53 protein-coding genes and 1 tRNA gene (1 of these 54 cut by a window edge) are annotated in these 56,305 nt (G+C 57.9%); 29 read left to right on the forward strand and 25 right to left on the reverse strand.

Translation table 11 applies throughout. From position 1 onward, the window contains the following. From AC5FXY_RS18655 to pyrG, 3 genes are all read right to left on the reverse strand, one after another. A partial coding sequence (locus AC5FXY_RS18655; RefSeq protein WP_493558229.1) for a DUF6438 domain-containing protein occupies positions 1-1,211 on the reverse strand: 1,211 nt, incomplete at its 3' end. A gap of 137 nt (positions 1,212-1,348) precedes the next feature. Then, positions 1,349-3,190 (reverse strand): membrane protein insertase YidC, encoded by a 1,842-nt coding sequence (yidC, locus tag AC5FXY_RS18660; protein WP_493558230.1) that lies wholly within the window; start codon positions 3,188-3,190, stop codon positions 1,349-1,351. Between the two features lie 300 nt (positions 3,191-3,490). Then, positions 3,491-5,149 (reverse strand): CTP synthase, encoded by a 1,659-nt coding sequence (gene pyrG, locus AC5FXY_RS18665; RefSeq protein WP_493558231.1) that lies wholly within the window; start codon positions 5,147-5,149, stop codon positions 3,491-3,493. Positions 5,150-5,307: 158 nt separating this feature from the next. Here pyrG and AC5FXY_RS18670 point away from each other — a divergent pair, with 158 nt between their 5' ends. The 9 genes from AC5FXY_RS18670 to lepB all read left to right on the forward strand — a co-directional run bounded on the left by AC5FXY_RS18670 (position 5,308) and on the right by lepB (position 13,512). Further along, positions 5,308-5,949, forward strand: a complete 642-nt coding sequence (locus AC5FXY_RS18670; protein ID WP_493558232.1) for a SanA/YdcF family protein — start codon at positions 5,308-5,310, stop codon at positions 5,947-5,949. Positions 5,950-6,014: 65 nt separating this feature from the next. Continuing rightward, positions 6,015-6,434, forward strand: a complete 420-nt coding sequence (locus AC5FXY_RS18675; RefSeq protein ID WP_493558233.1) for a DUF4259 domain-containing protein — start codon at positions 6,015-6,017, stop codon at positions 6,432-6,434. A 190-nt stretch (positions 6,435-6,624) separates the two neighbouring features. Further along, positions 6,625-7,440, forward strand: coding sequence for a PhzF family phenazine biosynthesis protein (locus tag AC5FXY_RS18680; protein WP_493558234.1), 816 nt, complete (start codon positions 6,625-6,627; stop codon positions 7,438-7,440). Next, positions 7,430-7,876 (forward strand): DinB family protein, encoded by a 447-nt coding sequence (locus tag AC5FXY_RS18685; protein WP_493558235.1) that lies wholly within the window; start codon positions 7,430-7,432, stop codon positions 7,874-7,876. Before AC5FXY_RS18680 ends, AC5FXY_RS18685 begins: the two co-directional genes overlap by 11 nt. A gap of 86 nt (positions 7,877-7,962) precedes the next feature. Next, complete coding sequence (locus AC5FXY_RS18690; RefSeq protein WP_493558236.1) at positions 7,963-9,312, forward strand: D-alanyl-D-alanine carboxypeptidase/D-alanyl-D-alanine-endopeptidase; 1,350 nt, start codon at positions 7,963-7,965, stop codon at positions 9,310-9,312. 447 nt (positions 9,313-9,759) lie between these two features. Continuing rightward, positions 9,760-10,707: a ParB/RepB/Spo0J family partition protein gene (locus tag AC5FXY_RS18695; RefSeq protein ID WP_493558237.1), complete on the forward strand. Its 948-nt coding sequence runs from the start codon at positions 9,760-9,762 to the stop codon at positions 10,705-10,707. Between the two features lie 20 nt (positions 10,708-10,727). Then, on the forward strand, positions 10,728-11,438 hold the full coding sequence (locus AC5FXY_RS18700; protein WP_493558238.1) for a DUF5683 domain-containing protein: 711 nt from the start codon (positions 10,728-10,730) through the stop codon (positions 11,436-11,438). 4 nt (positions 11,439-11,442) lie between these two features. After that, positions 11,443-12,162 carry a 4-hydroxy-tetrahydrodipicolinate reductase gene (gene dapB, locus AC5FXY_RS18705; RefSeq protein ID WP_493558239.1) on the forward strand — a complete coding sequence of 240 codons (720 nt, stop codon included), beginning with the start codon at positions 11,443-11,445 and terminating at the stop codon, positions 12,160-12,162. A gap of 192 nt (positions 12,163-12,354) precedes the next feature. Next, on the forward strand, positions 12,355-13,512 hold the full coding sequence (lepB, locus tag AC5FXY_RS18710; RefSeq protein ID WP_493558240.1) for a signal peptidase I: 1,158 nt from the start codon (positions 12,355-12,357) through the stop codon (positions 13,510-13,512). 142 nt (positions 13,513-13,654) lie between these two features. Here lepB and AC5FXY_RS18715 read toward each other — a convergent pair whose 3' ends face one another. After that, a complete protein-coding gene (locus AC5FXY_RS18715; protein WP_493558241.1) occupies positions 13,655-14,317 on the reverse strand; it encodes a uracil-DNA glycosylase in 663 nt (220 codons plus the stop codon). Between the two features lie 131 nt (positions 14,318-14,448). Here AC5FXY_RS18715 and apaG point away from each other — a divergent pair, with 131 nt between their 5' ends. Both apaG and AC5FXY_RS18725 read left to right on the forward strand, forming a co-directional pair. Next, the gene (gene apaG / locus AC5FXY_RS18720; protein WP_493558242.1) at positions 14,449-14,835 is read left to right on the forward strand and encodes a Co2+/Mg2+ efflux facilitator ApaG/CorD; all 387 of its coding nucleotides are present in this window, start codon (positions 14,449-14,451) and stop codon (positions 14,833-14,835) included. Positions 14,836-14,928: 93 nt separating this feature from the next. Next, positions 14,929-15,732: an O-methyltransferase gene (locus tag AC5FXY_RS18725; protein ID WP_493558243.1), complete on the forward strand. Its 804-nt coding sequence runs from the start codon at positions 14,929-14,931 to the stop codon at positions 15,730-15,732. 119 nt (positions 15,733-15,851) lie between these two features. Here AC5FXY_RS18725 and kdsA read toward each other — a convergent pair whose 3' ends face one another. Then, positions 15,852-16,676 carry a 3-deoxy-8-phosphooctulonate synthase gene (gene kdsA, locus AC5FXY_RS18730; protein ID WP_493558244.1) on the reverse strand — a complete coding sequence of 275 codons (825 nt, stop codon included), beginning with the start codon at positions 16,674-16,676 and terminating at the stop codon, positions 15,852-15,854. 68 nt (positions 16,677-16,744) lie between these two features. Continuing rightward, on the reverse strand, positions 16,745-17,350 hold the full coding sequence (locus AC5FXY_RS18735; protein ID WP_493558245.1) for a methyltransferase domain-containing protein: 606 nt from the start codon (positions 17,348-17,350) through the stop codon (positions 16,745-16,747). Between the two features lie 125 nt (positions 17,351-17,475). Between AC5FXY_RS18735 and AC5FXY_RS18740 the strand changes: the two genes are divergently transcribed. Further along, complete coding sequence (locus tag AC5FXY_RS18740; RefSeq protein ID WP_493558246.1) at positions 17,476-18,423, forward strand: DUF8428 domain-containing protein; 948 nt, start codon at positions 17,476-17,478, stop codon at positions 18,421-18,423. Positions 18,424-18,539: 116 nt separating this feature from the next. On the opposite strand, the gene cphA is transcribed toward AC5FXY_RS18740, so the two are convergent. Further along, a complete protein-coding gene (cphA, locus tag AC5FXY_RS18745) occupies positions 18,540-21,182 on the reverse strand; it encodes a cyanophycin synthetase (RefSeq protein WP_493558247.1) in 2,643 nt (880 codons plus the stop codon). Positions 21,183-22,183: 1,001 nt separating this feature from the next. Here cphA and AC5FXY_RS18750 point away from each other — a divergent pair. Continuing rightward, complete coding sequence (locus AC5FXY_RS18750) at positions 22,184-22,552, forward strand: hypothetical protein (protein ID WP_493558248.1); 369 nt, start codon at positions 22,184-22,186, stop codon at positions 22,550-22,552. Positions 22,553-22,647: 95 nt separating this feature from the next. On the opposite strand, the gene AC5FXY_RS18755 is transcribed toward AC5FXY_RS18750, so the two are convergent. The 7 genes from AC5FXY_RS18755 to AC5FXY_RS18785 all read right to left on the reverse strand — a co-directional run bounded on the left by AC5FXY_RS18755 (position 22,648) and on the right by AC5FXY_RS18785 (position 28,846). Next, complete coding sequence (locus tag AC5FXY_RS18755; RefSeq protein ID WP_493558249.1) at positions 22,648-23,064, reverse strand: hypothetical protein; 417 nt, start codon at positions 23,062-23,064, stop codon at positions 22,648-22,650. Positions 23,065-23,290: 226 nt separating this feature from the next. Next, a tRNA-Cys gene (locus tag AC5FXY_RS18760) sits at positions 23,291-23,364 on the reverse strand. A gap of 178 nt (positions 23,365-23,542) precedes the next feature. Next, the gene (gene rpsA / locus AC5FXY_RS18765) at positions 23,543-25,375 is read right to left on the reverse strand and encodes a 30S ribosomal protein S1 (protein ID WP_493558250.1); all 1,833 of its coding nucleotides are present in this window, start codon (positions 25,373-25,375) and stop codon (positions 23,543-23,545) included. A gap of 145 nt (positions 25,376-25,520) precedes the next feature. Further along, positions 25,521-25,871 (reverse strand): hypothetical protein, encoded by a 351-nt coding sequence (locus AC5FXY_RS18770; protein ID WP_493558251.1) that lies wholly within the window; start codon positions 25,869-25,871, stop codon positions 25,521-25,523. Continuing rightward, on the reverse strand, positions 25,868-26,323 hold the full coding sequence (locus AC5FXY_RS18775; protein WP_493558252.1) for a DUF7878 domain-containing protein: 456 nt from the start codon (positions 26,321-26,323) through the stop codon (positions 25,868-25,870). The genes AC5FXY_RS18770 and AC5FXY_RS18775 overlap by 4 nt, the downstream gene beginning before the upstream one ends. 62 nt (positions 26,324-26,385) lie before the next feature. Further along, complete coding sequence (locus AC5FXY_RS18780) at positions 26,386-27,450, reverse strand: fatty acid desaturase family protein (protein ID WP_493558253.1); 1,065 nt, start codon at positions 27,448-27,450, stop codon at positions 26,386-26,388. A gap of 322 nt (positions 27,451-27,772) precedes the next feature. Then, on the reverse strand, positions 27,773-28,846 hold the full coding sequence (locus AC5FXY_RS18785; protein ID WP_493558254.1) for a fatty acid desaturase family protein: 1,074 nt from the start codon (positions 28,844-28,846) through the stop codon (positions 27,773-27,775). A gap of 232 nt (positions 28,847-29,078) precedes the next feature. Between AC5FXY_RS18785 and AC5FXY_RS18790 the strand changes: the two genes are divergently transcribed. Both AC5FXY_RS18790 and AC5FXY_RS18795 read left to right on the forward strand, forming a co-directional pair. Continuing rightward, positions 29,079-29,540: a hypothetical protein gene (locus tag AC5FXY_RS18790; RefSeq protein WP_493558255.1), complete on the forward strand. Its 462-nt coding sequence runs from the start codon at positions 29,079-29,081 to the stop codon at positions 29,538-29,540. Continuing rightward, on the forward strand, positions 29,530-29,730 hold the full coding sequence (locus AC5FXY_RS18795; protein WP_493558256.1) for a helix-turn-helix transcriptional regulator: 201 nt from the start codon (positions 29,530-29,532) through the stop codon (positions 29,728-29,730). Before AC5FXY_RS18790 ends, AC5FXY_RS18795 begins: the two co-directional genes overlap by 11 nt. A 6-nt stretch (positions 29,731-29,736) precedes the next feature. On the opposite strand, the gene AC5FXY_RS18800 is transcribed toward AC5FXY_RS18795, so the two are convergent. Continuing rightward, positions 29,737-30,972 carry a DUF3298 and DUF4163 domain-containing protein gene (locus tag AC5FXY_RS18800; protein ID WP_493558257.1) on the reverse strand — a complete coding sequence of 412 codons (1,236 nt, stop codon included), beginning with the start codon at positions 30,970-30,972 and terminating at the stop codon, positions 29,737-29,739. Between the two features lie 349 nt (positions 30,973-31,321). Here AC5FXY_RS18800 and AC5FXY_RS18805 point away from each other — a divergent pair, with 349 nt between their 5' ends. After that, positions 31,322-32,197, forward strand: coding sequence for an alpha/beta fold hydrolase (locus tag AC5FXY_RS18805; RefSeq protein WP_493558258.1), 876 nt, complete (start codon positions 31,322-31,324; stop codon positions 32,195-32,197). A 170-nt stretch (positions 32,198-32,367) separates the two neighbouring features. Here the strand turns inward: AC5FXY_RS18805 and AC5FXY_RS18810 are convergent, their stop codons facing one another. From AC5FXY_RS18810 to tsaD, 6 genes are all read right to left on the reverse strand, one after another. Further along, a complete protein-coding gene (locus AC5FXY_RS18810; RefSeq protein WP_493558259.1) occupies positions 32,368-32,862 on the reverse strand; it encodes an HNH endonuclease in 495 nt (164 codons plus the stop codon). Between the two features lie 266 nt (positions 32,863-33,128). After that, positions 33,129-33,932 carry a C40 family peptidase gene (locus tag AC5FXY_RS18815; protein ID WP_493558260.1) on the reverse strand — a complete coding sequence of 268 codons (804 nt, stop codon included), beginning with the start codon at positions 33,930-33,932 and terminating at the stop codon, positions 33,129-33,131. Between the two features lie 176 nt (positions 33,933-34,108). Next, the gene (smpB, locus tag AC5FXY_RS18820; RefSeq protein ID WP_493558261.1) at positions 34,109-34,579 is read right to left on the reverse strand and encodes an SsrA-binding protein SmpB; all 471 of its coding nucleotides are present in this window, start codon (positions 34,577-34,579) and stop codon (positions 34,109-34,111) included. Positions 34,580-34,659: 80 nt separating this feature from the next. After that, the gene (locus tag AC5FXY_RS18825; RefSeq protein ID WP_493558262.1) at positions 34,660-35,067 is read right to left on the reverse strand and encodes a thioesterase family protein; all 408 of its coding nucleotides are present in this window, start codon (positions 35,065-35,067) and stop codon (positions 34,660-34,662) included. Positions 35,068-35,086: 19 nt separating this feature from the next. After that, complete coding sequence (locus AC5FXY_RS18830) at positions 35,087-35,515, reverse strand: hypothetical protein (RefSeq protein WP_493558263.1); 429 nt, start codon at positions 35,513-35,515, stop codon at positions 35,087-35,089. Between the two features lie 219 nt (positions 35,516-35,734). Further along, on the reverse strand, positions 35,735-36,751 hold the full coding sequence (tsaD, locus tag AC5FXY_RS18835; RefSeq protein ID WP_493558264.1) for a tRNA (adenosine(37)-N6)-threonylcarbamoyltransferase complex transferase subunit TsaD: 1,017 nt from the start codon (positions 36,749-36,751) through the stop codon (positions 35,735-35,737). A gap of 233 nt (positions 36,752-36,984) precedes the next feature. Between tsaD and AC5FXY_RS18840 the strand changes: the two genes are divergently transcribed. The 9 genes from AC5FXY_RS18840 (at position 36,985) to AC5FXY_RS18880 (ending at position 48,611) form a co-directional block, all read left to right on the forward strand. Next, positions 36,985-41,544 (forward strand): translocation/assembly module TamB domain-containing protein, encoded by a 4,560-nt coding sequence (locus AC5FXY_RS18840; RefSeq protein WP_493558265.1) that lies wholly within the window; start codon positions 36,985-36,987, stop codon positions 41,542-41,544. Between the two features lie 96 nt (positions 41,545-41,640). Continuing rightward, positions 41,641-42,537 (forward strand): cell division protein FtsX, encoded by an 897-nt coding sequence (locus AC5FXY_RS18845; RefSeq protein WP_493558266.1) that lies wholly within the window; start codon positions 41,641-41,643, stop codon positions 42,535-42,537. Between the two features lie 122 nt (positions 42,538-42,659). Beyond that, entirely contained in the window at positions 42,660-42,968 is a 309-nt protein-coding gene (locus AC5FXY_RS18850) for a DUF3098 domain-containing protein (RefSeq protein WP_493558267.1), read from the forward strand. A 9-nt stretch (positions 42,969-42,977) separates the two neighbouring features. Continuing rightward, complete coding sequence (locus tag AC5FXY_RS18855) at positions 42,978-43,766, forward strand: undecaprenyl-diphosphate phosphatase (RefSeq protein WP_493558268.1); 789 nt, start codon at positions 42,978-42,980, stop codon at positions 43,764-43,766. Next, on the forward strand, positions 43,763-44,611 hold the full coding sequence (gene truB / locus AC5FXY_RS18860) for a tRNA pseudouridine(55) synthase TruB (RefSeq protein WP_493558269.1): 849 nt from the start codon (positions 43,763-43,765) through the stop codon (positions 44,609-44,611). The genes AC5FXY_RS18855 and truB overlap by 4 nt, the downstream gene beginning before the upstream one ends. A 135-nt stretch (positions 44,612-44,746) precedes the next feature. Continuing rightward, positions 44,747-45,700 carry a bifunctional riboflavin kinase/FAD synthetase gene (locus tag AC5FXY_RS18865; RefSeq protein ID WP_493558270.1) on the forward strand — a complete coding sequence of 318 codons (954 nt, stop codon included), beginning with the start codon at positions 44,747-44,749 and terminating at the stop codon, positions 45,698-45,700. Between the two features lie 67 nt (positions 45,701-45,767). After that, entirely contained in the window at positions 45,768-46,994 is a 1,227-nt protein-coding gene (locus AC5FXY_RS18870) for a carboxypeptidase-like regulatory domain-containing protein (RefSeq protein WP_493558293.1), read from the forward strand. Between the two features lie 103 nt (positions 46,995-47,097). Then, positions 47,098-47,796: a CoA transferase subunit A gene (locus AC5FXY_RS18875; RefSeq protein WP_493558271.1), complete on the forward strand. Its 699-nt coding sequence runs from the start codon at positions 47,098-47,100 to the stop codon at positions 47,794-47,796. A 155-nt stretch (positions 47,797-47,951) separates the two neighbouring features. Next, positions 47,952-48,611 carry a 3-oxoacid CoA-transferase subunit B gene (locus AC5FXY_RS18880; RefSeq protein ID WP_493558272.1) on the forward strand — a complete coding sequence of 220 codons (660 nt, stop codon included), beginning with the start codon at positions 47,952-47,954 and terminating at the stop codon, positions 48,609-48,611. A 78-nt stretch (positions 48,612-48,689) separates the two neighbouring features. Here the strand turns inward: AC5FXY_RS18880 and AC5FXY_RS18885 are convergent, their stop codons facing one another. Next, entirely contained in the window at positions 48,690-49,748 is a 1,059-nt protein-coding gene (locus AC5FXY_RS18885; protein ID WP_493558273.1) for a hypothetical protein, read from the reverse strand. A 121-nt stretch (positions 49,749-49,869) separates the two neighbouring features. Here AC5FXY_RS18885 and AC5FXY_RS18890 point away from each other — a divergent pair, with 121 nt between their 5' ends. Then, the gene (locus AC5FXY_RS18890; RefSeq protein WP_493558274.1) at positions 49,870-50,973 is read left to right on the forward strand and encodes a hypothetical protein; all 1,104 of its coding nucleotides are present in this window, start codon (positions 49,870-49,872) and stop codon (positions 50,971-50,973) included. Here the strand turns inward: AC5FXY_RS18890 and AC5FXY_RS18895 are convergent. After that, positions 50,967-51,416: a GNAT family N-acetyltransferase gene (locus AC5FXY_RS18895; protein WP_493558275.1), complete on the reverse strand. Its 450-nt coding sequence runs from the start codon at positions 51,414-51,416 to the stop codon at positions 50,967-50,969. The genes AC5FXY_RS18890 and AC5FXY_RS18895 overlap by 7 nt on opposite strands. A gap of 322 nt (positions 51,417-51,738) precedes the next feature. On the opposite strand from AC5FXY_RS18895, the gene AC5FXY_RS18900 reads away from it, so the two are divergent. Further along, positions 51,739-53,466 (forward strand): GNAT family N-acetyltransferase, encoded by a 1,728-nt coding sequence (locus AC5FXY_RS18900; RefSeq protein ID WP_493558276.1) that lies wholly within the window; start codon positions 51,739-51,741, stop codon positions 53,464-53,466. 149 nt (positions 53,467-53,615) lie between these two features. Here the strand turns inward: AC5FXY_RS18900 and AC5FXY_RS18905 are convergent, their stop codons facing one another. Next, positions 53,616-54,002, reverse strand: a complete 387-nt coding sequence (locus tag AC5FXY_RS18905; protein ID WP_493558277.1) for a hypothetical protein — start codon at positions 54,000-54,002, stop codon at positions 53,616-53,618. A 97-nt stretch (positions 54,003-54,099) separates the two neighbouring features. Further along, complete coding sequence (locus AC5FXY_RS18910) at positions 54,100-54,846, reverse strand: RDD family protein (protein WP_493558278.1); 747 nt, start codon at positions 54,844-54,846, stop codon at positions 54,100-54,102. A 91-nt stretch (positions 54,847-54,937) separates the two neighbouring features. Here AC5FXY_RS18910 and AC5FXY_RS18915 point away from each other — a divergent pair, with 91 nt between their 5' ends. Both AC5FXY_RS18915 and AC5FXY_RS18920 read left to right on the forward strand, forming a co-directional pair. Continuing rightward, complete coding sequence (locus AC5FXY_RS18915; protein WP_493558279.1) at positions 54,938-55,927, forward strand: stage II sporulation protein M; 990 nt, start codon at positions 54,938-54,940, stop codon at positions 55,925-55,927. 36 nt (positions 55,928-55,963) lie between these two features. Next, positions 55,964-56,305, forward strand: partial view of a hypothetical protein gene (locus AC5FXY_RS18920; RefSeq protein WP_493558280.1) — the start only. Its footprint extends 546 nt past the window's final position; only the first 342 of its 888 coding nucleotides appear in the window; its start codon is at positions 55,964-55,966; its stop codon lies beyond the right edge, outside the window.

A 56,305-nucleotide genomic window follows, 5' to 3' on the forward strand; every position in this document is an offset into this window, starting at 1 on the left:
TAGCGTTCAGCGCCGCCGGCGCCGCCGCTTATCGTATCTACCTCTTTACCGATGTAAGTCAGCAGGCTCATCAGCTCCACGGGGGCACCCTCTTCCACCTGCACCGTCTTGGCCGGGCGACCGGGCACGTTCACCGTCAAAAAGGTGGAAGGCATATCGGTGGCACCGCTCATATACTGATTATTCAGGTTGAAAAAGCCGCTTTCATAGACTTGGCTTAGCATGGATTTCACTACCGCCGCTGGCAAGTGCAGTTCGTGCGTGCCCATTTTCTGTACATGGTTGTAACCGATGTACTGCACCCGGCCATTGGCGTAGATGTTGGCATCGAAGTGCGGGCACGGACCCAGGCACGGCGTCTTGCGGAAAATGAGCACCGGCGCTGCTGATGATTGCCCTACGCTACCGGTTTCTACACCTGGACCCGGAGCTTGTACGTCTTCTACCCGTGGCCGCTTAGGCGGTGCCGTGGGCAGCAGCGGGCTCGATTGCGTCGGCTCAGCCGTCGGCGCTGGCGCTTCGTCAACGATGCGCCCGGGGCCGGAGGGGCTCGGCGCCGGCTTAGGCGGAGCCGTCGGCAGAATCACCGGCGAATCGGCCGGCTCGTCCGCTTTCACCGGCTGCGGCTGCTTAGGAGGGGCTGTAGGCAGCACTGAGGGCTTTACAGGGCGCTTGGGTGGGGCAGTAGGCAGAATCACCGGTGCATCGCCCGGTTGGTCAGTAGGCGTATGCTGACTCGGCTGAGCTGGCACTGGCCGCTTGGGCGGTGCTGTGGGCAATATCACAGGCGCATCGGGCTGCTCCCCAACGGTTGTGGGCTGGGCCGGCGTGCCCGGTGCTGGCTTCGGCGGCGCCGTTGGCAACAGCGGTGGCTGCGCGGGTTGAGACGGTGTACTTGGAGCCGGCTTAGGCGGAGCCGTAGGTAGTAATGGCGGCTGAGAGGGGCTGCTCGGGGCGGGTGTTGTCGGCCCGCTGCCCGGAGCTGGGGTCGTGCGCGGAGGGGGCGTACGTGGTGGCACCCGCGTAGGGCCGGTGGGAGCAGCCGGTCCAGCTACCACAGGGCCGGGGGACGGCGTAGGATAATCATAGTCGTAGCCCCCTTGCGTTGCAACGGGTGGTAGCGGACGCCGCCCACCCACGTAGTAATTGACGGTACAAGCCGGCAGCGTGCCGAGCAGCAAGAAGGCTAAAGGAAGTAAGGATGAGCGCATAGCAGTTGTTGAGAGAGGATGTGCTGGCTCGAATTCCAAAAAGCGGACCAACACTGCAAGTAGCTAATATTCGAACAGAAAAAAGCCTCCCGACCGTTGGTTGAGAGGCTTTTAAAATATTGACTATCAGGATAAAATTATTTTTTCTTGGTCTTCTGCTGTTTGCGGTCTTCTACTTCGCGCTCCTGCGCCTGTTTCATGGCATCCTGCAAGCGGGCCGCAAAGCCGGAAGGCTTCTTGTCCTTGTTTTTTTCCTTGTTGGCTTGCAACTGCGCATGAAGCTTGTCTTCGTCGACGAAGGTGCGGGTAATGGCCTGCTGCCCGAAGGTGACGATGTTCGAGACGAAGTAGTACCAAGTCAGACCAGCCGGGAAATCATTCAGCACAAAGAAGAAGATCAGCGGCATCAGGTAGCTGTAGAACTTCATCGGGCCTTGCATGGCGGCAGGGTTCATCTGGTTGCTCTGCCAGGTCATCAGCAGCGTCGAGATGGTCATCAGCAGGGTGAAAAGGCTGATGTGATTGCCGAGGAAGGGCACCTCAAACGGAAGGCGTATCGGGTCGTCGTAGGTGCTCAGGTCCTGCGCCCACAAGAATGCCTGCCCGCGTAGCTCAATGGCGTTAGGGAAGAACTGAAACAGTGCAAACAGCACGGGCAGCGTGGCCAGCATGGGCAAGCAGCCGCTCAGCGGGCTGGCACCAGTGCTCTGGTAGAGCTTCATGGTTTCCTGCTGAATAGCCATCTGGTCGTCGCCAAGCTTTTCCTTGATGGCGTCGATTTCGGGCTTCAGCACGCGCATCTTGGCCTGCGAGAGGTACGATTTGTACACCAGCGGCCAGAATGCCAGCTTAATAAGTACCACCAGAATTACGATAATGATACCGTAGTTGCTGATGTATTGCTCCAGAAAATTGAAGACCGGAATTACCAGGAAGCGGTTCACGTAGCGGAACACGCCCCAGCCCAGGTACACGTTGCGCTCAAAGTTGGGCGTTACTTTCTTCAGGATCGGGAAGGAGTTCGGCCCGAAGTAGTACTGGAAGCCCGCGCCCCTGGCCGTTTGCACATCGGCGGCCGGAATCTGCACGGTGCTCAGCAGCGTCTTCAGGAAGGTAGAATCCTCCAAGTTCACGTTGGAGTTGAACTTGCCGCTGGCAAACTGCTTGTCGGCAATCAGACCCGCCGTGAAGAAGTCGTGCTTGTGGCCGAGCCACTTCACGGGGCCGGGGGCCGTCTGTTCCTCGGGGCTTTCGCTAGCTTCCGTAATGGAACCCAGGTCGTCCTCGGCTAGGTAGTAGTTAATAGTCGAGTGGTTGCGGTTCTGCTTGGCGCTCTGCTCGGTCTGGCGCACGCGGTCCAGCCAGGTATACGTCAGCGGATCAGCCGTCACGAGACCAGCCAGGCCCTGAAACTTCAGGTTGTAGCCCATCTGGTAGCTGTTGTTGTACAGTGTGTACGTCTGTACAATCTGCTGCCCCGGTGCTACTTCGGCCACGAACTGCACCTGCTGGCCCTGCTTCTCCCCTTCCGTCACCGGCTGCACCGGCGAAGGGCGGAAGTTCAGGCTAGACAGCTTAATGCGGCGCCCGTCGGTCATGGGCACTTCCAGATCGATGTTGCCGCTCTGCTTATCCATCAGGTACAGCGGCTGACCGAAGAAGGTCTTTTCCTCGTTCAGGCGCACCACCTGCGGACGGCCGCCACGCGAAGTCAGCGACACGGTGATTTTTTCGTTGCGCAGCTCTACAGTCTGCGTTTCGCCCTGGGCCGCGGCAGCGAAAGCGCCGAGCGTCCGTACCATGGTGGCAGAGTCGAGTTGGGCGGCAACCGTCGTAGCGGTATCCGGACGGGCCGCCGCTGCAGCGGCCGGCTTGGCTTGCTCCTGAGCTTGCTCCTCCTTCTTCGGCTGGAAGAAGAACAGATACACCAGCAGCAGGGCCGAAATGAGCATTAGGCCCGTGGCCTGATTCTTATCCATGAATGGATTAGGTATTGGGTAAAAGGCAGTTAGCGCCAGGCCTTAGCCCAGCACCACCAAAAGGAGCCGCAAAAGTACGTGGCAATCAGCGAACTGATTACAACCACGGGTGTTGCTGCTTGGGTTCCGCCCGCTCACAACAACCGGGCGCAGCGGGCAGGGTGTGCCAAAATGGCCGAAGAACAACGTAGCGCGGACTTCAGTCCGCGTCCTGCAGATATAATTCTTAGCCGCTGAACACGACAAAATTATTCTCTGTGGACGCGGACTGAAGTCCGCGCTATTGCTGTCTGGACCGGCTTAGGCTACCGCTACTTGCTGCTTGTGGTGCTGAATGGCGGCCCGCACAAACCGCACAAACAGCGGATGTGGATTCTGGACCGTGCTCTTCAGCTCGGGGTGAAACTGCCCAGCCACAAACCACGGATGGTCTCGCAGCTCAATCATTTCTACCAGCCCGGTATCGGGGTTGATGCCCGAGGCAATCATGCCCGCGGCCTCAAATTGCTTCAAGAATTCGTTATTGAACTCGTAGCGGTGGCGGTGGCGCTCCTCAATATGGTTGCGCCCATAGGCTTTGGCCGCTTTGGAGCCTTTGCGCAGCTCGCAGGCGTAAGCGCCAAGGCGCATGGTACCGCCCTTCTGGGTGATGTTCTTCTGCTCGGCCATCAGCCCGATAACCGGGTGCGGCGTTTGGGGGTCCATTTCCGTAGAGTTGGCGCCCTGCAGTCCCAGTACGTTGCGCGCAAACTCCACCACGGCGCACTGCATGCCCAGGCAAATGCCGAAGAACGGAATGCCTTCTTCCCGCACGTACCGGATAGCCGCTAGCTTGCCTTCAAAGCCCCGTTCGCCGAAGCCCGGCGCTACCAGCACACCATCCACACCCTGCAGCATCTGGCCCACGTTTTCAGCCGAAATGTGCTCCGATTGAATCATGCGCACCGTCACCTTGCACTCGTTGTGCGCTCCGGCGTGCACGAAGGCTTCCAGGATGGACTTGTAGGCATCGGGCAGCTCCACGTATTTGCCCACCAGCGCCACGGTGACTTCCTCGGTCGGGTTCTTGAGGTGGCCCAAAAACTCCTTCCACGCCTCCAGATCGGGCTCGGGCAGGCTGCCGGTCAGCTTCATCTTCTTAATGACGCGCTCATCCAGCTTCTCCTTGCGCATGAGCAGCGGCACGGAGTAAATGGAGTCGGCGTCGAGCGCCTCGATAACCGAGTTGATCTGCACGTTGCAGAACAAGGCAATCTTCTTGCGCATCTCCGTCGGGATGGGGTGCTCCGAGCGGCACACCAGAATATCGGGCTGCAAGCCGGCCTCGCGCAGGTCGCGCACCGAGTGCTGGGTGGGCTTGGTCTTGAGCTCCTTGGCAGCAGCCAAGTACGGCAGCAGCGTGAGGTGAATCACCAGGGAATCGTGGGGCGGCAGCTCCCAGCGCAGCTGGCGCACGGCCTCCACGAAGGGCAAGGACTCAATGTCGCCGATGCAGCCGCCGATTTCGGTGATGACCACGTCGAACTCGTCGCTTTGGCCCAGCAGCAGCATGCGCCGCTTGATTTCGTCGGTGATGTGGGGCACCACCTGCACCGTCTTGCCGAGGTAAGCGCCTTCGCGCTCCTTCCGTATGACGGCATCGTAGATGCGGCCGGTGGTCACGTTGTTGGCCTGCGAGGTGGGCACGTTCAGGAACCGCTCGTAGTGGCCGAGGTCGAGGTCGGTTTCGGCGCCGTCGTCGGTCACGTAGCACTCCCCGTGTTCGTAGGGGTTGAGCGTGCCCGGATCGATGTTGATGTAGGGGTCGAACTTCTGGATGGTGACCCGGAAGCCGCGGGCTTGCAACAGCTTGGCCAGGGAGGCCGAGATGATGCCTTTGCCCAGCGAGGAGGTAACTCCACCTGTTACAAAAATGTACTTGGCCGTCGCAGCCGGGGGGGTGAGGTGTCGGTCTGGCATAACGGGAAACAAAGGTACGGGAAAGACTTGGGGTTCCTTTGTCTTTACCGCTGTCGTCAAGATTTTCAATTTTCCACCCACCGCCTCAGCTGCCGTTTACTACTCGCCGCTATCTTTCGCTGATCTAGACATGAGCATCCATCTATCCTCCAATCAGCATGCGCCGAAAGATTACTATCCTACTTGTTGGGTCGGCATTACCCGCTCTGGCGGCCGTGGCCATCTATTTCTGCAATAAGGTCATCGACCAGCAAGCCCAAGGCCGGCTGTACTCGCAGGTTGCAACCACTCCTTATCACCGCGTTGGCCTGTTGCTTGGTACCGGCAAGTACCTGCCAAGCGGCAAACCTAACCCTTACTACCACTACCGCATCGAGGCAGCGCTTGATCTGCTGCGCGCCGATAAAATCAAGTACCTAGTCGTCAGCGGCGACAACGGCCGTCACGGCTACAACGAGCCGGTGCAGATGAAGCACGATTTGGTTGACGCCGGCATCGATTCGACGCGCATTTTCCTGGATTATGCCGGCTTCCGCACCTTGGACTCGGTGGTGCGCTTGAAAAAAGTGTTTGGGCAGGATTCGGCCACCATCATTTCGCAGCCCTTCCACAACGAGCGGGCCCTGTACCTAGCCGCACACGAAGGCATTACGGCCGTGGGCTTCAACGCCCGCGACGTGGACCGCGTGGCCGGGCTGCGGGTGCAGGCCCGGGAAAAGCTGGCGCGGGTGAAGCTGTTCGTCGATTACCTGATCAGCCGGGAGCCGAAGTATCTGGGGCCGCGAGTGATGATACCATAAGTCAACACCCGTCAGCCGGTTCGCTAACGGTCTTCTTTACTTTTCCTTTCTAAACCATTGATATTATGGGAGCCTGGGGCCACGGATATTTTGAGGATGATACTGCGCTTGACTTCATGGCCGAAGTCGAAGAATCCGATAATCCTGAAGAGGTGCTTACCGACGCGTTTGACCGCGCAATTGACGCCGACTACCTCGAAACAGATGAGGGCAACGCCGTTATTGTGGCGGCAGCGTACGTCGATCGGCAGGTCAACGGAACCACGTTTTCGGCGCCCGATGACGAAGAACCGCTGGACGTGGATACGTTTCCGGTCCGGTACCCCGAGGTCCGATTGGCCGGCTTACGCCCTAAAGCAGTACGGGCGCTCAAGAAAGTCTTGGGCGAAGATTCTGAGCTCAATGAGCTTTGGGCCGAGAACGAAGACCACTACCCAGCTTGGCAGCAAGGCGTGAAACAGCTGGTTAAGCGGCTGCAGTCTTAAGTAGTCGCGCATAAATAAGCGCACTCAAAAGAACGTTATGCTGAGCTTGTCGAAGCATCTCTACCGCTTCATTGAGGTTAGTACACGGTAGAGATGCTTCGACAAGCTCAGCATGACGCCAAGAAGCTACGGGTTACTTTTAACTGACCACTTACTACGCCCTTAGCCCTACCAACGTCCTCTTCGAAGCATGAAATCCTACTTCGTCGACTCCTTTACCACCACGCGGTTTGCAGGTAACCCCGCAGCCGTGTGCTTGCCCGAGCACGAGTTGAGCCCGGCGACCATGCAGCACGTCGCAGCCGAAATCGGGTTTTCCGAAACGGCTTTCGTCCGGCCCACGGCAACGGGTGCCGGCTACCACATTCGGTTTTTCACGCCCAAACAGGAAATTCCGCTGTGCGGGCACGCCACCCTGGCAGCCGCCAAAGTCACGTTCGACACCACTGGCCAGCAGCGCGTGGTGTTCATCAACCAAGCCGGCGTGGAGCTGCTGTGCGAGCAGGTGGAGGGCAGCATCCGCATGCGCTTTCCGGTGTACGAAACCGAGGAAATCAGCGTGCCCCCAGCCGTGCTACAGGCCCTGGGACTGGCGGAGTGCCTGAATACCCGCTACAGTCCGCGCAACAAAATCATCCTTATCGAAATCGGCAGCGCGCAGGTGCTGGCCGCTTTACAACCGGATTTTGCGGCCCTGCTGCACTCCTACAGCGGCATCAACGGCGTGCTGGTAACGGCCCGCGCCGACACGCCCGCCTACGATTTCCACTACCGGTACTTCTGGCCCTGGGCTGGGACCAACGAAGACCCCGTCACGGGTGGGGTGCAAACCTTTCTGACCAAATACTGGGCCGACCGACTGCAGCAGCGGCAGCTACGGGCGTTTCAGTCTTCGGCCCGCACCGGGCACATGCGCACCGAGCTACTGCCCGACGGCGTGTGCATTTACGGGGAGGCCGTAACGGTATTGGCGGGCACTTTCTACCTGGATTCGCATGAGCACTGAGACTTTAGTGGCCCTGTTTCGCCGGGACTTGGCGCGACTGCGCCAGGAAATCGAATTGTACAGCCGCGAGGAAAACCTGTGGCTCACGGAAGGCGCCATTGCCAATTCGGCCGGCAACCTGTGCCTGCATCTGCTGGGCAACCTGAACACTTACATCGGCAAGGAGCTTGGCCACAGCGGCTACGTGCGCAACCGGGAGCTGGAGTTTTCCCAGCGCCACGTGCCCCGCCAGGACCTACTGCGCCGCATCGACGAGACCACCGAGGTCGTAAGTTCTGCGCTGACGGCCCTGCCGGCAGCTGTTTTGCATAAGGAGTACCCCGTACTGGTCTTCGAGCACAAAACGTCGACCGAGTACCTGCTGACGCACTTGGCAACGCACCTCACCTACCATCTCGGCCAAATCAACTATCACCGCCGCCTGCTCGACCGGTAAAGGCGGGCCCATCGGCGAGCTGGCCAGCAGCTTAAGCTGCTTACCGCTAGCTAAAGTCACCGCGTCTGCCGTAGCTTAGGCGTCTCATGCGCCGATTGCTGCTTCCTGCCGCCCTATTTGCTTGCTTTGCGTTTGTTGCTACGGCCCAACACCGACCGCCACTCGCCAAGCCTCCCCTCCCTGCTACCCCGTCCGATTGGCTTGTGCGCGAGCTGGACCATTCGCCTATTCTGCGCCAGCACCACGCCGGTTTTCAGCTGACCGATGTGAATACCGGCCAAACCCTGGCCAGCTGGCACGCCGAGAAGTACTTCGTACCGGCCAGCACCCACAAGTTGCTCACGCTCTACACGGCCCTGCGTATCCTGCCCGATTCGGTGCCGGCCCTGCGCTACGTGGTGCGCGGCGATTCGCTCATATTCCGCGGCACCGGCGACCCTACGTTCCTGCACGGCGACGTGCCCAGCACCCGCGCCTACGAGCTGCTGCAGCGCTGGCCGGGTCGCCTGTTTTACGCCGAAACGCCCCTGGCCGACGCCAAATACGGCCCCGGCTGGAGCTGGGACGATTTTCCTTACTACTTCCAGCCCGAGCGTGGCGCTTTTCCCATTTATGGCCACACGGTGCGCGTGTACCAGCGCCAACCGGGTCAGGCGAGCGTAGCCGTAAGGCCCAGCATCTTTCAGCCCGATGTGCAGGCCGCTCCGCCCGGCGCCACCAGCTCCGACCACCTGCTGCGCGAGCCAGAGGCCAACCGCTTCACCTGGTTTCCGAGTCCGCGGGCCTGGGTGGATGAAGTGCCGTTTCGGACCAGCCAGCCCTTGCTACTAACGCTGCTGCGCGATACTCTAAAGCGCGACGTGCAGCCCGTGCGCTGGCAGCTGCGCTCCGGCGAAACAGTTCGCACGTACTACAGCAACAATGTTGACTCCTTGCTGCGGCGCACTATACGGGTAAGCGACAACCTGCTGGCCGAGCAAACCCTGCTGCTGTGCTCCGCTTATCTTGGCCACGATACCCTGAGCATCGACCGCGTCATCCGGCACGCGCGGCGGCAGTGGTTGCGTGACTTGCCCGATTCTGTAGCTTGGGTAGATGGCTCAGGCCTGTCGCGCCAAAACCTGACTACCCCCCGCAACCAAGTAGCGCTGTTACTTAAGCTGCACGGCTTGGTACCTCAGCCCCGCCTGTTTGACTTGCTGGCTGCCGGCGGCCGCCAAGGCACGCTGCGGCGCGTGTACCGTGACCCCAAGGGCTTGTGGCTCTGGGGCAAAACCGGCACGCTTACCAACAACCATAATCTGTGCGGCTACCTGCGCACCCGCTCGGGACACTTGCTGGCGTTTAGTTTCATGAATAACAACCACTTGGCTGAAACCAGCACTGTGCGCCGCGAAATGGAACGCGTACTGACGTTGGTGCGCGAGCGGCTATAGTCCGTATCAGAGCAAATCAACAATTAGCCAATTGAACAATCCTGCCGAAGCAGGACAGTTACCTTATACCTATACCCACCCGAATTCGAGCAGCAGGAATGCCCCAAACTAGAGTAGAGCGGCCTTCACCTAAACAGCATTGGAGTTGCTTCGCTAGAGCTCATGTTTGATTGGCGCTGCAACTTCTGTCTGCATAGCGCTGCTACGTGGGTGTAAGTAGTGCTTTGCCAGGCTAATGCTGACTGCAGAAGCCAGAGCCGCAGCGACCTGACTTTAGCTCCTATCAGACGAAACAAAAAATTGTTCCACGCATAACCATCAGTTTATCAACACTCTTCTTCGCTCTTAACAAAATGTTCCACAACTTATGTGACTTCTTTACGCCGCCTTTCTGCTATTTTTGAATTCCTGGCGGCTGCTATCTGGTCGCCGATCCTCAGAGTGAGTATGTCAGAGAAGCACGAAGAGAAAACCACCCCAACGCCGCTGGCTAAGCGCCGCGTAGGTGGCCTGGGTCGCGGGTTGAATGCCCTCATCGAGGGTAGCTACGAAAAGAAGAGCGAACGGCTGGTGCCGCACCCGGTCAATTCGGTGGGGTTCATTCCCACGGATCAGATCGAGGCTAACCCTTTCCAGCCCCGTACGCACTTCGATCAGGACGCCCTGCAGGAGCTGGCCGAAAGCATCCGGGTACAAGGCATCATTCAGCCCATCACGGTACGCCAGATGGGCCCGGCCGCTTACCAGCTGATTTCGGGGGAGCGACGCCTGCAGGCGTCGCGCATCGCAGGGTTGGAAACGATTCCGGCTTACATCCGGAAAGCCGATGACCAGCAGATGCTGGAAATGGCGCTGATCGAGAACATCCAGCGCGAAAACCTCAATGCCATCGAAATTGCTCTCTCCTACCAGCGCCTGGTGAGTGAGTGCAATCTGAAGCAGGAAGAGCTTGGCGACCGGGTGGGCAAAAACCGCTCGACCGTGACCAACTACCTGCGCCTGCTGAAGCTGCCGCCGGCTATTCAGATCGGCCTGCGCGACAACGTTATCAGCATGGGCCACGCCCGCGCCTTATTGAGCGTCGAGGATGCGCAGTATCAGCTGAATTTGTTTGAGCGCATCGTGACCGAGGAAATGTCGGTGCGCCGCGTGGAGCAACTGGTGCGCCAGGGTGTGCCTGCCACCCCGGCGGCCAAGACGCCGGCTGGCCAACCCACGGAGGAAGCGCAACTATTGCCGGTAGCGGAGATAAAGCGCGCAGAACGTTATTTGTCCGACCGCTTCGGTTCGCGCGTTCAAGTGAAACCCACTGCACAGGGCCGGGGCGAAATCCGCATCAACTTCGACTCGGCTGAAGACATGCACCGCATCATCAGCATACTACAGCCGTCCTAACCGCGTTCGGGGTAGCAGCTATGAGCAACCCACTATCCTTCCGATTTCCCGTGGCCCCATTGCTGTTGGCAGTGGGGCTGCTTTTTCTGAGCGTCACCGCGCAGGCCCAGGCCGTGACGACTAGCCCTGATTCGGTACGGGTGCAGCCCGGTCCTTCCGTGCCCGACTCGGTGCGGCGCAACGTGAAGCTGCTGGGCCTGCGCATGTCGCGGCCGACGAAGGCCGTCTTGCTGGGGGCTGTGTTGCCCGGCGCCGGACAGGTGTACAACCGCAAGTACTGGAAGCTTCCGCTCGTGTACGGGGCGCTGGGCGGCACCATCTACGGCGAACTATTTTATCTGAAACGCTACCGCGAATTCCGCGACGGCTACTTCGCCCGCCAAGCACGCCGGGGGGGGCAAACTGGTCCTTCCACCATCGATACCGGCCCGCTATCCGGCAATCCGCAACTCTATCCGCAGGATGCCAATGGCGATGCAAACCAAGAGCAGGCGCTGGATTTCTACCGTAAGAACCGCGACCAGTTCATTGCTTACATTGGCTTGGCCTACGGCCTGCAGCTGTTGGATGCACTGGTAGATGCTCACTTACACGACTTTGACGTGAGCGACAATCTTAGTCTGCGCTGGGACCCTATAATGGTGCCTACCTTGGGTGGCCCAGCAGCCGGCGCGGCCCTTACCTTTACGCTGCGGTCGAAGCCAGCTCAGGCCTTACCGCATCGCTTTTGACTCTATGAAAATTCTGTTGATCGGCTACGGCAAAATGGGCCGGGCCATAGAAGCGCAGGCCATAAGCCGCGGCCACCAGGTTGTCGGCATCGTGGACCCCTCGCGCCCGGAAGTGCAGATTAGTCAGTTCAGCCCGCAGGAAGCCGACGTGGCCATTGAGTTTACTCATCCCGACGCGGCGTTTAATAACGTCATGGCCTGCCTGCGGCAGGGCTTGCCGGTGGTGTGCGGCTCCACGGGCTGGCTGCACCGCTTTCCGGAGGCCAAGGCGTTGGTGCAGGAAAAGAACGGCTCCATGTTTTACGCTTCCAACTACAGCGTAGGCGTAAACCTGTTTTTCCACTTCAATGAGTACGTGGCGGCCAAAATGCACCAATTCGGCGGCTACGACGTGCAGGTGCGCGAGATTCACCACGTGCACAAGGTGGACCAACCCAGCGGCACGGCCCTGACCGTGGCGGAAGGGATTATGCGTCACTACCCCGAAAAGAAAAGATGGCGCAACGACCCAGCCCAGTCGCCGGAGGAGTTGGCCATTATTTCCGAGCGCTTGTCTGAGACGGTGGGCACGCACGTGGTTACCTATTCGTCGCCGGTCGATGCCCTTGAGCTAAAGCACGAAGCGTATTCCCGCGAAGGTTTCGCGCACGGTGCCGTCTTGGCGGCCGAGTGGCTTCCCAGCCGTCAGGGTGTGTTTGGCATGAAAGACTTGCTGGGCCTGTAATTTTTACTTGACTGCTCGATAGATAAGGAACGCGTTTCGGCGCGTTCTTTTTGTATAGGACGTACGGCCCCTGCCTTGCTCGATTAGCTTTTGCCAAACAGTAGCGCGAATCGACGCGGAAAATCGGATATTCAGCCGCACAAATTTTCTTAACTGACACCCTTAGGCGGTTTAGCCGCTTTGTTGTTTTCAATGGCAGTTACTTTCTGGAAGAAAAAGCCGGCCGAGCAGCCGACGAAGCCCAAAGGATTCTGGCGCGAGTGGGGCGACGCCATTCTGTTTGCGGTAGTGGCCGCCACGCTTATTCGCTGGGCTACTTTCGAGGCGTACACCATTCCCACGCCGTCGATGGAAAACTCGTTGCTCGTGGGCGACTACCTGTTCGTGAGCAAGCTGCACTACGGGCCGCGCACGCCCCAAACGCCGCTGCAGGTGCCCCTGACGCACCAAACCTGGTGGGGCACCACCGCCAAAAGCTATTCCGACCTGATTCAGTTGCCTTCCTACCGCTTGCCGGGCTTCTCAGAAATAAAAGCCGGTGACGTGGTGGTATTCAATGTGCCGTTTGAGGATCAACACCCGGCCGACCTGCGCACCAATTACATCAAGCGTTGTGTAGCCGTAGCCGGCGATATGCTCGAAATCCGCAATCAGGAGGTATTTCTGAACGGAAAGGCAGTGCCGACGCCGCCACAGTCGCAGACGCGTTACTACCTGCAGGTGGAAGAGCCCATCCGCCCGAAAGTGTTCCAGGACAACGCCGTGGTGGACTACAACTCGCCCGACGGCACACCGCAGATGGGCTACCTGCCTACTGGCCCAGCCTACATGGCCGATATGACGGCCACCACCGCTGCATTCTTTAAGGAGCAGCCCTTCATCAAAAACCTGGTGCAGGAAAAGTCAGAAGCCGGTCAGGCCGAGTTGGAAGTATTCCCCAACAATCCCGACTACCCCCATACCACCCCGACGCAGGTGGTCAACTGGAACCGCGACAACTACGGTCCGCTGCCAGTGCCGAAGAAGGGTCAGACCGTGCAACTCACCGCGCAAAACATTCCGATCTACCAGAAGATCATTCAGCGCTACGAGCACAACGAAGGCATCACAGTAGCCAACGGCCAGATTCTGCAGAACGGTCAGCCGCTGACGAGCTACACCTTCAAGCAGAACTACTACTTTATGATGGGCGACAACCGCCACGACTCCCTCGACTCGCGCTACTGGGGTTTTGTACCCGAAGACCACATCGTGGGCAAGGCCGTGCTGATCTGGATGTCGGTGGACCCGTTTGCCAGCAGCATAGGCGGCAAAATTCGCTGGAGCCGCCTCTTCAACACCATCAAGTAAATACCGTTTCACCGGCCATTTTAGGCCCTGCAGTGGTGCCACAACCTCAAAGTTGTGGCACCACTTTTTTTTAAGTTGTCTAACGCCACAGTAGAAACCTACTAGCGGCTGCCATCTGCGCCAAGCTCCCTTCAAGTGGCGGCTACCACTGAATTGGTTTCAGGCCTTGCTCTTGCAGGTAAGCGTTGGTTTTGCTGAAAGGCTTGGAGCCGAAAAAGCCCTTGTCAGCCGCGTAGGGCGAAGGATGCGCAGCTTTCAACACCAAATGCTTCCGGCCATCGATGAGCTCGGCTTTTTTCTGGGCGTAGGCACCCCAAAGAATAAATACCACGTGCTCTTTTTGCTCCGATACCTTCTGAATGACGGCATCGGTAAATTCTTCCCAACCTTTTTTCTGGTGCGAGCCGGGCGTGGCGGCGCGTACGGTGAGCGTGGCATTCAGCAGCAGTACACCTTGCTCAGCCCAGCGGTCCAGGTTCCCGTTGTCCGGGCGAGGCACGCCCAAGTCGCTTTCCAGCTCTTTGAAGATATTGATAAGCGAAGGCGGTGACCGAACGCCGAATTGGACCGAAAACGCCAAGCCGTGTGCCTGCCCACGCCCGTGATAAGGGTCCTGACCCAGAATAACGACTTTGACTTGATCGAATGGGCAGGCGTCGAAAGCGTGAAAAATCTGGTTGCCAGCGGGGTAGATCGTCTGGGTATTGTACTCAGACTTAACAAATTGAATAAGCTCCTGAAAGTAGGGCTTTTCGAACTCGGGCTGCAGCACCTTGCGCCAGCTTTCTTCTATCTTTACCGTCATGCCTTCAGCGGGGTAAACGTATATTTAGTGGGAGCCAAACGTAGCCCCGATGCGTACGTAAACCAAATCCGAAAGGCTACTGTTAGCACCTTTCAGACCCCCTCACCTATTGCCTCTGCGAGGCTCGCGCCATGAACTCAACAACCACCCAGGGCGTCACGGTCAGCGTATCGACCAGCTACCTGTCCGAATACTCCAGCCCTAACCAGGAACATTTCGTTTTTGCCTATAAAATCGACATTCGCAACCACAGCGAATACACCGTAAAGCTGCTGCGCCGCCACTGGCACATTTACGACGCCAATGGCGTGGTACGTGAGGTGGAAGGCGAAGGCGTGGTGGGCCAGCAGCCCACCCTGGAGCCCGGCGACGCACACCAGTACGTATCGGGTTGCAACCTGAAAACCGGCATCGGCAAGATGCGCGGCACTTACCTAATGGAACGAGTGGCTGACGGCCGTACCTTTGAGGTCGAGATTCCCGAGTTTACCCTTGTGGTGCCGTTCCGATTGAATTAAATAGCTAAATGGCTGCCAAGGTCAAATGGCTGGTTGTTCGGAATCGAACGATCAGCCATTTCTCTTTTCCGGCCCTTCGACAATTCCTGCCCCTTGTTCTGCCAAGCACTCCGCTACTTCCGCTACTGGCTTCGTTCGGGGAATGCGCACGGGCTGCATTCCCCGTTTGTTTTTTCGCTTTACCTTGATGTCATCTGCCACACCGGTGACTACGCACCCTTTGAGGCCATAGAAGACCGCCGGGCCGCATTGCGGGAGGACGACCGGCGCCTGCGAATAACAGACTATGGCGCCGGCTCCCAGACGGGCGCGGGCAGCGAGCGGCTGGTACGGGCGGTGGCTCGTTCGGCGGCCAAGCCACGGCGGCTGGCGCAGCTGTTGTTTCGTCTCGTCAATTACTTGCAGCCGGCCACGGTGCTGGAGCTGGGCACTTCGTTAGGTCTTACCACGGCTTATCTGGCCGCAGCGCGCTCCACCACCTACGTGCTTACGTTCGAAGGTTGCCCCGAAACGGCGACTATTGCGCAGGAAACCTTTGCCGAACTTCAGCTGCAGAATATCGAGCTGATTCAGGGCAATTTTGACCACACCTTGCCGGCTACCCTCGCGAAGCTCGACCGCCCGCTGGACTTTGCCTTTTTCGATGGCAACCACCGCTATGAGCCTACCCTGCGCTACTTCGAGCAGTGCCTCCCCCACCGCACCGAAAATTCGGTCTTCGTCTTTGACGACATCCATTGGTCGGGGGAAATGGAACAGGCCTGGAAAGCCATCAAAGCGCACCCTGAAGTGAGGCTAACGGTGGACCTGTTCTTTATCGGGCTGGTGTTTTTTCGTCGCAACGCCCCAAAGCAGCATTTCACGTTGCGTATTGAAGGGCGTGGGCTGGGTGTATAATTACTCTACTAGTATATAGCCCCTGTCATCCTGACGTAGGAAGGACCTTACCACGGTAGTAAGGTCCTTCCTGCGTCAGGATGACTTATTAGATGCTAACTTCTCTGTTGCATCAAGCTTTACCGCACGGCCTCGCGCACGCGCGTCAAGCGTTCCAGCAAAGCCTCTAGTCGGTCGAGCTGCAGCATATTGGCGCCGTCGGATTTGGCGGTGGCTGGTGTCGGGTGCGTTTCGATGAACAGGCCATCGGCGCCGACGGCAATGGCGGCGCTGGCAATAGTCTGGATCATTTCGGGCTTGCCGCCAGTCACACCGCTGCTTTGGTTGGGCTGCTGCAAAGAGTGCGTCACGTCCATCACTACCGGCACACCGAAGCGCTTCATAGCCGGGATGTTCAAGAAATCTACCACCAGATCGGTGTAACCGAAGGAGTTGCCGCGGTCGGTGAGGATGACGTGCGGGTTGCCGGACTGTTTTACCTTATCGACGGCAAAGCCCATGGCATCGCCCGACAGGAACTGGCCTTTCTTGATGTTCACGACTTTGCCCGTTTCGGCCGCGGCTACCAGCAGCTCGGTCTGGCGGCACAGGAAGGCCGGAATTTGCAGCACATCCACGAACTCGGCCGCCATGGCCGCCTCCTGCGACTCGTGAATGTCCGTCACGGTGGGCACCCCGATTTCGCGGCCTACCTTCTGCAGAATGCGCAGGGCCGTTTCGTCGCCGATGCCGGTAAAGGAATCGATGCGGGAGCGGTTGGCTTTGCGGTACGAGCCCTTGAAGATATACGGAATCTGCAGCCGGTCGCAGAGGGTACGTACCTGCTCGGCAATGCGCAGGGCCATGTCTTCGCCTTCGATGACGCAGGGGCCAGCCATCAGGAAGAATTGACCCGAATTGGCATGCGCAAGATTGGGAAGGGCGGCAGTGAGGGATTGAATCATATGAGGGGCGCGGACACGTGTCCGCCAATCAGTAGAACAGAAGTCAGCTTCGCTGCTTTCAGCCGGCGCTAGGCGTTGACCTTGCGCTGCAAACAGATAAACAGCTCGCGGCCCTGCCGGGGCTTTATAGAATTATGAGCGGTTTCGAAGTGCACGAAGTCGAAGTAAGGCTCGAAGTAGCCGCGGTATTCGTCGCGGGTGCCGCCAAAGGGCGGCTCGTAGCCGGGACCCACCGGGCCCTCAAACAGCAAGCCCACCAGCTTACCACCCGGCCGCAGCAGCTGAGCGCATTGCCGGGCATAGTCGGAGCGGAGCTGCGGATCGAGGGCGCAAAAAAACGTTTGCTCCACGATAAGGTCGAACGGCCCTTCTAATGCGAAGAAATCAGCAAGCAACAAATGCGCCGCAGGGAAGTCCGGTACCCGCGCCTGCAAGGCTTCCAAAGCCTCCGGGGCAATGTCGGCCACGTATACCGCGGGCCAGCCCTGCTGGTGCAGGTACTCAGCCTCATACGCGCGGCCGGCGCCCGGAATCAGGATGCGCCGGGCATCGGGCGGGCCTAGTTGCTGGAAGTACGCGCGTAAGGGCTCGGTGATGGAGCCGGTGTCCCATTGGTCGCGCCCGTTGGCGTAGCGGGCGCTCCAATAAGCGGCATCAAAAGCAGGCTGAACCATACAATGAGCGGCTTCGTAGCTGGGCAGTAAAGTTGCCCGGCTGCAATATCCGTGTATTTTTGGCGTAAAGGTAACGCTGCGACCGTGCACGGGCCGGTCCGCTATCAATCACTTTTTCCCCTTTTATGGAACAAGAGCAAGCTCCCGAACGCCGTAATAATAATCGCGTCCTTCTCATTGTCGCGCTATTTCTCGTGCTGCTGGGCATCAATGGGATTCTCTTCTACATGAACCAGCAGAAGAGCAAGCAAAACGAGCAACTCGCCGCGGATATCAAAGTCAAGGATACCAAGCTGGAGGAGCAAATTAAGCAGTACGAAACCCTGCGGGCGGATTTTGAGCGCCAGAGCCAGGAACTGCAGTCCATGGGACAGGCCAACGATTCGCTCGAAGCCCGCATTGCTTCCATCAACGCCGACTTGCTGAAGCTGCGCTCGTTCCGTGCCGGCTCGTTTTCCCTGGCCGATCAGAAGCGCTACCAGCAACGCGCCCAGAACTTTGAGCGCCAGCTGCGGCAGAAAGACGAAGAAATTGCGCAGTTGAAGCAAGACAACGAGATGCTCTTTACTGAGACGCAAACGCTGAAGCAACGCCAGAACCGCCTTACCGACACCATCGGCACCATTGCCCGCACCAATCAGGAGCTGAGTGAAAAGGTGGCCCTAGCGTCCATCCTGCAGGCCGAAAACATCCGCATCGGCGTCATCAACCGGCGCAACAAGGAAAAAGACGACGACGACAACGAGTTCAAAGCCAAGCGCGTGGAGAAAATCAAGGTAACCTTCAACCTGGCCCGCAACGACGTAGCGCCGAAGGAAACCAAACAAATCATGATGCGCTTGCTGGAGCCCGATGGCTCGGCGCTGTATAACCTAAGCACGGGCGGCGGCACTTTTCTCATCGATGGCAACGAGGCCTTTTACACGGCCAAGCAGGAAATCGTGTACGACAACACCCGCCAACCGGTGCAGTTCGTGTACGCCAAAGGCACCGAATACAAGATCGGCCCGCACACGGTGGAACTCTACGCCGATGGCAACTTGATTGGCAAAACCACCTTCACGCTTAAATAAGCGTTTCTTGACAGCAGCGCCCCGCCGCTGAGCCAGCCTCACACGGCCAAACACAACAAAGAGCCCCGCAGGATTACTCCTGCGGGGCTCTTTGTTGGTTGGTTAGAGCTGATAACCTAAGCCGGTTGCTGTTGCTGGCTGAAGCGCGCCTCGTGTTCCTCGAGGCGGCGGAGGGTATCGTGAATTTTCTCAGTAAACACAGTGATTACCGAGCCTTCCGTCGCCGTCTGAATGGCGTAATCAATGGCTTCCAACTCGTCTTCGATGTAGGTGATGGGAAGATCCGGCTTGTCCATGGTCAAACCTTTGCGCATTAGCGCCTCCAACTCTTCAGCGGTTTTGCCACGCAGGTCGCGGTCTTGCCGCAAGATTACCTCGTCGAAAATGCGGCCGGCAGCGCGGGCGTACTCGATGGTATCCTCCTCACGCCGGTCGCCGAGCCCCGAAACGATGCCCACTTTGCGCGTGGCAGGCGTGGCCTCCAGAAACTCGCCGTATTTCTCAATGCCATGGGTATTGTGGGCGTAGTCCACAATGAATTCAAAACCCGGAAAGCGGAAGACGTTCATACGGCCCGGTGACTTGCTGGCCGAAGGTACGAACGTGCGCAAAGCCGTCTTGATATCGTCTTTCTCAAACCCGTAGCAATAGGCGGCCAAGGCTGCTGCTAAGGCGTTTTCGATGTTGAACTTGGCGCGCCCCCCCAGCGTCACGGGAAACTCCTCGGCGCGGTCGATGCGTAGCTTGTAGGTGTTCTTGTAGATGGTGATGTAACCCTCTTCGTACACCGCCGCCACGCCGCCATTTTCCACGTGGTCCCGGATCCGGGGGCAGTCGTCGTGCATGCTGAACAAGGCTACCCGGCAGTCTACCCACTCGCGCATGGCGTAGGTATAGTCGTTATCGGCGTTGAGTACGGCCCAGCCGCTCTTTTTCACGGTACGCACCGGTACCGCTTTCACCGCCGCCATTTCTTCCACCGTGTGGATGTCTTTCTGCCCAAGGTGGTCGGCAGCCACGTTGGTGACCACGGCCACGTCGCAGCTTTCAAAGCCCAGCCCCGAGCGCAACATACCGCCGCGGGCCACTTCCAGCACCGCAAAGTTTACCGTTGGGTCCTTGAGCACAAACTCGGTGCTTTGGCTCCCAGTGCAGTCACCCGACTCCAGTTCACGGCCCTGGATGTAAATGCCGGTGGTGGTGGTGTGCCCTACCTTGTAGCCTTTGGAGGCCACCAGGTGCGAAAGCAGCTGCGTGGTAGTGGTCTTGCCATTGGTCCCGGTGACGGCAATAATCGGAATGCGCGCCTCACAACCATTCGGAAACAGCATATCGACTACTGGCGCAGCCACGTTGCGCGGTAAGCCCTCGGCCGGTGAAATGTGCATGCGAAAGCCCGGAGCAGCATTTACTTCGATGACGGCGCCCCGCGTCTCGTTCAGCGGAATAGCAATGTCCGTCGTCAGCACATCGATACCGCAGATATCCAAGCCGATGATGCCCGCCACGCGTTCTGCCAGAAGCACATTATAAGGGTCCACTAGATCCGTAACGTCGCTGGCTGTACCGCCCGTGCTGATGTTGGCCGTGCTCTTCAGGTACAGTACTTCGCCCGGCGGCAGCACCGATTTGGCCGTCAGCTCGCGGGCTTTCAGAATCTGGTTGGTATGCTTATCGATTTTGATTTTCGTTAGCACCTTTTCGTGCCCAATGCCGCGCCGCGGGTCCTTGTTGATTTCGTCAATAAGTTCCTGAATCGTGTGCACACCGTCGCCGGTTACGGCAGCAGGAGTGCGTTTGGCGGCTGCCACCAGCTTGCCATTGATGACGAGCAAACGGAAGTCAAACCCTTCGATGAACTGCTCCACAATCACCGCCTCGGAGTATACCTGCGCCGCCTTGAAGCCCATCAGGGCCTCTTTCCAGTTCTTGAGGTTAATGGAGGCACCTTTGCCGTGGTTGCCGTCCAGCGGCTTGGTCACGATGGGGTACCCGAGTTCTTCCACGGCTTTTTTCAGCTCGTCGGCGTCGTATACGGTACGGCCGCGTGGCACCGGCACCCCCGCATCGGCCAGCATGGCCTTGGTGCGGTTCTTATTGCCGGCTATTTCTACCGCCGCGTGCGAAGTCAGAGTGCTGGTAGTGGCCCAGATGCGCTTCTGATTGACGCCGTAACCGAGCTGAATGATGTTACTGTTGCGCAGCTGAATGTAAGGGATATTGCGCGAGGCAGCCTCCGCCACGATGCTGTACGTGCTGGGGCCAAAGTACTCGTCCTCCCGGATTTCGTGCAACTCATCTACGATGGCGCGCACGTCATACTTTTCTTTTCGCACCAAGGCGTTGAGCAGCTCCACGGCTGCTTCGGCTGCTACGCGACCGGCCCGCTCCTCTTGGTACTCAAACAGTACCATCTCCATGTTTTCATCGTGGGCCGGGTGCGACTTGCCCCAGCTCATGGGCATGCCTGCCAAGCGCTGCAGCTCCAGGGCGATATGCTGTACCACGTGACCCCAAGGTTCGCCATCGGCTACCTGTTCCTGCGTCAGCGGCGGACGCTTAACAGCTTCGCGGCTACTTTTACTGCGCGGCTTGTCCAGATCGGGCAGCAAGCGGAAAAGCCGGGCATCCAAACCCGGCACAGCATTGGTCCAGGTGTCAGCCAAGTCTTCGAGGTCCAGCTTCAGCACAATAATTTTGGAGTGCTTTACGGACCAGTAGCTGGGCCCACGCATGGTGCGGAGGTCAACGATTTTCATAGCTAGGTGAGGGTTGGGAGAAGGAGAACGGGCGCTTCTACGCGTTTCTGAACTGTTAGGATATAGCGTTGGCGTCCCTTGAGAGTTATTTTCTTGTTGGCACTGCGCAGGACTTTACACGCCTTTGTCCGGGGTCGATTGAGTATCAGGTAGGTTAATTTGGCTTGCGCGATGGTTGGGTTAGGTAGGATGAGCATAAAGGCGGTTACAATGGCAAGCCGTCTACATTCTATTTTACGTTTCCCAATGCCTAATTGCCTACGCAGGAATACGCATTTTGACTGTTGAAACTACGTACCGCTTTGCCCAATAAATCCAGTTAAGCTTGTATGGGCTTCGGGACACCGCTCATTACTCGCATCTGCATCGCTCACATTATTTCTTGCAAATGCTCAGGCACTTATCCCTTCTTATTGTGGTTTGCTACTCGGATGCCCTAGAGCATCTTTGTTTGGAATATGGAAAAAGCCCCTGCTCTTTGAACAGTGGCTTTTTTCCGTTTTGGCAGGCTGCTTGGTACCATTTTTCACTGCCCGCAATCCAACCTAGCTCCGCTTGTCGTAGGTCATATTGGTCGTGTGCATATGCATCATCGACCTGCTAGGTTAGCCCAAAGCCTCGGTTTCATAAGCCGGGGCTTTATTCTTTTACAGTATTGGCAAGCAGATATTGCCACCAGCCAAACGACTTGCCCGCCACCCTTACCATAGGCCACGCGGGCATGTGCTAATAAACGGTGACCACGCCCCACCCCATTCAGTGCGTGGGCTTGCCCATCATAATCCGCGAGCAATGACACCGCTAGGTTTGCCCGTGCTATTTCTATAATGCTTCGCCGTAAAATGACGAAGCATTGTACTTTTATACTGTACTACATGCACAGCCGCAGCGTTGTAGCATGAATTCAGCGTTCCTGTATTGCGCCAAAGCCTATCCTTGGCGTTCTTCCGGCTCGAGTACCCTGCGTTTTCGCTGAGTATTAGGTCACCTCTACCGCCGCCATGAGTGTAGACTTGAATGTATTTGCGCATCAGGTACGTGAGTACCTCCACGCCAGCGAACTACCGCCCAGCGTGGCAGAAGAGCTGTTGGTCAACCGCCTGTTGCCAGCCGCTCAAGTCGTGCTTGCCCATTCACCCAGCCGGATTCGCCCGGTGCCTGCCCCGTGGGGTGGCGGTGCCGCGTTTGAAGCCCAATGGCCCAACGGTTGCACCATCCTAGTGGCCACTCGCCTTATCGCGCAAGAGCTGGACTCAAAAGTGATGTATTCCCGCTTTGGACGAGTTGAGGCAGCTGTATCCACTGCTCATGACCGTCTGTCGGCTGCCATCAATGTGTGCCTGCGCCCCAACGCGTCAGTGCTGCACTAGGGATGTAGCTGGCATAAGCTTATGCTGGATAGCGGGGCGACATAGCCAAGCCCCAGCTTACCCAACTGTATGGGCTTAGCGTATCCCTGCTGGCTTTAACCTACGGAGCCTAACCAAGCTAAGGCATCGGTCTCGCTGTTAAACATACGATACGTCAGGGCTGCTGCCCGCGCCTCGTGCATTACGTTGTTGACCGATAGCCGTGCAAACACATCCTGCGGCACTAGTATCGCGCCGTACAAGCTGGTCTGTTGCTGATTGAAGCGCTCCAGCCAGTACTCCACAATCCACTTGCTTTCGACTTCGTCGAAGGGTGCCATCAGGCGCTGGTCGCCTAAGAGCTTGCGCCAACCGCGTAACTGCAGCAGTTGGCCGGTATGGTGCAAGAATGCTTGCAGGTCGGAAAGATTGCGTGCGCCAGGCTTGTACTCCACGCGCACGTATCCCTCCGGGTGTTCCATCACCCGCCCTACTGCGTTTTCGAAGTATAGACGTAGCCGTTTCTGATTCATAAGCATTTCAAACAATTCCGGTTCACCTCCTCCACAAGCCTGACTGCCAGCCGATGTGAAGCTCATACCTACCGCTGAAAAGGCTAGCGGCAGTCCTGTACCACACTCGACTCTCTCGTACCATCAGCGAAGTGTGCGCGCAAGCGCCTGCCAACTGAGGCTGGAGCCGCTGTCCAGGGAAGCCAAAAGCCCCGTAACTATTCAGGTTACGGGGCTTTCGGGGCTGTGGAGGTGACGAGCGGATTCGAACCGCTGTAGGAGGTTTTGCAGACCTCTACCTAGCCACTCGGTCACGTCACCTTAATAGGGCTTGGGGCCGCAAACATAAGGCTTACTTTGGCTTTTGCCAAACCTTCCCTGCTTATATCTACGCTCTGATTACCTAAATCATTGGCTCACTGCCTAAAAAAACATCATTAAAAAAGCCCCCGACCTTGCGGCCGGGGGCTTTTTCATTGGCTGAGGTTCGCAGCGCAGCTTAGCCGTTGTTCTCGGCGTCGCGCTCGTTGCCCATCATCCGGTCGCGCAGGGCGCTCAGAGCGTCGAGGTCGCCCAGGGTCGACTTCTCGGCCTTCTTCAGATCGGCAACTTTACCATCGCCGGCAGCAGCACCAGCGCTAGCGCCAGCGGTCGGCTTCTTCTTCTGGAACTTGGCAGCGCGGCTGTTTTCTTCTTCCTGGCCGGCACCGTAGGTAGCAGTGTGCGACAGCACGATGCGACGGTCGTCCTTCGAGAATTCAACTACGCGGAAGTCCAGTGCCTCGCCTACTTCCGGCTGAGCACCATCTTCCTTCGCCAGCGACTTCGGATAAGCGAAGCCTTCGATGCCGTAGGGCAGCTCCAGCACGGCACCACGGTCCGACTTCTCGGTGATGGTAGCCTTGTGGGTCGAGCCGGGGGTGAACACCGTCTGGAACGTATCCCAGGGGTTTTCTTCCAGCTGCTTGTGGCCCAGGGCCAAGCGACGGTTCTGTACGTCCAGCTCGAGCACTACCACGTCCAGACGGTCGGTCACCTTCACCATTTCGGAGGGGTGCTTCACCTTCTTGGTCCACGACAGGTCCGATACATGCACAAGGCCGTCCACACCCTCTTCCAGTTCTACGAACAGGCCGAAGTTGGTCAGGTTGCGCACGAGGCCGTTGTGCTTGGTGCCCACAGCGTACTTCGCAGCGAAGTCGGCGCGGGTCCAGGGGTCTTCGGTCAGCTGCTTGATGCCAAGGCTCATCTTGCGCTCCTCGCGGTCGAGGGTCAGGATCTGAGCTTCTACTACATCACCTTGCTTGATGAAGTCCTGCGGGTTGCGCAGGTGCTGGCTCCACGACATTTCCGAAACGTGGATCAGGCCTTCTACACCAGGCACGATTTCCATAAACGCGCCGTAGTCGGCTACGTTCACGATACGGCCTTGTACTTTCGAGCCGGGCTGCAGGTCTTGCGGCAGCGAATCCCACGGATGCGGGGTCAGCTGCTTCAGGCCGAGCGAAATACGCTTCTTGGCTTCGTCGAAGTCCAGAACTACTACGTTGAGCTTCTGGTCCAGCTGCAGAACTTCCGAGGGGTGCGCGATGCGGCCCCACGAGATGTCGGTGATGTGCAGCAGGCCGTCTACGCCGCCGAGGTCGATGAACACACCAAAGTTGGTCATGTTCTTGATAACGCCCTCGAGGATCTGGCCTTTCTCCAGGTTGTTGAGGATGGCTTCACGCTGCTTCTCGAGGTCTTTCTCGATCAGGACTTTGTGCGAAACTACCACGTTGTCGAAAGCGGCGTTGATCTTCACCACTTTCACTTCCATGCGGCGACCAACATAGATGTCGAAGTCGCGGATGGGCTTCACGTCGATCTGCGAACCGGGCAGGAAGGCCTCTACGCCGTCCAGCTCCATGATCAGACCGCCTTTGGTGCGACGCTTAACCACACCTTCCAGGATGGTGTCGTTTTCGAGAGCGTCGTAGATGGCTTTCCAAGCCTGCTTGATCTTCGCCTTCTTGCGCGAGAGGATCAGCTGGCCGTTGGCGTCTTCTTGGTCTTCAATGAAGACCTCTACTTCGTCGCCAGCTTTCAGGTCCGTCAGGTCACGGAATTCCGAACGCGGAACCAGACCGTCCGACTTGAAGCCGATGTTCACGATTACGTCCCGCTCACCGACCGAAACAACCGTGCCTTTTACTACTTGCTCCTCCTCTACGGTGGTGAGCGTACCGGCGTACATTTCTTCGAGACGGGCGCGCTCCTCTTTCGAGTAGATGCCACCGAAGCTGTTGGCTCCGACGTTGTCCCAATCGAAGTTGTCTACTACTTCTGCCATGATATTGCAGTTGGCCCTCGTGTACACGTCCGGCGCAGGGCCCGCCTCCGGAACGCGTTTTTTGTTGATTCCCAAGGCTAAAGCCCCGGTTCCGCCACCTTGGCGGGCCGCAAAGATAGGTTTTTTAAGTGAGGAAATTGTCAGCCTATTGCCTGATCAGCAAGTTTCTAGCGTATTCCGCTAGGTGCCGGAGTTCCTCCGCGTTGCGAGCCAAAGCTCGGTTATCAAGCCGTGACGCTTCAATTGCAGCGTTGAGAGCTGCTAGATTGAGCAGTGCGGCAATGTTGCGTTTGTCTTTGGCTTGTATTGCAGTTGCCATCTTCCCACTTGTCTGCTGCCAGTTCGCAAGTTGAGCCTCGTTGCTCCACCCGAAGCCAAGCCGCTCCAGCAGGCCTTTCAAACCTCTTTTCTTAGGCACTACCGCATATGCTGCAGCTAAACGGGCCTCTACTTCGCTCAGCAGTTCTAGTGTCCGTTGTTCTTCAGCAGGCTTCATAGTTGATAATATGCCAACAAGTTGTTCAGGCTGGTGTCTCCATGACTCCTGATAGCAGCATCCAACCTCGACAGGTAAGACTCAGCAGCAGCCTTCATGGCTTGGTGACTGATCGGCTGCGCGCATTCAAACTCCTGCCAAATAGACTCGACGCTGTATTCTTCAGCGTTCAGAGGCGTTAGTCTCAGCAGCGCTCCTTCCCGCTCATCATGGTCCATGGTGTAGTAAGCAAGTGGCACTGCCTGCCGTTCGCGCAAAGCATCTGTTAACCAATTATTTAAATACAAGGCAAATTCTACTAAAGCTGTGTATCCTTCTTTAAAATAGAGCCGGTCTCCTAACCAGATTTCTAAGTCGCCATCAATCATATGATTGAAGTAAGGCTTGTCTAGAAACTCGCGCGGATAGACCTGAATCGAAAACTCAATTCGAACTGCGGAAATAGGAGCCATAAAAAAGACGGCCAACGTGGGCGTTGGCCGTCTGCAAATTACGTGGCGTGTTCTAACGGTGGCTACACCCGTCCCATCTGCCGCAGGAACAGCACGTGCGAGAGCACAGCCGAGCGCATGCGTGGGAATTCGTTATAAGCTACGTCGAACTCCTGACATACCTGCTTAATGATGCGGTTGATGGCCGGGTAGTGCACGTGCGAAATCTTCGGGAACAAGTGGTGCTCCACCTGGAAGTTTAGCCCGCCGACGAGCCAGCTAACCACCCGGTTGCCGGTGGCGAAGTTGGCCGTGGTCTTGATCTGATGAATAGCCCATTCGTCCTCCATCTTGCTGGTGACTTCGTGCGGCATCGGGAAAGCTGTATGCTCTACGGTGTGGGCCAACTGAAACACCAAGCTGAGCACGAAACCGGCTACGCAGGTGATGGTGAGGAAGCCCACCAGCCAGGGCAGAAAACCGAGCATGTAAATGGGTAGGGCCACGTACAGCACGAAGTTCAGCACCTTAAAGCCCCAGAAAACCAGATGGTCGCTCAGGGCCATCTTTTTCAAGTCTACGCTCCCGATTTTGCGCTTGAAATACTTCTGGTAGTCCATCACAAAAATCCAGGAGATGTATAGCATGCAGTACAAGAACCAGAAGTACAGGTGCTGGAAGCGGTGCAGGCGGTAGCGCTTCTGGGTGCTGCTCAGGCGCATCCAGGGCTGCACGTCGATGTCGTCGTCGACACCGTCGATGTTGGTATAGGCGTGGTGTACCACGTTGTGCTTCATGTTCCACATGAAGGAGGAGCCGCCGAGCACGTTCAGGGTAAAGGCAGCCACGTGGTTTAGCCACTTATGGCGCGAGAAGGAGCCGTGGGCTCCGTCGTGCATTACATTGAAACCGATAGCGGCGATGAAGCCACCGAGCAGCACGGCTTCCAGAATGGCCCAGCCCGTGGGGGGCGTGAAGAACACGAGGTGCACATACAAAGCAACAAAGCCCACGAGCAGCAGCACGGCCTTTGAGAGCAGACCTGAGCTACCGGCGGTGGACTTCCCGGTTTCTTCGAAGTGGAGGTTGATCCTGCGTTTTAGTTCGGCATGAAAGGAACGGGGGGCGGCAAATTTGGGTAATGACATTCGGCAACGTTAATGATGCAACCCGTCAGCAATGAAGCCTTGGATCAGTGCCGAAGTACCCCTCCGACAATTAGGTGTGCAACCGTGCAGCGGCGGCTCCGTCGCGAGTTACATTTATTTCAACGGCTCGAAGGATAGTCTGGTTCATATGCTTGCCGGCCCAGCCAACGCCAACTCTCCAAAAGGCAGAATGCAGGCGCTGAGGCCTCTTTTCGTGTTTAAGATATTTTTAATGGTTTGGCTGCTATTAAGTAGCCCGATAACAAATAAGCTCAGCCCACCTGCATGGACTGAGCTTACGAAAGCAGGAAGCAAAACTTAGCTATGCCCGGCCCATCTGGCGCAGGAACAGCACGTGCGACATGACAGCCGAACGCATGCGTGGGAATTCATTGTAGGTCACGTTGAATTCCTCACAGGCTTGCTTGATGATTTTGCTGATGGCGGGGTAGTGCACGTGCGAAATCTTCGGGAACAGGTGGTGCTCCACCTGGAAGTTCAGCCCACCCAGCAGCCAGGTTACCACTTTGTTATTGGTGGCGAAGTTGGCGGTGGTTTTGAGTTGATGCACGGCCCACTCGTCCTCCATCTTGTAGGTCTGCTCGTCGGGGACGGGGAAAGTGGCGGGCTCTACGGTGTGAGCCAGCTGAAACACCAGGCTCAGTGAGAAACCAGCTACGGCGGCAAAGATCAGGAAGCCGATAACCCACGGCACGAAGCCAACAACATAAATGGGCAGGGCTACGAAAAGGGCGAGGTACAGCGCCTTGAAGCCCCAGAAGACGAGTTGGTCGCTGGTTTCCATTTTCTTCAGCGGTACCGATCCGATAGCGCCTTTGAAGTACTTCTGGTAATCCATCATTACTACCCAGGCCAGGTAGAACAGCGCGTACAGGAACCAGAAGTAATAATGCTGGTAGCGGTGCAGGGCACGGCGCGGCTGCGTTTCGCTGAGGCGTAGCCAGGGCTGCGCATCGATGTCGTCATCCACCCCGTCGATGTTGGTGTACATGTGGTGGATGAGGTTGTGCTTCATGTTCCACATGAAGGAATTGCCGCCGAACACGTTGAGCGTGAAAGCAGCCGCTTGGTTTAACCAGCCATGCTTGGAAAAGGAGCCGTGGGCCCCGTCGTGCATTACGTTGAAGCCGATGGCAGCCCCTACCCCACCCATCAGGATGCACTCCAGAATGGCCCAGCCCGTAGGAGGCGTGAAGAACACGAGGTGAATGTAGAGGAAGAGCAGCGCGCCGGTAAGCAGGGCGGCTTTGGTAAACAGGGTGGCGTTACCAGTGGTGTCTTTGCCGGATTCTTCGAAATAGGCATTGACGCGGCGCTTCAACTCGTTGTGAAACGACTCTTTTTGCCGGACGGCGGCAAACTTGGGTACGGGCATGCGGGTGGAAAAAACTTAAAAATGGGCTCGAAAGGTACGGCGCAAACCCGACTGAGTTGTGCTCGACCCAAGAACATTGAGGAACGAATAGGGAAAGTCACTGGACTGCTAACTACACGCTTACCCCAGCTTATGTTCCACCTAGTCGAGCTCCGAAGACGAATAATGTAAAGCAAACTTTACAATTAGTGAAATTTGCTTTACATTCCGCTGGTCAAGCAAACTTTACATTATGATAGCCAATCTTCTGTTTCCGCAACACTACAAGCCCTTAGGATGGGGCTTACTTAGCTTGGGTATTTTGTTGGGCGTTTTGTACCTCCATTGGGGATGGGAGCCGGCATGGCTAAGCGGCTACATTCCTTGGCTGATGAGTGCTGAGGTGCCGAGCACCGCTTACCGCCACAATTTCTTGCCCGAAATCAGCGGCTTGCTTTGCATTGCCGGAGCGTTGCTGGTAGCCTGCTCGCGGGAGTTACACGAAGACGAGTTTAGCATGCGCCTGCGCCTGGAGTCACTGCTGTGGGCCGTGTACGTCAACTACGGCCTGTTAGCGGTGGCGCTGCTGCTGGCTTACGATGTAGTCTTTTTTAACCTGATGGTATACAGCATGTTTACACCCCTACTGCTGTTTCTGCTGCGCTTTCGTTACGTACTGTACCGTGCCACGCGGGCAGCCCACCATGAAGAATAATTTGAAGCTAGCCCGCGTCGCCGTGGGATTAACGCAGGAAGAAGTAGCCCGTCGCATCGGCGTGAGCCGGCAGAGCGTGAATGCTATGGAGTCGGCCAAGTACGTGCCCTCCACGGTGCTAGCACTGAAAGTGGCGCGGTTGTTTGAGAGGCCGGTGGAAGCATTATTTGAGCTTGAGCCGGAGGACTGATTTGGTTTACTGATTTTGTGCCAGTCCGCTTGCTTCGGGGTTACCGATGGGCAAGCTAGGCTGCAGCAGCGGCTTCAACTCGGCGTAAGGCACGAATACCCGGATTTCTCCTTGCGGATAGGAAGCTATTTCGTAGGGCGTATACACGAACACGGCCCCGCTACCGGTGAGGAACACATTGCGCGTCACGGGCACGCGGTCGGCCTGCAAGGTTTCTTCCAGTTTCGCAGTAGGCGCCAGCTTAAACTGCAGACGTACGGCGCGGTCGATCAGGGCCATAAGGCGCGTTTCAGTGCCAGGGCGAAAGATATCAGGGTAGCGCAGCATGCGACCAGTACGCGTATCAAAGCTCACGACGGAGGTGCCGTAGTTGCCATGGGCGCCGCCGCTGTAGCTGTAGTCCATCACGCCGAGACTAAGCAATGAGCCTTGATTCCAAAGCACCCGCATTAAGCGCTGCGAATCGTAACGCAATGCATAGGCGGGCAAAGCAGCGGTATCTTTCTCGAAGGATGCTTTCATCTCGGCAGCATCGGCACGGTAGTCGGCAGCATAACGGCGTTGCTGCTCCTGCCAGTAAGCTTCCAGCTTGGGAGCGGGTTGGGTGCTGGTGGTGTCGCCCCGCAAGGCGCGCAGGATGTTGGCCGATAACCCAGCGGGGCCGCTAACGGGCACCAGTACTAGCAGACTCTGCTGGGCACGTGGGCTGTTTTTCTGACCGGGATAAGCAGCTACCGAGTCGGCAAAAAACCGAGCGGTAAAAGCTATGCTGCCAGCAGGCTGAACTTCGAGAAAGCGCACCGGCTTTCCGGCGCGAGTGCCCACGAGCAAGCGGCCTTGACGGCGCAGCCGCCATGTCGGCCCGTTGTTATCGGCATCCACCAGTTCGGTGCCGATTTCCGACAGCACGAGACTGTCGGGGCTGTTGGCAAACTGGCTAAGCAATTCGAATGGCCGACCACTCCCGCCGCTGTAAGAGCCATACATGCGGGGATTCTCAGCTTCCGTTCCCACGCTAGGGGCAGCAGTCAGGTGCAGCGTGACGCTATCGGTAGAGCCAGGCAACAGACCACGGTATTGCCGATACCAAGCGCCGGGTGTGTCGGTCGCTGCCGAAGATGTGCCAAGCTTCTCTTGGCTAGCGGCGGCTTGACTATGGCTATCCTGCTTTGATTGGCAGGCGGCAAAACATAGGCTGAGGGCACTTAGGCCGAAACGAATGTGGCGAAGCATGGGGCTCATTGCGGCCAAAGGTGGGTGGTTTTTGCGAGCAGACCAACGAGCCGGTGCGTAGCCCCGGCAAAGTCACTGATTAGTCTCCTTTGAACTGCAGCAAAAGCAGTCATGAGCACCAGTTCTACCCGCTGCAAGCCATGTAGTAGGCTGTACTGGCTTTGGATACCGCCAAACAGAATTGGCAGGCATTAAAAAAATAGTTAAAAGTTTCATCGGATAATTAATGAATTCCATCGAGCCGTTGGCAGGCTTCGTGGCTTAGTTCTCCTGAAAGCTTGATTGAGCACACCCGTGTACCAACAACATTTAAGCTGATTTACAGGTAATTACTCTTAAGTCAAACCACACCTATATCATGAGCTACCTCAAAGTGGGCCAAGATGCCCAAGGCAACGACGTGAATGTATTTTACCAGGACTGGGGCCAGGGCGACCCGGTGGTGCTGATCCACGGCTGGCCCGCCGACCACCAGATGTGGGAGCATCAATCGCACACGCTGGCGCACAGCGGTAAGCGCGTCGTTGCCTACGACCGCCGAGGCTTCGGCAAGTCTGATAAGCCTTGGGGTAGCTACGATTATGACGTGCTGGCCTCCGATTTGAATGCCATTATGGAAGGCCTCGACCTGCAAAACGCAACGCTGGTAGGCTTTTCGATGGGTGGCGGCGAAGTGGCCCGTTACCTGGGTCGCTACGGCAGCGGGCGCGTAAGCAAAGCCGTGTTTGTATCGGCTGTAACGCCCTACCTGCTCAAGACGGACGACAACCCCACCGGCGCCGATCAGCAGGTATTCGACGACATGATCAAGGGCTTGCGCAAGGACCGCCCCGACTTTTTGGAATCCTTCGGCAAAAAGTTTTTCGGCCAGGGCGTTATCAGCCACCCCGTTAGTCAGGCCAGGCTGAACTGGATGCAGATGATCTGCCTGCAGGCTTCACCGCACGCCACGGAAGAATGCGTGCGCAGCTTCGGCGGCACCGATTTTCGCCAGGATGTGCAAAAGATTCGGGTCCCCACGCTGATCATCCACGGCACCAACGACGATATCGTGCCGGTGGAAGCCAGCGGCGACGAGCTGGCCAAGATGCTGCCGCAGGCTACTTACATCAAGTACGACGGCGCTCCGCACGGCTTGTTCATCACGGAGAAAGACCGCCTCTCCAATGACCTGCTCGATTTCCTTGGGGCCAGCACTACACAATCAACCCAAACCAACAACGCCGCCCAGTAACCGAGCGGCATCAGTAAAGACAACACCCAGCAAGCACCACCCGGCTTTAAAGTCGGGTGGTGCTTTTGCTAGGGCGCCGTTGGGTTACCAACTGCACGCAGCGCCAAGGCCTGCCCACGCAGCCGAAACAGCAGGCATCAAAAAAACCGGGCAGCAGATGCTACACCGGTTCAGTTCAGATATGCGTGCCAGGTATGGTCAATGGTACCAGCACTCAGCTTCAAGAAATTAGCCAGCGTGGGCCTCTTGGGTTTTTGTCTGACTACCAGGCCTGCTTCCTCGGGCGTGCGGTGCCCTTTGGCGTGGTTGCACCGGGCGCAGGCTGTCAACAAATTGCCCCAGCTGCTGTCGCCGCCGCGGGAACGGGGTAGTACGTGGTCGAGGGTGAGGTTTTTGGTGGAGCCGCAGTATTGGCACTCAAAGTTGTCGCGCTTCATTACGTTGTGCCGGCTTAGGGCAATGCCCTTGTACGGCACGCGCACGTAGCGCTGCAGCTTGATGATGCTGGGCTTGGGATAGGCTTTGCTGACGGTGCGCAGGAAAGCGCCTTCCTTGTTGGCTACAAGCTCGGCTTTATCGAGGTACAGCAACACGAAGGCCTTTTGCACGCTGCAAAGGGTAATGGCGGTATAGTCGCCATTCAACACGAGCACTTTTTGGTCCATATACACAGTGGTCAGGAACAGCCGGAACTAGCGGTAAGCTAGCTGATTCCAGTCGTTTACGCAACCACTGCCCGTAGGGGTTGGTTCAAAATAAGCTGCACTGCAGCTCCGCAATCCACCTTTCCCCAGGCCAACCCTAAACCGATACCACCAGCGCATCCGAAATGCCATTAAACCACGCGGGGCCGCCGAGCTTAGCTCAGTGGCCCCGTGGGCATTGCTGTAGTTGTTTGCAAGGGGCTTATCTGCATCAGCCCAAACGTTGGTTAGTCTACCAACAACCGCTTGATCAACCGCAACTTGTGCGTGTACTTCTGCCGTTGGCGGTTGTAGATGCCGTTGTGGTCGAGCGGATCGATGCGGACTTCGCCGCTGGCGTGCAGGATTTGCTGGTCGTCGAGCAGCATGCCCACGTGCACGATGCGGCCCTCGGCATTGTCGAAGAAAGCCAGGTCGCCGGGCTTGGTCTGCGACACGAAGTGCACCACCTGCCCGTGGTCGATCTGCTGGAAGGCGTCGCGCGGGAGCTGCACCCCGATCAGGCCGTAAAGCTGCTGCATCAGGCCCGAGCAATCGATGCCAAACATGGTACGGCCGCCCCACAGGTAAGGCGACTTCAGAAAGAGCTGCCCGGCGCGCATCAGCAGGGCCAGGCGCTTTTCATTGGAGCCACTGGCGCCGTGGCCGTTCTGCGGATTGGTGGCGGCCCCGTTGTAGAAGTAGGTTTCGTCGCCGAGGCGCAGCGTCATGCCATCGAAGAAGGGCAGCCGGGCCCCGAGGGTTACGGGGATGCGTGTGGTGGCATTGCTGACCATCTGCACCAGATCCAGGCTGCGCGGATGCTCCTGCGCGTGCCACGCGGCCAGATATTCCGGCGTAACGGGCGTGTGCTGCTTCAGATCGGCCCACCCTACGTATTGATCGGCCGCCAGGCGCACCTGCATCCAGTTGCCTTGCGTGAGCAGGATGCTGTAGCAGTCGCCAAAAACAAGCTGCGTAACGATTTCGGCTTTATCCGAAGGCTCGGCGCGCACCGGCACAACGCTCAGGGCGCAAATTCCGTGGTCCAAAATGGAGTAACAGGTAATGGGTGACAGGCAACACGTAGCGGGTGAGCGGCCAGCCGCGGCGCGTGCACACGCGGCTGCTCTCAATTCTAACTTGTGCTCCTAGCTTCAAAGTAACGCAACACGCGGCACAACCCCACAAGTCCGTCGCGGCGGGTAAGTTGCGCTCGTTGCCTGGGTTAATACTGATTGCGGTCCATCTCGCGCTTCACGTCGCGGGATTTGATGTCTTCGCGCTTGTCGTAAAGCTTTTTACCGCGGGCCAGGGCTATGTCTACTTTGGCAAAGCCCCGGTCGTTGATGAATATGCGCAGCGGAATAATGGTCAGGCCCTGCTCCTGGCTTTTGTCGTGGAGCTGGCGCATTTCCTTTTTGTTCAGCAGCAGCTGGCGCGGGCGGGTGGGCTCGTGGTTGTTGTAGGTACCGTTGGTGTACTGCGCGATGGTCACGCCGTGCAGCCACAGCGTGCCGTTGGAGCCGAAGGTGCAGTAGCCGTCGGTGATGTTGGCGTCGCCGAGGCGCAGGCTCTTGATTTCGGTGCCTACGAGCACCATGCCAGCGGTGTATTTTACCAGAAACGAGTATTCGTAGCCGGCCCGGCGATTTTGAATGTTGATGGCGCGCGGGGTGGTTTCTTTGGCTTTGGCCATGAGGTCGGGGAGTCGCGGGAAAGAAGCAGCGGGTGCCGCAGCGGCGGCCGTTGCTTTACGGAAATATACTACTCGATGGTCTAGACGGGGGCGCGTAGCTGGGCAAAGCGGGCTTCGAGCTTGGCTTTTTCCACGATGCGCTGCCCTGTGCGGCCGGTAGCCACCAACCGCTCGCCCACGCGGGCTTCCACGGTACAGGTCAGTTCGCGGCCTTCGAGGGAAGCAAAGGTAGCAGTCAGCGTCAGGGTTTCGCCTTCAAAGGCGGGCGCGTGGTGCTGCACCTGCACCATCGTACCGATGCCCTCCTCCCCTGCTTCGCGCATCTGCAGCACGAACAGGCGGCCGGCCCATTCCATTTCGCGGGCCAGCGCAAAGGTGCTCAGCACCGGATGCACGAGGCCGCCGCCAACTTCGAAGGAGGCGAAGTCGGTAGCTACGACGGTGTAGCGGTGGGTTTGCTGGTCGCCGGGCTGGAAGGGGTTGGTCATAGTCATGTGAGCATGGACATCATTGCACAATCCATTGGGCCACCGATTCTTCCGAAAGAAGATAATCGAGTCGTGCCTCAGCTTCTTTGGCGCTTAGAGCTTGAGAGCAAGTCAGTGCAAACGGCTCAGCGAAGAGCTGAGTAAAAACAGGTGACTCCAGCGGTTCATTACGCAATTCGTAAAGCCAACTGATATTATCCATCATGCAAACTGCTCGGCCGCAGTATACTTGATCGAGCTCTTTGTTCGGCACCCAGGATATGATGTAATCGGGAAATGCTATTAAACCTGGCACAGCATCAGCAAAAGATACCCACGTATCCCAAGGAGTAAGTTCATAGCAATCAAAGAAGCCGTCTGAATGCAGCGCAGCGGTACCATCTGCTACTGTATCTACCGGATTAACGAATATTAAACGGCCTTTTTCCAATAGTTCCGGCTCACTCATGAGCTCAATCTTGCCTTGTGCAGTAGCCTTTTTCGCCGAGCTATGGTGCTTTCAAAGTGCTGCTTATGATACCCAGGCTTCCAGTCGAGTACCAGTCCAGTCGGCCGTAGTTCTTCGCTTCGGTAAAAGTTATCCTCGAAGCGTGGATTGACCTTCTCAATCCACGTCGCAGCTTCAATAACCGTTTGCAGCAGTTCATCCATGGATAGCGCAGTATAGTTACGCCAGCTTCAGCCGCGGGTCCGGGCTAGCGAGTTGCGAAGCAAAATCACCCGCCTCGTACTGAAAGTGCGCCGCCATGGCAATCATACCGGCATTATCCGTACAGTACTGAAAAGCTGGAATAAACACTTGCCAGCCATTTTCCTCAGCTAAGCGCTGCAGCACGGCGCGCAGGCCGGAGTTGGCAGCCACCCCACCCGCAATGGCAATATTGGTCAGGCCGTAATCGGCGGCGGCGCGGCACAGCTGACGCATGAGCGTCTGCAGAATAGTGTGCTGGATGCTGGCGCAGAGGTCGGGCAGGTTTTCCTCGATGAACTTGGGGTTTTGCTGCGTTTGCTGACGCAGGAAGTACATCACGGCCGTTTTGACGCCGCTAAACGAGAAATTATAGCCGGGCATCTGGTTTACCGGGAACGGAAAGCGCAGCGGGTCGCCTTGCTGGGCTTGTTTATCCAGGCGGGGGCCGCCGGGGTACGGCAGTCCAAGCAGCTTGGCGGTTTTGTCGAAGGCTTCGCCGGCGGCGTCGTCCTGCGTCTGGCCGATGATTTCCATGTCGAGGGCACTGCGCACCACTACCAGCTGGGTGTGGCCGCCGCTCACGGTGAGGCATAGGAACGGGAACGTGGGCCGCGGCTCCTCCACGAAATGCGCCAAGATGTGCGCCCGCATGTGGTTCACCGCAATCAACGGCTTGCCCAAGGCCAGCGCGAAGGTTTTGGCAAACATGCTCCCCACGAGCAAAGAGCCCAATAGGCCCGGTCCTTGGGTAAAGGCCACGGCATCGAGGTCATCCTTGCTCACGCCGGCTTTTTGCAGCGCGGCTTCCACTACCGGCAAGATGTGCTGCTGATGTGCCCGGGAGGCCAGTTCGGGCACCACGCCGCCGTAGAGCTCGTGAATTTGCTGCGAGGCCACGACGTTGGCCAGTACCGCGCCGCCGGCAATAACCGCGGCCCCGGTATCGTCGCACGATGACTCGATGGCCAGAATAATGGGGTTCTGAGTAGACATGCTACGGGGAGAAGGGAGAAGCAAAACCTGAGAAGTAAGAAGAGTTGGGGCTTAAGTCAGCCAAGCCGTGGAGCTCATTTCTCATTTCTGACCTCTCATGTCTAGCTTATTAGCTTTTTTTGTGAAATTTCCGTTCTTCGTCGGCACACAAGCATCCGTTCGGACGGCGTTTACGTCTTGCTGCTGGACCGACTTTTGCCAGTCCGGCTTTCAACCACCCTGCCGACAACCGCGTGCAAGTTATAAAGGCCATTCTGAAGGTGTTGCTCGGGCTACTGCTCGTGCTGAGCCTGCTGCTGGGCGCTGCGGTGCTGGCCTTGCGCATTCCGGCCGTGCAAACGCGGGTGGCGCACCGGGCGGCAACTATTCTTTCCGACAAGCTGGACCACCCGGTGAGCATCGGCCGCGTGGATATTCGGCCCTTTACCAAAGTGGTGCTGGAGCGCGTACAAGTGCTCGACCGCAAAGGCGGCGACTTGTTTTACATCGGCGAACTAGAGGCCGATATCAGCACGTTTTCCATCTTTTCGCCCAATAAGCTCTACTTGAGTAAGGTACTGCTGACCGAAGCCCGCTTCGCGCTGGTCACCTACCCGAACTCGCCGAACAACAACGCCAACCTCGACGATTTCCTCGACGCGTTTCAGAAGCTGCTGGGCGAGCCCGACACCACCAAAACCACCGCGTTTGACTTCCAGGTAGAATCGGTGGGGCTGCGCAACGCCCGTTTTGTGCTCGACCGCAAAGACTTGCCCAAAGCGCCCGAATACGGCCGCCTGATGGACTATGACCACATGTTCATCGACAGCGTGTACGCCGATTTGTCGCAGATCTGGTTTCGTGGTGATACCATTCACGCCCAGGTCGACGGGCTGCGGGCCACCGACATTCCTTCTAAAACCAGGCTGCGGGAACTGACGGCGGGCATGACTTATGCCTCCAAGTTTTGGGAGTTCGATAAGCTAAACCTGCGCGTAGGCGGCAGCCAGCTGCGCGACTACGTGCGCTTTGAATACGACCACTTCCTGAATTTCACCGACTTCAACGATTCGGTGAAAGTAACGGCGCGCTTGAAGCCCAGCCGCGTGTACGCCAAGGATATTGCCCAGTTTGCGCCGCAACTGGAGGGCTGGGACGAGCAGATCCTTATTTCCGGCGAAGCCAAAGGCTACGTGCGCAACTTCTCGGCGAAAAACCTGGACTTGCGCTACAGCAACAGCGGTACGCGCATCATTGGCAACGTTGCGGCCGAGGGCCTCCCCAAGTGGCAGGAAACCTTCGCCGAGCTGCGCCTACGCCCCGGCACCGTGGTAAACCCACGCGACCTGAAGCCGGTGCTGCCCGCCGATGTGTACCCCTACTTCCAACGACTGGGCACGGTGAAGCTCAACGGGCAGTTTCTCGGTTTCTATAATGACTTTGTAGCCAACGGCGACTTTCAGACGGCTTTGGGCAACGTGTCGTCGGACGTAAACCTGAAGTTCAAGACCGACCCGCGTAACTCCAGCTACGCCGGTACCGTGCGCACGGCCGGCTTCCAGCTTGGCAAGCTGCTTGGTGATGAGTCGCTGGTGCGCGACGTGGCCCTGAACGGCAAGGTGCAAGGCGTGAGCTTTGACCCTGAAGCTGCCCGCTTGCAAGCCAATGCCACCATCACCTCGGCTTGGGTTAATGGCTACCGCTACCGCAATATTCAGGTGACCAACGGCCGCCTGACGCGGCAAGAGTTTGAGGGCAAGGTCAACATCAACGACCCCAACCTGCAGCTAACCGGCGAAGGCACCATCAACTGGGCGCGGGGCCGGCAGGCGTTTGACTTAGTAAGTGACGTACGCCGGGCCAATCTGCAGGCGCTCGGCCTGGTTGATGAGCCGCTGGTGGTGAGCACGCAAGCCGACGTACGCTTTCAGGGCCTGACCCTGGACGAGCTGCTGGGCCGCATTCACCTGCGTGGCACCCGCCTGAGCCTCCGTGGCCGCACCGTGGAGTTGGATACGCTGGACCTGCTGGCTTCCCGCCGCGACGGCGACCGAATCCTGGCGATGCGCTCCGACGCGTTCCGCTTGCGGGCCCGCGGCGACTACCAGTATTCCCAGGCCCTGCGCGATGCGCAGCAGCTGATCGAGGAATACAAGCTGAACTTTGAGGGCAACGCCGCCGCCACGGCTGCTTATTACCGTCGCAAGGCCCGGCAGGCCACGCCCACCGATTACGCCATCGACCTGAGCCTAAACCTGAAGCAAGAGGCCAACCAGCTGCTGCAGGTGTTTGTGCCCGAGCTGACCCTCAGCAACGACACCAACGTGGAGGGCTCATTCCGCAACGGCGCTACTTCCATTTTGACCTTGGGCGGCAAAGCGGCCGTGGTGCAATACGACAGCATCCGGGCCGAAAACGTGAGCTTCGACCTGCTGACCTCTAAGCTGCCCAATGCCCCCGAGGTGCTGGCAACGGCCAGCGTCACCAGCACCCGGCAGCACATGCCCGTGCTGGGCAATACCGAGCAGTTTTACGTGGAAAGCGTGTGGGACCAGGACAAGATCAACTTTTCCTCGTCCCTGGCGCAGACGGGCACCACCAACCGGGCCCAAATCAATGGCGCCCTCGACTTTCTGCCCAACGCGGTGCAGATTGTGTTCCGCCAATCGGGCGTAAATCTGCTGGGACGCGAATGGATTATTGCGCAGGACAACGCCATTGTGGTTGCCGGGGCAGGCCGCGAAATCACGGTACCGAACTTCTCCTTTTCCAACGGACCACAGCAGATTCTGGCTACCGGCCGCATTTCCGAGGACCCGGCTCAGACCCTGCACCTGGAGGTAAAGAACCTGGAACTGGCTACGCTTTCGGCCCTGACGCGCCAGAACATGCGCGGCCGCGTCAATGCCACCGGCGACGTGCGCGGCGTGTTCGGGCAGTTGGTAGCCGCCGCACGCCTCACCGTCGATTCGCTGTATTTTGATAATGTGCTGATCGGCAACGTGGCCGGCGTATCCAACTGGGATAACCACGCTGAGCGCCTGGGCATGAACCTCAACGTGGAGCGCGACGGGCAGAACGTGCTCAGCGTGGCTGGCACCGTTGCGCCCGGTGCCGAGCGCGAACAGCTGAACCTAACCGGCATCCTGAACGATGCACCCGTGAAGCTGGCCGAGCCCTTCCTGTACGGTGTGCTGAGCAACCTCAGCGGCACCGGCCGCGGCACACTGCGCCTGTACGGTCCCTTTGATGCGCCCCTGCTGCGCGGCGACGTAGCCGTGCGCGGCGGCCGCTTTACCTTCCCTTACCTTAATACTACCTACACCTTCGAAGACAACATTCGCTTCTTCGAAGACCGGATGGTATTCCGCAACATCCGTCTGCGCGACCCGCTGGGCAACACAGGCACCCTCGACGGCAACATTTTCCACCAAGGCTTCCAGAACATGCGCCTGGCGCTGAAGGCCAACTTCCGGCGGATGCAGGTGTTGAACACCACGCGCCGCCAGAATGACTTGTACTTCGGCACGGCCTTCGCCACCGGCAACGCCAGTGTAACGGGTCCCGTCGAGAACTTGGTTATCGATGTGCGGGCGCGTAGCGAAGCCGGCACCCGCCTTTCGCTGCCGCTTGATAATGCCGCCACAGCCACGCAGGCTAACTACATCAAGTTCGTCAACCGCAACGTATCGGATACGGTAAGCACCGCGGCAACTGCTACTGCCCGGTCATCTGTTGACCTCTCGGGCATACTGCTGAACTGCGTGTTCGACGTGACGCCTGACGCTTACATGGAGGTGCTGCTGGACGAAAGCACCGGCGACGTTATCCGCGGCACCGCCGCCGGACAGCTGCGCCTGAACGTGGATACCCGCGGTGATTTCAACATGTACGGACAGCTGGAAATCGTGCGGGGCGCTTACAACTTCACCCTGCAGGGCCTCGTCAACAAGGAGTTCCGGGTGCGCCCGGGCGGCACGCTCACCTGGAACGGCGACCCAATGGCCGGCGAGATGAACGTGACAGCCACCTATACCCAGCGCACCTCGCTAGCCCCCATCCTGGGCTCCAACGAGGAGCAGGTGTACGCCAGCGTAACGGCCGTAATGCACCTGACAGGAGCTATGCTGCTGCCCCGCATTCAGCTAGGGCTGGAATTCAACGATGCACCGTCGGCGGTGGAAGGCCCCATTACGGCTTTTCTTTCGAATGTGCGCAACGACGAACAGGAGCTTACCCGACAGGTGTTCTCGCTGCTGCTGTTCCGGCAGCTTACCAGCATCGGCGGCCTTGGCAATGCTTCGTTGGCCACCGGCAACAACGCCGTGCAAAGCAGCCTGGGCCAGATTCTGTCGACGCAGCTCGGCTTGCTCACTTCCCAAATCGACCAGAACCTGGAAATCGACTTCAACATCGACGGGGTGACGGAGGAGGAACTGCGCAACCTGCAAGTACGCCTGAGCTACAGTTTCCTGCAGGGCCGCCTGCGGGTAACCCGGGCTGGCGGCATCACCAACAACCCAGCCAACAACGCTACCGGCGCCAACCAAAACTCGCTGATCGGTGACCTTGGCTTAGAGTACTTCGTGCGGGCTGACGGCAAGTACCGCGTGCGCCTGCGTTATGAAACCACCCCACGCGACTTCGGCATTAGCCAAAACCAGGCCCGGGCTGGCCTCTCCGTGGTGCACACCGAGCAGTTTGACAACCTCACCGAACTCTTTGCCCGTAAGCGCCTGCGCCGCCGCGAAGAAGCCCGGCGCAAAGCCCGCGAACAACTGGTCATCGACGACGACCCGCGCACGGTGCTCTAACGGCGAATTGGCGAGGTGGTGAACTTGTGGGTTTGATGTCCTAGGACACTCACTATTTCACCATCTCACTATTTCACCCCTTACCTTTGCCCCCTGATGCCCCAATTCCGACCCGCCCGTAAGAAGAAGCTTGGCTCTTATCCGCATACCATGGTGGTGTTCAGCATCACCTTGGCGCTGCTGGTTACGGGCCTGTTCGGGCTGCTGCTGGTGCACGCGCACAAGCTGTCGGAGGCCGTGAAGGAGAATATCGAGGTTCAGTTGTATTTGGAGCGCGACTTGCCCGAAACGCAGTTATTGCGCCTGCAGCGCACTTTGACCCAGAAGCCCTATATCGCCTACAAAGACGGGCAACCGCAGGTGCGCTTTCTATCCAAGGAAGAAGGTGCGCGGCAGTTCGTTGATTTTACCGGCGAGGAATTTCAGTCCTTTCTGGGCGACAACCCCCTGCGCGACGCCTACATCCTAAAGCTCAACGCTGAGTATGCCGACGTAGCGCAATTGCGTCGCATCAGCCAGGACTTGCGGCAGCAACAGGGCGTATTTGAAGTTACCACAGTAGAAGAAAGCTTTCTGGCTGGCGTCAACAGTAACATGCAGCGCATAAGCCTGGTACTGCTGGGCTTCGCGGTTTTGCTCACGACGGTGGTCGTCATCCTCATCAACAATACCATCCGGTTGGCGCTGTTCTCGCAGCGCTTCTTGATTCGCTCCATGCAACTGGTAGGCGCTACGTCTTGGTTTATCCAGCGGCCGTTTCTGCGCCGGGCCATGTGGCAGGGCATAGTGGGCGGCATCCTGGCCGGCCTGATCCTACTGGCCGTGCTACAATGGGTGTACCTGCAGGTAACAGAAGTGCGCCTGCTCCGCGACGACCGCCTCATTGGGGCCGTGTTAGTGGCCTTGTTGGTGCTGGGCGGCGTCATCGGTTTTTTCAGCTCCTATCGGGCCGTACGCAAGTACCTGCGCATGTCCCTGGACGATTTGTATTAACTCAAAAATGAACTCCCTGGGTAAGCACGTTGAGTCGGCTGCTTGATGGTAAAGCAACTGTAGCACTACCATAGCCATCTACCCCAAGTCCACCTCGAACGCCTCCCTCACCTCATCGCACCATGTCCACTCCTCGCTTTGCCTTCGGGCCCCGCAACTACCGCCTGATGTTCATCGGCCTGGCACTGTTGGCAGCCGGCTTCATCACGATGAGCCTCGACTCGGCCGATTACGGCGAGGGCTTTCTTGGCATCACGCTGGGCCCGATTCTGCTGGCTATCGGCTTTGTAGTGGAATTTTTCGCCATCATGGCCAAATCCGGCCACCCTGCTCCTAGCCAGCCCGGTGCTCCGAACACAACTGCCACTGCTGGTTCGGCTGCTCCTACGGCACCTGCCACGCCGGTCACGCCCACTTACCAGCGCCGCTAACAGTACCGCATGAATTATTGGCAAGCCCTCCTGCTGGCAATTGTGGAGGGTCTTACAGAGTTTTTGCCTGTTTCCAGCACCGGGCACATGATCATCGTAGCCAACTTGCTCGGCATCGGGCAGTTGCCGTTCACCGAAACATTCATCACCAGCATTCAGCTCGGCGCCATCCTCTCGGTGGTGGTGCTGTACTGGCGCCGCTTCCTGCAGAGCTTTGATCTGTACCTGAAGCTGGCTGTGGCCTTTATCCCCTTCGGTATTTTGGGCTTTTTGCTAAAGGATGTCATTGCCGATCTGCTTAAAAGCGTAACCGTGGTGGCTTCCTCCCTGGTGGTAGGCGGCATCGTGCTAGTGTTCATCGACCGCATCTTTCACAAGCCGGGCAAGCAGGTTTCCGTGCCCAGCTACGCCAGTGCGCTGAAGGTGGGCTTGTTCCAGTGCTTTGCGCTGATTCCGGGCGTATCGCGCTCGGCCGCTACCATTGTGGGCGGTTTGTCGCAGGGCTTCGACCGCCGCTCGGCCGCCGACTTCTCCTTCCTGCTCGCCGTGCCCACCATGACGGTCATTACAGCCTACGAGCTGTACAAGACCTACAAGGTGAACCCATTACAGGCTGACGACATCAAAATGCTGCTGTTCGGCAATGCCGTGGCCTTCGTGGTGGCCATGCTGGCCGTTAAGTCCTTTGTGGCCTTCGTGAACCGCTACGGCTTCCGGGCCTTTGGCATCTACCGAATCATCGTCGGGGTTATCATTCTGACGATGATTGGCCTAGGCATCAACCTGCAACTGATATGAACCAGTCGAAACCCTTTTCGCAGTCGGGCCAGCGGCCGCGCCGCCCCCAGCCCGAAGCCGAGCCGGCCGAGGTGTTGCTGATCGACAAGCCGCTGAACTGGACCTCGTTCGATGTGGTGAAGAAAACCAAGTACGCGCTGCGGGCCCGCAAAATTGGGCACGCTGGTACGCTGGACCCCTTGGCTACCGGTTTGCTGATTCTGTGCACCGGCAAAAAAACCAAGAGCATCAACGACATTCAGGGTCAGGAAAAGGAGTACACCGGCATTTTCCGCTTGGGCCAAACCACGCCTTCTTACGACCTCGAAACCGAAGTCAGCGAGGAGAAGCCCTGGCAGCACCTCACCCCAGACGATCTGCACGCCGCGGCGGCCCGCCTCACCGGCCTGATCGAGCAGACGCCGCCGCTGTACTCGGCCGTAAAAATCAACGGCGAACGGGCCTACGAGCTGGCCCGCCGCGGAGATACGGCTGAAATAAAGAGCAAAACCGTTGACATCAAGGAGTTCGATTTGCCGGAGGTAAACGGCCCCGAAGTGCACTTTCGCATCGTGTGCTCCAAGGGTACTTACGTCCGCAGCCTTGCCCGCGACTTCGGCGAACTATTGGGCTGCGGCGCCCACCTCACCAAACTCGTACGCACCCGCATCGGAGAATACCGGCTCGAAAATGCGTTGAGGATGGCTGATATCGAAGCCCGGCGCGCTCCGCGGCCCGAAGGAGCCGAAAGCCGACCGGCCAAAACACCTCGCCCCGAACGCCGCGTTGGCCTGAAGTACTACGACGCTACGCAGCGCCCCGGTACCGATGCTCCAGCCCCTGAGCAGCCTGAGCCGCTCAACTAGTTTTACTTTCGCTTCGCATATCAGCGTGAACAGGCAAACAAAATACTGCCTGTTCACGCTATGCATCCGATAATGCAGCCAGGCCCTGACGCCAGCTGCTTATCAGCCCTCTTTACTAGTCCTGCCCCTTTGTCCATGCAAGTTGTCCGTGACCCAGCCGAGTTTCCGCGCCTGACCAATGCCGTGGTAACCAGCGGTACTTTCGACGGCGTGCACCTGGGCCACCAAAAGATTTTGCAACGGCTTAGGGAAGTAGCCCGCCAGTCGGATGGCCCGAGCGTGGTAATTACCTACTGGCCGCATCCGCGGCTGGTTTTGGCTCCTCCGCTGGCCCACCCGCAGCCCTTGAAGCTGCATTTGCTCAATACCCTGGACGAGCGTATTGAGAAGCTGGAGTCGCACGGGGTAGATTACTTGCTGATCGTGCCTTTCACCCAAGAGTTTGCCGAGTGGACGTCGGAACAATACATCCGCGAGTTGCTGCTTAACACAGTGGGGACCAGTAAACTGGTAATTGGTTACGACCATCGCTTCGGCAAAAATCGCGAAGGTGGCTTTGACTACCTGCGGACGCACTCATCGGAGTACGGCCTAGAAGTGGAAGAAATTCCACGTGAAGACGTGGACGCCGTGGGCGTGAGCAGCACCCGCATCCGGCGCGCTCTGGAAGCCGGTGATATTGCCACCGCCAACCGTTACCTCGGCTACGATTACCCCTTCACTGGCACTGTGGTGCGCGGCCAGCAGCTCGGCCGCACTATCGGTTTCCCTACGGCGAACATCCGCTGCGAGGACCCGCTAAAGCAGGTGCCCGGTCGCGGCGTTTATGCTGTGATGGCCACCACGGCTGCCGGCACGCGCCACGCCGCGATGCTCAACATCGGCGTGCGCCCTACGGTGGGCGGCGACCTGCAGGAAACTGTAGAAGCCCACCTGCTTGATTTCGACGGCGACTTGTACGATCAGCCGCTAACGGTACAATTCATCGCTCGCTTGCGCGATGAGCAGAAATTTAGCGGGCTGGATGCCTTGAAAGCACAGTTGGCGCTGGATGCAGATGATGCCCGTCGGCATCTGATCGGAGGGTAATAGATCTGACAGCCACTAGCTGCTCACCGCGCAAAAGTGCGATGTTCTGCTTAGCTTGTTGGCCGCTATGTTGAATTATCTTCTTTCATTCAGTCGCATCCTATTGCTGCTACTGGCTGGCTTGCTGGCACAACGGGCTTCGGGGCAGGGTAGCATCAGCGGGGAAGTTCAGGATTCGATTACCCGTGCGCCGCTTGCTTTTGCCAGCGTGTTTCTGGCCAACACCACCCTGGGGACTACCACCGATGATGCCGGTCGTTTTCGCTTGACAGGGGTTCCGGCCGGTAGATATGAGGTGGTGGTGTCTTACCTAGGTTACCGCCTCACTAAGCAGGCGGTGCAAGTAGCCGATGCTCCCGTTACACTTAAGCTGCTGCCGTCGCCTACCTCAAATCAACTGGCGGGTGTAACGGTTCGGCCACATGGAAACAAGCCCAGCGAATACCGACGCTTTGCGGAGCTTTTCCTGGGAAACTCCGCTTTTTCGCGGCAGTGCCGCATCGGCAACCCCGATGGGGTTTTGGTGGACTTCGATGAACAGACCCGAGAGTTAAGTGCCTTTTCGCCTGAATATTTACAGGTTGAAAATAGAGCTTTAGGCTACCGGATTAGGTTTTACGGCCTGCACTTTACGCTCAACTTTCAAAAGCAAGTATTGTCATACTACGCGTGGCCGGTGTTTGAGGAGCTCCCTACCAAAAGCGCAGCCGAACGTCGCCGTTGGGCAGCCAACCGCCGTGCCGCTTATAACGGTTCTCTTACCCACTTCCTGCGTAGTCTTAACCAAGGCAACGTTAGTGCTGAAGGTTTTGTGGCCAATCGATTGCGCCGCGTGCCTAACCGACGCTGGATGATAGCCGACAGCCTATTGCAAGTGCAGCGCCAAGCAAATCCGGGTTCTTTATGGAGCTTACACGATTCGTTGGTTAGCGCGCTTCGGGAACCGCCCATGCACAGCTACCTTTCTCCGGAGCCGATACCCCTACATGGTTTAATCACGCCCCCAACGCAGGCGGGCACGGTGTTTCTGCGCTTTCCAGATCTTATTCAGGTTACCTACAAGCTTGAAAAGCCCGACCCAGCATACTCACTCCCGCCTCAGCTGGGCCAGTCATCAGTAAAACCCGCCGAGCAAATTTCGACACTGACCTTGCGTAAATGGCAGGCGGAAATCGGCCCTACCGGACAATTGGCTGATCCTTTAGCGTTATATGCGGAAGGATACTGGGCCTTCGAGAAAATAGGCGAACTGTTACCAGTGGATTATCAACCGGAGCTTCCCAGCCTCCCCTGACCAACAGTGTTGCGGCTCCGAAAAGTAGCCATCCGCCGGGCTTTTTCTTTTTTTGCTGCCCCAGCGGACTAACTTTCCGGTCATTTCCCACTCGACTCTTCCTATGATCAACAAAGTAGTAGCCGATGCCCAGGCCGCGCTGCAGGGCGTCACCGATGGCATGACGCTCATGCTCGGCGGCTTTGGCCTGTGCGGCATTCCCGAAAACAGCATACAGGAGCTGCTGCGCCTTGGCGTCAAGAACCTGACCTGCATTTCCAACAACGCCGGAGTTGATGATTTCGGCATCGGACTGCTGCTGCAGAAGCGGCAGGTGAAAAAGATGATTTCCAGCTACGTAGGTGAAAACGCCGAGTTTGAGCGGCAGTTGCTCTCGGGCGAGCTGGAAGTAGAGCTAATCCCGCAGGGCACGCTAGCCGAGCGCTGCCGGGCTGGTGGTGCGGGCATTCCGGCCTTTTATACGCCAGCCGGCTATGGTACTGAAGTAGGCGAAGGCAAGGAAAGCCGCGAATTCAACGGCAAGATGTACCTGCTGGAAACCGCGCTGCACGCCGATTACGCTTTCGTAAAAGCGTGGAAGGGCGACACGGCCGGTAACCTCATCTACAAAGGCACCGCCCGCAACTTCAATCCCATGATGGCGGCCGCTGGCAAAATTACTGTGGCGGAAGTGGAAGAGCTAGTACCTGCTGGTGAGCTGGACCCCAATCAGATCCATACGCCGGGCATCTACGTGCAGCGCATCTACCAGGGCCAGGCCTACGAGAAGCGCATCGAGCAGCGGACGGTCCGTCAGGGCTAGTTGTCTGGCCGAATAGTCATCAGGCCGTCATTCCGAGCTTGCCGAGGAATCTCGCCCGATGGTAATTTCCTCACTGGTAGTTACCCTTTGGCATCAGCACGCGAGATGTCTCGACTAGCTCGGCATGACGTTCTTTTCCCTACCAACAGAACATCATGGCATTAGATAAACACGGCATTGCCCGGCGCATTGCCCAAGAAGTCAAAGACGGCTACTACGTCAACCTTGGCATCGGTATCCCAACGCTGGTGGCCAATTACATTCCCCAAGGGGTTAGCGTGGTGCTACAGTCCGAAAACGGCCTGCTTGGCATGGGCCCCTTCCCTACCGAAGACCAAGTGGACGCCGACATGATCAATGCCGGCAAGCAGACCATCACCACCCTACCCGGCTCCAGCATTTTCTCCTCGGCCGAGTCGTTTGGCATGATTCGCGGGGAGCACGTGGACCTGACCATCCTCGGCGCCATGGAAGTCTCGGAGCGCGGCGACATTGCTAACTGGAAGATTCCGGGCAAAATGGTGAAGGGCATGGGCGGCGCCATGGACCTAGTGGCGTCGGCCAAAAACATCATCGTAGCCATGCAGCACGTGGCCAAAGACGGCTCCTCCAAGCTGCTAACTGATTGCTCGCTTCCCATCACGGGCTTGCGCTGCGTAAAGAAAATTGTGACGGAACTAGCCGTGCTCGATGTGACGCCCGATGGCTTTGTCCTGCGCGAGCGGGCACCGGGCGTGTCGGTAGAGCAGATCCAGGCCGCTACCGCCGGTAAACTGGTAATACCCGAGGTTGGAGTGCCGGAAATGTCTTTGTAATTTCCATAGCCCTTACAAGCCAGAAACACCGGCGCCGGACTAGTACAGTCCGGCGCCGGTGTTTCTGGCTTATAGGTGTTACCGCCAGCAATAAGTGTACTCCACCCGATAAGAAGCCGTACCCGCGCTGATTGCCACCGCCTGAGGGTAACCGTCGACTGTTGCAAGGATCGATTGGCTTCCGCCGCCGGTGTTCATTCCATTTACATACCGAATGCTAGTGGCTGACAGGGCTGCCCACTTGTTGCCGGGCGGTCGGAGCCCGTATATCTGAGCCAACAAGGTATTCCGGTCGAAGTAGAAGGGATTAGGCAACGGGTAGTACGCGTAAGAGCTGGAGCTCTGCACATTGCCGTTTCGTAACAGGCGCGTGTCTTCACTAGCTAGCTCGTTACCAAAATACCTGAAGTCCGTTTTGTAAGCCAGCGACGGGCCTTGGCTGCCCGTATAATAGCGAACCAGCCGGTTACCGACGTAGTAAAGGCTATCAGTAATGGTGTAGGGCGGAAGAGCTGAATGGACGCGCATCGAAGCCGCTACTGTACTTGGCGTGTGTGTAAACGTAACCGACACTTCCAGCTCGGTTCCTCTATAGCGGTCGAGCCGCTGTAAGGAGCCATCAGGATTGTAGAAATGCATCGTCGAATAAGCTCCGTCTGCACCGTTACGTTCTGTTTTTAGCTGCCGGCCCAGTGCATCATAAGAGTAACCTAGTGTGTAGTCCTGCTCGTTGGAGTTGGCCGGTTGCCGCTGAACGCTCACGCGTACCGGGAGTAACCGAGCTTGGTGTAGCTCCAGCAATTGAGGTGCAGGACCAGTCTGCAGTTGGGAAGCCGCGACTGAAGTACCGGCATAAAAATTAACACCATTGGAGTCGCTGGAGCGTACCTCGAAATAGGCATCGGTATCTGTGGGCACCGATAATGTCGTTTCGCCTTGCGCATCGGTTGTGGCGCGCTGCGTATATGACTGCAGATCCAGCTCTTGCTGCGAAGAGGCTAAGCCGATCTGTGCGTTAGCCAAAGGCTGTCCAAATTTCTCCACCCGCACGCGCAACGATGCCTTGGGCACCGTACGATCTTTGCCGCATCCCAGTAGCACCGCTCCGGATAACGCAATCAGTAACCATTTTTTCACCCACAAATATAGTTAGCCACCAAGCCGTAATTGTTCTGAGGATTGGGACTTAGCACGTAGCTTCAGCTTCTTAAACTCCTCACGCACTCTCAGCTAACATAGCCCCCACTCCTTTTACTCTATGCAACGAAACCTCTACGCTGCTTTATTCCTGCTGACGACGACTTCGGCGCTGGCCCAAACCTCGCCTAGCATCGACCGCACCGACATGCCGGTGGTAGGCGACACCTTGCGTCTAAGCCAAGCTGCGCCGGTGCTGCCAGCCACGGCTCCGCCGCTGACGCGCCGGGGCGCCAACCAAACGTGGAATTACGGTGTCTTGCAACCTCAAAGCCAGCGCGTGGAACGGTACGTTGCCCTGAGTACCACAGCCCCCACCTTGCAATTTGCCTTTGGTCCGTTTGGCGGCGTCAACCGCGCCAACCTTGTGTCGCCTGCAATGCTGCCCCTGCCGCCTGGCACAGCCCTGCCCATCGCCGATCCGGTAGCATTCTATAACAACTCCAACAACGATTTTCGCTCCGTCGGCTACGGCGCCACGGTAAGTGGTTTTGGCTTGCCTGTCACTTACCAAAGCCAGGCGCAGCAGGACGTGATTTATCGTTTTCCGCTCAGCTTTGCCAGCCAACCCGACTCCAGCAATTCCTATTTCGAGGTGAATGTACCCGGCACGGGCTTTTTGTCGCAGCGCCGCAAGCGCGTAAACAAACCCGATGCCTGGGGCACGCTGACTACACCTTTTGGCACGTTCCAGACGGTGCGCATCGTGACGCGGCTGGAAGACCAGGACAGCATTGCCATCGGCGCCGGCGCCGGGCAGGCAATTACGCTGCCGGTGCGCCGTGAGTATAAGTGGCTGGCCAAAACCATTCACGTGCCGGTGCTCACCATTACCACGGCCATGGTAGGCGGGCAAGAAACCATCACCAACATCGAGTACCGCGACATCTACCGCCGCCTGCAGGTACTCAGTACCAATGTGACCGCGCAGCTGTCCTTAGCCGCCTGGCCCACGGCAGCCCCGGCCGGCGAAGCTGTGCGCCTGCAACTCCCGATGGCTGCCACAGTGCAGGTGCTAGACCTGAGCGGGCGCGTGCTGAGCGAGCAGCAACTAAGGGCGGGCACTGCGGAACTGGCCATGCCAGCTACGTGGCGCGGCGCGCTGGTGCTGCGTGTGCAACACGTCGATGGCAACACCTCCATTGGCAAGCTGATTCGTTACTGATTGCCAGAAAGGCGCTTGGTATAGCGGATTTGGTCGTCGGGTTCGTAGCCGACGGCTTGCCAGCCGAGAGCTTGGTAAAAGCCATTGGCTCGAATGTTTGGATCGGCGCCGGTAGTCAACCAGGCTTCTTGGATGCCGTGGCGGCGCAGTTCGGCCTCGGCAGCTTCCATCAGGCAACGGCCAATCCCCCGCCCTTCAAAGCCGGGTCGAATAAAGCAGGCAAATACCGTTTGCTCCGACAGTATTACCATCGAAAAGCCCACGGGCTGACCATCTACTTCCACCAACCAGCCAGGTCCGTCGCCAGTCAGCCAGTCGGCCACGGCTTGCGGCGTCACGCCCTGTTGAGCCAGTTGCTCGCGCGACTGGTGGTTTTCACGCACGGAGCAGCGAATGTCAAACAGGGCTTCAACATCGGCGGGAGTAGCGACACGTAGCATCATGGCGGGGCAGCGGTTAATGGTTTTGTGGGATTTATTCCTCAGTACAAAAGCTGGCTGATCTGCTCGGCGTCTGTCATCCTTTAACTGGCATACGCAAAACGAAAGGCGTACCCCGTGAAGCTGAGCGTCAGGTGTTCATTTCAGGGCGCTAAGTCCTGGTTGTACCAGCCTTCGTTACGATGCCACTTTTCGAACGGCATCAGTTAAACAGCAGAAAACAATTTCGCTGGAACACCGCCGGCGCCGGCTACGTTGCTTAGTATTGCGCGCAACGGCCATTGTTGGCCGTGTACTTTTGCGCTGCTTCTCTTTTTCTGGAATCATGGCCACGACTTCTTCTTCCAAATCCAACGGTCAAGCCAAAAAGGCCGAAAAGAAAACTACTGCCCCCGCGACGCCGGCAGCAGTGCCTGCCGAGGACGGGACCTTGACCACCCCTGCGCACAAACTGGTGCTGCGCACACTGCGCAAATCGGATTACAAAGCCGTGCGCGACATCATGGAAAAGGTATACTCCAGCATGGAGGGTGCCTGGGCCCAGGATGAATTTAACAACCTGCTGCGCAAGTTTCCCGAAGGCCAGATCTGCATCGAGGACAACGGCCGCGTAGCTGCGGCCGCCTTGGCCATTATCGTTCAGTACTCCGACTTCGGCGACCGGCACACCTACGCCAAAATCACCGGCAACGGCAAGTTTGACACGCACAATGCCGACGGCGACACGCTTTACGGCGTGGACGTATTCGTGGACCCCGAGTACCGCAACCTGCGCCTAGGCCGCCGCCTCTACGACGCCCGCAAAGAGCTCTGCGAAAACCTCAACTTGCGCGCCATGGTAGCCGGCGGCCGCATTCCCGGCTATGCCAAGTACGCCGATGAGATGACGCCGGCTAAGTACGTGGAGATGGTGCGCAACAAGGAATTGACCGACCCCATCCTCACTTTCCAACTCTCCAACGAGTTTCACGTCCGCAAGATTATTAAGGGTTACCTGCCCTACGACTCCGAGTCGAAGGCCTACGCCACGCTGCTGGAGTGGATCAACGTGTACTACGACGAAGACGCGGAGAAGCTCATCGGTAACGTAAAGAGCAATGCCCGCATCGGCATTGTGCAGTGGCAGATGCGTGCCACGCGCAGCATAGAGGACTTGTTGCAGCAGATCGAGTTCTTCGTCGACACCGTGAGCGGCTATAAGGCTGACTGCGTGATGTTCCCGGAGTTCTTCAACGCGCCGCTGATGGCTCTTACCAACGAGGATACTCCTTCGGTGGCCATCCGGGCCATGGCAGCTTTCACCGAGCCCATCAAGGCCAGGATGATGGAGCTGGCTGTGAGCTACAACATCAACATCATTGCCGGCTCTATGCCGCTTTACCACGACGGTAAGCTGCACAACGTGGCCTACCTCTGCCGTCGCGACGGCACCGTGGACGAGCAGTACAAGCTGCACGTAACCCCCGACGAAGCCAGCTATTGGGGCATGCGCGGCGGCGACAAGCTGAAGTGCTTTGATACGGACTTCGGTAAAATCGGCATTCTGGTGTGCTACGACGTGGAGTTCCCCGAACTCTCGCGCATGCTCTCCGATGAAGGCATGAAGGTGCTGTTCGTGCCTTTCTGGACCGACACCAAAAACGCCTACCAGCGCGTGCGCCTCTGCGCCCAGGCCCGCGCCATCGAAAACGAGTGCTACGTGGCCATTACCGGCTCGGTGGGCAACCTGCCGCGCGTCGAGAACATGGACATTCAGTACTCGCAGTCGGCCGTGTTTAGTCCTTCGGACTTCGCTTTCCCTCACGACGCCATCGTGGCCGAAGCGACGCCCAACACCGAGATGACGCTCATTGCCGACCTCGATCTGGACCTGCTCAAGGACCTGAACACCTCTGGCGCCGTGCGCAATCTGCGCGACCGACGCAAGGACCTGTACTCGGTGAGCTGGGTAGTTAAGAAAACCGAGCGCGACGACGATCTGCTCGGCCAGGGCGAAGAGCGTACTCCGCTACGGCCTTCTCGCAAGAACAAGCTGCAGCATACGGCTGGATAAACCTAACGGGTCGCATTATATTGCGACCCGTTTTTTCACTGTGCGTAGTTTATTTATAATTCTTCTTGCGGCATTGCCGCTATGTTCTGTTACTCAAAAGCTAATACCCATAAAAAAAGCGGCTGCTCATCTGCAGCCGCTTTTTTTAATTATCCCTCCTCGCCTACGTGCGGGTTTTCCGGCTCGTTAGTTTCCCAGTTGCGGGTACCGCTTTGGCGGAAGCGGGCGTCACCGTGGCGCGTGTCATCGGGCTCGGGTGGGGTTTCCTGACCGAAATACGGCTGGAAGTTGTCCGGATTAGTCGTGCCCTGGCTTTTATGCTGCGCATTTTCGGGCCGCCCAAAGTCATCGTAATTGGGCGCGTTCTGCTTGGGTGCGTGCAACGACGGATCGGCCAGCTGGCCCGGAATGCCTTCCGGGATGTGGGCCTCTTCGGCTCCGCGGCGGTGATTTTCTGCCTGCGGGTTTAAATTCTCCTGCTCATCCGGGTTGTTGTCCTTATTAAATTCGAACTGGTCGTTTTTATTATTAGCCATGATGAAGCGTTGATTGGGTGATATCCTTGCTACGCGCATTCGGCAGCGGAGTTTGCCCAAGCCTTGCTTTTCATTCCCAGTAAGCCAGCACAACTTATTAATCGGCAGTTTGTGCTGCCAGGTGCCCATAATCGCGCAGCACAATCAGCAGGAATTCCCGGTCGGGAATGGTCGTCTGAATACCGGTGATGGTGCGTACGCGCTGGGCCACGTCGGTCAGGATGTGGTAGGCGCCGCGCTGTTCGCTCTGCGTCACCAGTTCCTGAATCAGGCGCACGTCGTGGTCAGATAGACTGGTGACTTCGGGGAAAGTCACGCGGTAGTTGGGGTCGTAGCTGACGCCGAACAGGGAGTTGTCGGCGGCGTTCTGGCGACGGTTCAGACGCACCACGGCGGTACCAGCGGCCATGTCGCCGAGGCGCTGGCCGCGCCCGCCGCCCAGCACGCAGGCCATGGCTACAATACCGTAAAACAGGCTGATATCGACCACCCGCAGCACCCAGCGCAACAAATATTGGCTGAAGCGCGGCGGCGTGCCATTCAGGCTGATGACGCGCACCTTCATCAGCCGCTTACCGATGCTCTGCCCTTTCCAGACCAGTTCGGAAAGCAGGTGATACAGGAAAATGGGCAAGGCAATCGACACAAAAAACAGGATGGTCACCACTGACTCGCCGCCCCGGGTATCCAGATCCAGAATGCCGAAAAACAAGATGGCGCAGAGAATGGCCCAGCCCGCCTGCACTACCCCATCAATGAGCGTGGCAGCAATCCGCTCGCCAACGGAAGCCGTTTCGTACTCGAGCGTGACATTTTGGGTGGTAGGGATGCGAAGAAGCGCCATAAACGCGGTGGAAAAAATTGCAGAATAGCTCCAAAAATAGGACCTTCCCGACACGTTATCATGCCCTTTCCCGTGAGGCGGGCGCTTCTTTATGCGTGAAGCTGTATTCATTCGCCGCAATCAGGAACGGTGGCACTCTTATGAGCATACTCCGGCCGGTAGCCCGGAGGAGCTGGCCGAACGTTTCGTGGCTCTTACCGACGATCTGGCCTACGCCCGTACCTTCTACCCCGCGGCGCCCGTAACGCAACACCTCAACCAACTAGCGTCGCGCTTTCACGAGCAGCTGTACCGCCGCCGCACCACCCAACGCCGTGGCCTGGGCTATTTCTGGCTGACGGAGTTTCCGCTGTTGCTAGCGCGGCATTGGCGGCCTATGGCGCTGGCGCTAGGCTTGTTTCTGCTATTCGGCGGCCTGGGCACCATTTCCGCAGCTGAAGACGACACCTTCGTGCGCCTCATCTTGGGTGATGCGTACGTGAACAAAACACTGGAGAACATCCGGCGCGGGCGCCCCACCGATATCTACGGCAACTCGTCGGAGATTTCCATGTTTCTGTACATCGCGCTGAACAACGTGCGCGTGGCCCTGACCATGTTTGCCATGGGCGCTGTGGCTGGGCTGGGCACCCTGGGCATGCTGTTCTACAACGCCGTGATGGTGGGCAGCTTTCAGTATTTCTTTTTTGCGCAGGGCGTAGGGCTGCAAGCATCGTTGGCCATTTGGGTGCACGGCACCATCGAAATCAGTTGCATCATCCTCGCGGCCGGGGCCGGGCTGGTGCTGGGCAGCAGCCTGCTGTTTCCGGGCAGCTACCCGCGCGGGGAGGCACTGCGCCGCGGCGCCCGCGACGGCATCAAGCTCATGGCCGGGCTGGTGCCGCTGATTGTGGTGGCGGCCTTCCTGGAAGGCTTTATTACGCGCCTCGCCCCGCAGCATCCCTTGGCCGTGAGCGTGCCCGCCATTGGGCTGTCGCTGCTGCTGGTGCTGGGTTACTTCGTGGTTTATCCGTGGTGGCTGCACCGGCGCACCGAGCGTGCGGCGCAGGCCTTGCCCGAGTTCGATGAAGAAGCTCCCTGATACTACTCGCTCCTTATTTCCTTCACCGTTATCCACATGCCCACGCTTACTACTGCCGCGGTAGCCAGTGCTCCGCCCGCCTTCAGCCACCCAGCTGACTTTTACCAAACCCGTGACTTTGGCCAGAAGTGGGAAGCAGCAGCCCAGTTGCTGCGCTTGCACGGCAAAGAGTTTTTGGCAGCGCTGCTGCGCTACGTTGCGCCGTGGTTGCTGCTCGGCGCCGTTATCCAAGCTACTGGGGTGGCAATGCTCGAAGATAACAGCGGCGCTGACCGGCTAGGCTCCATCTTCGAACGCGTAGCCGACATTATCGGGACCGGCGTGGCTTACGGTTTCATTCGGGCCCGCATGAACAGCTATCAGCAGCCCGGCCAGCCC

This window comes from Hymenobacter sp. FMD4, from assembly GCF_058932745.1.

What these genes read in the sequence shown, in the direction of transcription:
- AC5FXY_RS18800 (WP_493558257.1), bottom strand. Translation starts at nt 30,972, where the DNA reads ATGAGCCCCATGCTTCGCCACATTCGTTTCGGCCTAAGTGCCCTCAGC.
- smpB (WP_493558261.1), bottom strand. Translation starts at nt 34,579, where the DNA reads ATGGCCAAAGCCAAAGAAACCACCCCGCGCGCCATCAACATTCAAAAT.
- AC5FXY_RS18895 (WP_493558275.1), bottom strand. Translation starts at nt 51,416, where the DNA reads ATGATGCTACGTGTCGCTACTCCCGCCGATGTTGAAGCCCTGTTTGAC.
- AC5FXY_RS18775 (WP_493558252.1), bottom strand. Translation starts at nt 26,323, where the DNA reads ATGGCTCCTATTTCCGCAGTTCGAATTGAGTTTTCGATTCAGGTCTAT.
- AC5FXY_RS18910 (WP_493558278.1), bottom strand. Translation starts at nt 54,846, where the DNA reads ATGGCGCTTCTTCGCATCCCTACCACCCAAAATGTCACGCTCGAGTAC.
- AC5FXY_RS18715 (WP_493558241.1), bottom strand. Translation starts at nt 14,317, where the DNA reads ATGACGGTAAAGATAGAAGAAAGCTGGCGCAAGGTGCTGCAGCCCGAG.
- pyrG (WP_493558231.1), bottom strand. Translation starts at nt 5,149, where the DNA reads ATGCCAGACCGACACCTCACCCCCCCGGCTGCGACGGCCAAGTACATT.
- cphA (WP_493558247.1), bottom strand. Translation starts at nt 21,182, where the DNA reads ATGAAAATCGTTGACCTCCGCACCATGCGTGGGCCCAGCTACTGGTCC.
- AC5FXY_RS18805 (WP_493558258.1), top strand. Translation starts at nt 31,322, where the DNA reads ATGAGCTACCTCAAAGTGGGCCAAGATGCCCAAGGCAACGACGTGAAT.
- dapB (WP_493558239.1), top strand. Translation starts at nt 11,443, where the DNA reads ATGAAAATTCTGTTGATCGGCTACGGCAAAATGGGCCGGGCCATAGAA.
- AC5FXY_RS18750 (WP_493558248.1), top strand. Translation starts at nt 22,184, where the DNA reads ATGAGTGTAGACTTGAATGTATTTGCGCATCAGGTACGTGAGTACCTC.
- AC5FXY_RS18830 (WP_493558263.1), bottom strand. Translation starts at nt 35,515, where the DNA reads ATGAGTGAGCCGGAACTATTGGAAAAAGGCCGTTTAATATTCGTTAAT.
- AC5FXY_RS18740 (WP_493558246.1), top strand. Translation starts at nt 17,476, where the DNA reads ATGGAACAAGAGCAAGCTCCCGAACGCCGTAATAATAATCGCGTCCTT.
- AC5FXY_RS18735 (WP_493558245.1), bottom strand. Translation starts at nt 17,350, where the DNA reads ATGGTTCAGCCTGCTTTTGATGCCGCTTATTGGAGCGCCCGCTACGCC.
- AC5FXY_RS18685 (WP_493558235.1), top strand. Translation starts at nt 7,430, where the DNA reads ATGAGCACTGAGACTTTAGTGGCCCTGTTTCGCCGGGACTTGGCGCGA.
- AC5FXY_RS18880 (WP_493558272.1), top strand. Translation starts at nt 47,952, where the DNA reads ATGGCATTAGATAAACACGGCATTGCCCGGCGCATTGCCCAAGAAGTC.
- AC5FXY_RS18675 (WP_493558233.1), top strand. Translation starts at nt 6,015, where the DNA reads ATGGGAGCCTGGGGCCACGGATATTTTGAGGATGATACTGCGCTTGAC.
- AC5FXY_RS18845 (WP_493558266.1), top strand. Translation starts at nt 41,641, where the DNA reads ATGCCCCAATTCCGACCCGCCCGTAAGAAGAAGCTTGGCTCTTATCCG.
- AC5FXY_RS18865 (WP_493558270.1), top strand. Translation starts at nt 44,747, where the DNA reads ATGCAAGTTGTCCGTGACCCAGCCGAGTTTCCGCGCCTGACCAATGCC.
- AC5FXY_RS18695 (WP_493558237.1), top strand. Translation starts at nt 9,760, where the DNA reads ATGTCAGAGAAGCACGAAGAGAAAACCACCCCAACGCCGCTGGCTAAG.
- kdsA (WP_493558244.1), bottom strand. Translation starts at nt 16,676, where the DNA reads ATGATTCAATCCCTCACTGCCGCCCTTCCCAATCTTGCGCATGCCAAT.
- AC5FXY_RS18825 (WP_493558262.1), bottom strand. Translation starts at nt 35,067, where the DNA reads ATGACCAACCCCTTCCAGCCCGGCGACCAGCAAACCCACCGCTACACC.
- AC5FXY_RS18795 (WP_493558256.1), top strand. Translation starts at nt 29,530, where the DNA reads ATGAAGAATAATTTGAAGCTAGCCCGCGTCGCCGTGGGATTAACGCAG.
- AC5FXY_RS18755 (WP_493558249.1), bottom strand. Translation starts at nt 23,064, where the DNA reads ATGAATCAGAAACGGCTACGTCTATACTTCGAAAACGCAGTAGGGCGG.
- AC5FXY_RS18680 (WP_493558234.1), top strand. Translation starts at nt 6,625, where the DNA reads ATGAAATCCTACTTCGTCGACTCCTTTACCACCACGCGGTTTGCAGGT.
- AC5FXY_RS18870 (WP_493558293.1), top strand. Translation starts at nt 45,768, where the DNA reads ATGTTGAATTATCTTCTTTCATTCAGTCGCATCCTATTGCTGCTACTG.
- AC5FXY_RS18875 (WP_493558271.1), top strand. Translation starts at nt 47,098, where the DNA reads ATGATCAACAAAGTAGTAGCCGATGCCCAGGCCGCGCTGCAGGGCGTC.
- truB (WP_493558269.1), top strand. Translation starts at nt 43,763, where the DNA reads ATGAACCAGTCGAAACCCTTTTCGCAGTCGGGCCAGCGGCCGCGCCGC.
- tsaD (WP_493558264.1), bottom strand. Translation starts at nt 36,751, where the DNA reads ATGTCTACTCAGAACCCCATTATTCTGGCCATCGAGTCATCGTGCGAC.
- AC5FXY_RS18855 (WP_493558268.1), top strand. Translation starts at nt 42,978, where the DNA reads ATGAATTATTGGCAAGCCCTCCTGCTGGCAATTGTGGAGGGTCTTACA.
- apaG (WP_493558242.1), top strand. Translation starts at nt 14,449, where the DNA reads ATGAACTCAACAACCACCCAGGGCGTCACGGTCAGCGTATCGACCAGC.
- AC5FXY_RS18770 (WP_493558251.1), bottom strand. Translation starts at nt 25,871, where the DNA reads ATGAAGCCTGCTGAAGAACAACGGACACTAGAACTGCTGAGCGAAGTA.
- AC5FXY_RS18810 (WP_493558259.1), bottom strand. Translation starts at nt 32,862, where the DNA reads ATGGACCAAAAAGTGCTCGTGTTGAATGGCGACTATACCGCCATTACC.
- AC5FXY_RS18700 (WP_493558238.1), top strand. Translation starts at nt 10,728, where the DNA reads ATGAGCAACCCACTATCCTTCCGATTTCCCGTGGCCCCATTGCTGTTG.
- AC5FXY_RS18790 (WP_493558255.1), top strand. Translation starts at nt 29,079, where the DNA reads ATGATAGCCAATCTTCTGTTTCCGCAACACTACAAGCCCTTAGGATGG.
- AC5FXY_RS18900 (WP_493558276.1), top strand. Translation starts at nt 51,739, where the DNA reads ATGGCCACGACTTCTTCTTCCAAATCCAACGGTCAAGCCAAAAAGGCC.
- yidC (WP_493558230.1), bottom strand. Translation starts at nt 3,190, where the DNA reads ATGGATAAGAATCAGGCCACGGGCCTAATGCTCATTTCGGCCCTGCTG.
- AC5FXY_RS18890 (WP_493558274.1), top strand. Translation starts at nt 49,870, where the DNA reads ATGCAACGAAACCTCTACGCTGCTTTATTCCTGCTGACGACGACTTCG.
- rpsA (WP_493558250.1), bottom strand. Translation starts at nt 25,375, where the DNA reads ATGGCAGAAGTAGTAGACAACTTCGATTGGGACAACGTCGGAGCCAAC.
- AC5FXY_RS18690 (WP_493558236.1), top strand. Translation starts at nt 7,963, where the DNA reads ATGCGCCGATTGCTGCTTCCTGCCGCCCTATTTGCTTGCTTTGCGTTT.
- lepB (WP_493558240.1), top strand. Translation starts at nt 12,355, where the DNA reads ATGGCAGTTACTTTCTGGAAGAAAAAGCCGGCCGAGCAGCCGACGAAG.
- AC5FXY_RS18670 (WP_493558232.1), top strand. Translation starts at nt 5,308, where the DNA reads ATGCGCCGAAAGATTACTATCCTACTTGTTGGGTCGGCATTACCCGCT.
- AC5FXY_RS18780 (WP_493558253.1), bottom strand. Translation starts at nt 27,450, where the DNA reads ATGTCATTACCCAAATTTGCCGCCCCCCGTTCCTTTCATGCCGAACTA.
- AC5FXY_RS18905 (WP_493558277.1), bottom strand. Translation starts at nt 54,002, where the DNA reads ATGGCTAATAATAAAAACGACCAGTTCGAATTTAATAAGGACAACAAC.
- AC5FXY_RS18785 (WP_493558254.1), bottom strand. Translation starts at nt 28,846, where the DNA reads ATGCCCGTACCCAAGTTTGCCGCCGTCCGGCAAAAAGAGTCGTTTCAC.
- AC5FXY_RS18850 (WP_493558267.1), top strand. Translation starts at nt 42,660, where the DNA reads ATGTCCACTCCTCGCTTTGCCTTCGGGCCCCGCAACTACCGCCTGATG.
- AC5FXY_RS18915 (WP_493558279.1), top strand. Translation starts at nt 54,938, where the DNA reads ATGCGTGAAGCTGTATTCATTCGCCGCAATCAGGAACGGTGGCACTCT.